Genomic DNA, 57,671 nt, shown 5'->3' with positions numbered 1-57,671 from the left:
AGGTCGTCACGGGCTTTACCGGTCACGCGGATCTCTTCACCCTGAATCTGCGCCTGCACCTTCAGTTTGCTCTCTTTAATCAGCTTGATGATCTTCTTCGCCGTGGCGGCGTCAATCCCCTGCTTGAGCTTGGCTTCAACAAACCAGGTTTTACCGCTATGAACAAACTCTTCCGGCACTTCCAGCGAGGTACCTTCAATGCCGCGCTTTAACAGCTTGGCGCGCAGGATATCGAGCAGTTGGTTGACCTGGAAGTCAGACTCGCTCAGCACCTTGATGGTTTTGTTGGTTTCGTTTAATTCAAACGTCGCTTCAATGTTGCGAAAGTCGAAACGCGTGGCCAGTTCACGGGTCGCATTCTCAACGCCGTTTTGCACTTCGCGCAGATCAATTTCGGAAACAATATCGAAAGATGGCATCTTTTCTCTCCCTCTGTAATTTCAGCGATGCATAATACCCGCACTGTGTATTAACACAATCTTGAATACTGGAAGCTTAGCTGACAGCGCTATACTTATCGCTGTAACACCTGGCGCAGTTGCAGGTGAGGAGGAATAATGAGAATTACCGTACTGGGATGCGGCGCCTTAGGGCAACTGTGGTTAACGGCACTGTGCAAGCAGGGACATGAGGTACAGGGCTGGTTACGTATCCCGCAACCTTATTGCAGTGTGAACCTGGTTGAAGAAGACGGCACGATTTTTAACGAGTCCCTGACGGCTAACGACCCCGATTTCCTGGCCCGCAGCGATCTGCTGCTGGTCACACTTAAAGCCTGGCAGGTCTCCGATGCGGTAAAAGGGCTGGTTGCCTCGCTCTCGCCCGCCACGCCGGTGCTGCTGCTGCATAACGGCATGGGCACCGTTGAAGAGCTGAAATCCCTGCCCAATCCGCTGCTGATGGGCACCACCACCCATGCTGCGCGCCGCGATGGCAATGTGATTATTCACGTCGCCAGCGGCATCACCCATATTGGCCCGGCGCGCGCGCAGGATGGCGAGTTCAGCTACCTGGCCGACACGCTGCAAATGGCGCTGCCGGATGTCGCCTGGCACAACACCATTCGCCCTGCACTGTGGCGCAAGCTGGCGGTGAACTGCGTCATCAACCCGCTGACGGCGCTGCGCGACTGCAAAAATGGCGATCTGCGCGATGTGCCGAAAGAAATAGAGAAAATCGCCCGCGAAGTGGCGGCGGTGATCGAGCGCGAAGGTCACCATATCTCCGCCGATGAACTCATCGCCTATGTTCACCAGGTGATTGAGAGCACGGCGGAGAATATCTCATCGATGCTGCAGGATGTGCGCGCGATGCGCCATACCGAGTGCGATTACATTACCGGCTATCTGCTCAGACGCGCCCGCGCGCACGGCATCGCGGTGCCTGAGAATGCCCGGCTGTTCGACCTGATTAAACGTAAGGAGAGTGAATATGAGCGCATCAGCTCTGATATGTCTCGCCCCTGGTAGTGAAGAGATGGAGGCGGTCACCACTATCGATCTGCTGGTGCGCGGCGGGATCGCAGTGACCACCACCAGCGTGGCCAGCGACGGCGAGCGGGTCATCACCTGCTCGCGCGGCGTAAAGCTGCTGGCCGACGCGCCGCTGGTTGAGGTGGCAGATGGGGATTACGACGTTATCGTGCTGCCAGGCGGGCTGAAGGGCGCGGAGTGTATGCGCGATAACCCGCTGCTGGTGGAGACCGTGCGCCAGTTTCACCTCTCCGGTCGCATCGTTGCGGCGATTTGTGCCGCCGCCGGCACCGTGCTGGTGCCCCATGAGATCTTCCCGAGCGGCAATATGACCGGTTTCCCTGGGCTTAAGGAGACGATCCCGGAGGCGCAGTGGCAGGATAAGCGCGTGGTATGGGATCCGCGCGTCAATCTGTTAACCAGCCAGGGGCCGGGCACGGCGATTGATTTTGGTCTGAAGATTATCGATCTGCTGGTCGGGCGCGAAAAAGCCCACGACGTGGCGTCACAGCTGGTGATGGCGGCGGGGATTTATAACTACTACGAAGCGTAAGCTTTGGCGCTGAATGCCGGATGGCGCTGACGCTTATCCGGCCTACGGGTATGTGCGGTTTGTGTGCCGGATGGCGCTGGCGCTTATCCGGCCTACGGGTATGTGCGGTTTGTCTGCCGGATGGCGCTGGCGCTTATCCGGCCTACGGGTAGGTGCGGTCTGTTTGAATGCGATTGTTGGCATGCTGCACCGCGTAGGCCGGATAAGGCGAAGCCGCCATCCGGCACAATCCACGGTGCTATCCATGGCACAACGCAAAACTACGGGCGATAAACCTTAACATTGGTAAAGCCCTGCTCACGCAGATAGAGCGCCTGCAGGCGGCTCATCACGCCGCGCTCACACCACAATAGCCAGGTTTTGCTCTGATCGAGATCGCCAAACTTGGTGCTCAGCTTGTAGAACGGCAGCGACACCACATCCACGCCTTCCAGCTGCAGCGGCTTATCATCCTGCTCGTCGATGGAACGGATATCGAGGATCGCGTCATTCTCACCGAAGCCGGTTACCGTTTCGACTTCCACCACCTCTTCCGAGGTCTGCTGCGCGATTTCGCGAATATCGATATTGCTCGCTTCCGCGACCACTTTCTCAAGGATCGAGAAATCGAAGTTCGCCTCTTCCGCTTCAATCTTGCCTTTAACCGCTTTTACCGTCGGCTTTTTGGAGATCACGCCGCAATACTCCGGCATGGTGCGGGCAAAATCTTCGGTGCCGATTTTGCGCGCCAGATCGATGATGTGCTCTTTATCGTGAGAGATCAGCGGGCGCAGGATCAGCGTATCGGAGACGTTATCAATCAAACGCAGGTTGGTCAGCGTCTGGCTGGAGACCTGGCCCAGCGCTTCGCCGGTGACCAGCGCCTGCACGCCGTAGCGCTCGGCAACCTGAGAGGCTGCACGAACCATCATGCGTTTCAGCACCACGCCCATCTGGCCGTCGTCGACTTTCTCGAGGATCTCGCCCACCACCGGCTCAAAGTTGATCGCCACAAAGCGCACGCGATGAGAACTGCCGAAGCGGTTCCACAAATAGTGCGCCACCTGACGTACGCCGATTTCATGCGCCGCGCCGCCAAGGTTAAAGAAGCAGTAGTGTACGCGGCAGCCGCGACGCATCAGCATATAGCTGGAGACGCCAGAGTCGAACCCGCCGGAGATGAGCGACAGCACATCTTCCTGCGTGCCGATCGGGAAGCCACCAATACCTTCATAACGGCCCTTCACCAGCAGCAGGCGATCGTCTTCAATCTCCAGATGCACGGTCACATCCGGGTGGGTCAATTTAACCTTTGCCGACGCAACGTGTTGATTAAGGCCGCCGCCGATGTAGCGTTCTGCTTCGATCGAGCTAAACTCATGTTGCCCGCGGCGTTTTACCCGCACGCAGAAAGTTTTGCCTTCAATCGCATCGCGATACTGCGCCAGCGCTTTCTCAAAAATGTCATGCAGAGAGGTAAAAGGAACATCCTCTACTTCCAGCACATGGTGAATGCCCGGCACGCGGGTCAGCGCATCGCGGATGGCCAGACGTTGGTTCTCGTCTTTGGCGCGCACTTCAATATGGTCCCAGTGGCGCACAACGGCGAGCGCCTCATCGTAGTGCTTCAGAACGTTACGAATGTTCCCGGTCAGAATTTTAATAAAGCGCAAACGCACAGATTGGCTTTTGATGGTGATTTCCGGGAACAATTTAATGATAAACTTCATGGCGGCAATGGTTCGTTGGCAAGCCTGCAAAGGCCTGTAGAGGAAAATTTACAGCAGCCCTTACCCGCGGCTGCATCCAGGCGCGGAAGTATACCACCATCGCGAAGATCATGTGCAACGCATTACCACTGAGCGTTATTTGCTATGTGCCCCGACTTCGCTACCATAACGTAGTCGGAATAATAGAAGAGTCAGACATTCACTATGCCAAAGAAAAACGACGCACCCGCCAGTTTCGAAACCGCACTGAGCGAACTGGAACAGATTGTCACTCGTCTTGAAAGCGGCGAACTTCCGCTTGAAGATGCCCTGAACGAATTCGAACGCGGCGTCCAGCTGGCCCGCCAGGGACAGGTTAAGCTTCAGCAGGCGGAACAGCGCGTACAGATCCTGCTCTCCGATACCGAAGAGGCGCCGTTAACCCCTTTCGCTCCGGATGCTGAATAGATGGATTTCAATCAACAACTGCAGGCCTGCGTTGAACAGGCCAACGACGCGCTGCGCCGTTTCATCGATCCCCTGCCCTTTCAGAACACTCCGCTGGTTGAGGCGATGCAGTATGGCGCACTCTTAGGCGGTAAGCGCCTGCGCCCCTTTTTGGTTTATGCCACCGGCCGCATGTTCGGCGTCAGCCAGCAAACGCTGGACGCGCCCGCCGCGGCGGTGGAGTGCATTCATGCTTACTCATTAATGCATGACGATCTGCCGGCGATGGACGACGACGATCTGCGTCGCGGTCTGCCCACCTGCCATATTAAATTTGGCGAAGCCAATGCCATTCTCGCGGGCGATGCCTTGCAGACGCTGGCCTTCTCGATCCTGACGGAAGCGCCGATGACGGATGTCGCCGCAGAAGATCGCCTGGCGATGGTCGCCACCCTCGCAAACGCCAGCGGCGTTGCCGGGATGTGCGGCGGGCAGGCGCTGGATCTGGCGGCAGAGAATGAGCAGGTTTCTCTGGAAGGGCTGGAGCAGATCCACCGTCATAAAACCGGGGCGCTTATCTGCGCGGCGGTAAAAATGGGCGCGCTGAGCGCCGGGCAACGCGGTCGCGACGCGCTGCCGCTGCTCGAACGCTACGCGCAGTGTGTCGGCCTGGCGTTTCAGGTTCAGGATGACATCCTCGATGTGGTCGGCGATACTGCGACCCTTGGCAAACGCCAGGGTGCTGACCAGCAACTGGGTAAAAGCACCTACCCCGCACTACTGGGCCTTGAGCAAGCCCGCACGAAAGCCCGCGATCTGATTGACGATGCCCGCCAGGCCCTGAGCCTGCTGTCGGCGCAATCGCTGGATACGACGGCACTGGAAGCACTGGCGAATTACATAATCCAGCGTGATAAATAACGATATAACACGATGAGTCCGAGTCTCTGATGAGTTTTGATACAGCCAAATACCCGACGCTGGCGCTGGTTGATACCACGCAAGAGTTGCGCCTGCTGCCGAAAGAGAGTTTGCCGAAACTGTGCGACGAGCTGCGTCGCTACCTCCTCGACAGCGTAAGCCGCTCCAGTGGACACTTCGCCTCCGGGCTTGGCACGGTTGAACTGACCGTGGCGCTGCATTACGTCTATAACACGCCCTTCGATCAGTTAATCTGGGACGTCGGCCACCAGGCCTATCCGCACAAAATCCTCACCGGCCGCCGCGACAAAATCGGCACCATCCGGCAGAAAAACGGCCTGCACCCCTTCCCGTGGCGCGGCGAGAGTGAATATGACGTGCTGAGCGTCGGTCACTCCTCTACCTCCATCAGCGCCGGGATCGGCGTGGCCGTGGCGGCAGCGAAAGAGAATAAGCAGCGTCGTACCGTCTGCGTGATTGGCGATGGCGCCATCACCGCGGGTATGGCGTTTGAAGCAATGAACCACGCCGGGGATATTCGCCCCGATATGCTGGTGGTTCTCAACGACAACGAGATGTCGATCTCCGAGAATGTTGGCGCGCTGAATAATCATCTGGCAAAGCTGCTCTCCGGTAAGCTCTACTCCACCCTGCGCGAAGGCGGGAAAAAAGTGCTCTCCGGCGTGCCGCCGATCAAAGAACTGCTGAAACGCACCGAAGAACATATCAAAGGCATGGTCGTGCCGGGCACGCTGTTTGAAGAGCTGGGCTTTAACTATATCGGCCCGGTGGACGGTCACGATGTGCTGGGCCTGGTGCAAACGCTGCGTAATATGCGCGATCTGAAAGGCCCGCAGTTCCTGCATATCATGACCAAAAAAGGGCGCGGCTATGAGCCGGCCGAGAAAGATCCCATCACTTTCCACGCGGTGCCGAAGTTCGATCCGACCAGCGGCACCCTGCCGAAGAGCAGCGGCGGTATGCCGAGCTATTCGAAAATCTTCGGCGACTGGCTGTGTGAAACCGCGGCTAAAGATAACAAGTTAATGGCCGTTACCCCGGCGATGCGTGAAGGCTCCGGCATGGTTGAGTTCTCGCGCAAATACCCGGGGCAATATTTTGATGTCGCCATTGCCGAGCAGCACGCGGTCACCTTTGCCGCCGGGCTGGCAATCGGCGGCTACAAACCGGTAGTGGCAATCTACTCCACCTTCCTGCAGCGCGCCTACGATCAGGTGATCCACGACGTGGCGATCCAGAAGCTGCCAGTGCTGTTTGCTATCGATCGCGCCGGGATTGTTGGCGCGGACGGCCAGACCCACCAGGGGGCGTTTGATATCTCCTATCTGCGCTGCATCCCGGAGATGGTGGTGATGACGCCAAGCGATGAGAACGAATGCCGCCAGATGCTCTTTACCGGCTACCACTACGCTGATGGCCCGAGCGCCGTGCGCTACCCGCGCGGGAACGCGGTCGGCGTGACGCTGGAGCCGCTGGCGAAACTGCCTATAGGTAAAGGCGTGGTGAAACGTAAAGGCGAGAAGGTGGCGATCCTCAACTTCGGTACTTTGCTGCCGGAAGCGGCAAAAGCCGCCGAGGCGCTGAACGCGACGCTTATCGATATGCGTTTTGCCAAACCGCTCGATGAAGCGCTGATCCTGCAGGCGGCTTCACAGCATGAGGTGCTGGTAACGCTGGAAGAGAACGCCATTGCGGGCGGTGCCGGCAGCGGCGTTAACGAAGTGCTGATGGCGAAGCGCAAACCGGTGCCGGTGCTCAACCTCGGCCTGCCGGACTTCTTTATTCCGCAGGGTACGCAGGATGAAGCGCGCGCTGAGATTGGCCTTGACGCCGCCGGTATCGAATCGCGCATCAAAAACTGGCTCGCCTGATTCCGCCCTTTTCCGCTCCTGCTATGCTTAAGCGTAATTCGTGACCAGCAGGAGTGGAACCATGCAATACAACACATTAGGGAAAACAGACCTCAAAGTCTCCCGCCTTTGCCTTGGCTGTATGACCTTTGGTGAGCCGGACCGGGGTAAGCATGCCTGGACGCTGCCGGAAGAGAGCAGCCGCCCGATTATTCAACGCGCGCTGGAAGGCGGGATTAACTTCTTTGATACCGCCAACAGCTACTCCGACGGCAGCAGTGAAGAGATTGTCGGCCGTGCGCTGCGCGATTTCGCCCGCCGCGACGAAGTGGTTGTCGCTACCAAGGTTTACCATCAGGTCGGCGATCTGGCAGAAGGCCTCTCCCGCGCGCAGATCCTGCGCTCCATTGATGACAGCCTGCAACGCCTCGGCATGGAGTATGTCGATCTGCTGCAAATCCACCGCTGGGACTACAACACACCGATTGAAGAGACGCTGGAAGCGCTGAACGATGTGGTGAAAGCGGGCAAAGCGCGCTATATCGGCGCGTCTTCTATGCACGCCAGCCAGTTTGCGCAGGCGCTCGCCTTGCAGGAGCAGCACGGCTGGGCGCGCTTTGTCACCATGCAAAACCACTACAACCTTATCTATCGTGAAGAAGAGCGCGAGATGCTGCCGCTCTGCTACAAAGAGGGCGTGGCGATTATTCCGTGGAGCCCGCTGGCGCGCGGACGTTTGACTCGCCCGTGGGGAGAAACCACCGCCCGTCTGGTCTCCGATGAGTTTGGCAAAACGCTGTATAGCGAAACGGATGCCAACGATGCGCAGATCGCCGAACGTCTGGCGAGCGTAGCAGAAGAGCTGGGCGCGTCGCGCGCGCAGGTAGCGCTGGCGTGGTTGTTGAGTAAGCCAGGCGTTGCCGCACCGATTATTGGCGCGTCCCGCGGGGATCAGCTGGAAGAGTTGTTAGGCGCGGTAGCGTTAACGCTGAAGCCGGAGCAGATTGCTGAGCTGGAGATGCCCTACAAACAGCACCCGGTGGTGGGGTTTAAGTAACGTGCGGGTAAGTTGCCGGATGGCGGCTTGCGCCTTATCCGGCCTACGCCCAGATGATAATTCAGTGTCGTAGGCCTGATAAGCAAAGCGCCATCAGGCATTTCCACCGCATCCATATGCAAACCCGATACCGTAGGCCTGATAAGCGCAGCGCCATCAGGCAATTCGCCGCAGCCGGGCTGATTGCCGGATGGCGGCTCGCGCCTTATCCAGCCTACGCTCAGATGCCTATACGGTGTTGTAGGCCTGATAAGCGCAGCGCCATCAGGCAATTCGCCGCAGCCTGATAGCGCTAAATCAGCCCAATCGGCCAATGATGACCAATCACATAGAGCAACCCGGCGGCGACAATCCCGGCGACGATATCGTCGACCATAATCCCCATGCCGCCATGCACGTTGCGATCGAACCAGCGGATCGGCCACGGTTTCCAGATATCAAAAATGCGAAACAGCACAAACCCAACGGCGACCCACTGCCAGTCATTAGTGGGCAGCGCCATCAGGGTGATCCACATCCCGATAAACTCATCCCAGACGATACTGCCGTGATCGTGCACGCCCATATCTTTTGCCGTCTGATGGCAGAGATAAACACCCAGCGAGATCCCTAGCATCACCAGCAGCGAATAGAGCTGCCAGGGCAGGAAGGTCATCAGCCACCAAAAAGGGATCGCCGCAATCGAGCCCATGGTACCAGGCATAAACGGGATTAAACCGCTACCAAACCCGGTCGCCAGCAGGTGCCAGGGGTTACGCATAGTGAGACGGCTTTTCGCGATATCTTTATCTTTAGTGCGCTGCAAAATGGTCATATCCTTTCCAGTCGAGGGTCACGGCTTTTCCCTCGCGAGTGAAGTAGAGCCCCTCCCCGTCCGCGCCCATCTGCCCAATGCAGGTAAACGGTGCGCCCAGCTGCCCAATCGCCACATCCAGTGCGCCGCGATTCAGCTCAGGTACGGTAAAGCAGAGTTCATAATCCTCTCCGCCGGACAACGCCCAGCGCAGCGCCTGATCCGGCTCGACGTGCCGACGCATGGCATCCGATAACGGGATCGCATCAAGATCGATCCGCGCGCCAAACCCGCTCGCTTTCAGGATATGCCCGAGATCGGAGATAAGCCCGTCAGAGAGATCGATGGCCGAGCTTGCGAGGTTACGCAGCGCCTGGCCCTGCAGCACGCGCGCCGTCGGGCGCAGATGGCGCTTCATAAGATAAGCCGCATCATCGCTGTCGCTGACGGTTAAACGGTTTTGCAAAATCGCCAGCCCGGCAGCGCTGTCGCCCGGCGTACCGGTGACATAGATCCAGTCGCCCGGCTTCGCGCCGGAGCGCTTCATCGCGCGGCCTGCCGGCACGTAACCATGAATACCAATGGTCATCGACAGCGGCCCGCGGGTGGTATCACCGCCGATAAGCTGCATATCGTAATAGCTGATTTGCTCAAACAGACTGTCGCTGAAAGCCTGCAGCCACGCTTCGTCCGCTTCCGGGAGCGTTAACGCCAGCGTCAACCAGGCAGGATCGGCTCCCATCGCTGCCAGATCGCTAAGATTGGAGGCCATTGCTTTCCAGGCCAGATCGGCAGGATCGATATCGGGAAGAAAATGGTTACCCGCCACCAGCGTGTCGACGCTGATCGCCAGGGTCTGTTTTTCGGGGACATTGAGCAGCGCACAATCGTCACCGATACCGGTTTCGACGTCGCGACGTGAAGTTCGTACGCGGTCAAAATAACGGGCAATCAGGGAGAATTCACCGCATGCCATACGTTATTCCTCTGTAGAAAAAAGAAAAAGCCGGGACCGGCGCGCTGAAAGCATCGCCCGTCACCGGCTTGCGGATCACTTCTTGTGGGGACGGATCGCAGGTGCGGCTTTATCCAGCACGCCGTTCACAAACTTATGGCTGTCTTCAGCGCCAAAGGTTTTAGCCAGTTCGATAGCTTCGTTGATCGCCACTTTATAGGGCACATCATCACGTTTTGAGAGTTCGAACAGCGCGATACGCAATACCGCTTTCTCAACCTGACCCAGCTCTTCGAGCAGACGGGAGAGGTATGGCTTCATCAGGCCATCGAGATATGCGCTATTAGTCGCCACCCCGTTCAACAGTTCACGGAAGTACACGACGTCAACATCTTTTACGTCCTGTTCCGCCAGGAACTGGTATTCAACATCAGTGATGTCGTTCTGGGACAACTGCCAGGAGTAAAGCGCCTGAACGGCACACTCACGGGCGCGGCGACGAGCAGCAGGTTTCACGTAATTCCCCTTACAAAATTCAAGCCTTGATGGCTTTCAATACATTAATCATTTCAAGCGCGGTCAGTGCGGCTTCCGCACCTTTATTACCGGCTTTGGTGCCAGCGCGTTCGATGGCCTGTTCAATACTTTCTGTGGTGAGCACGCCGAATGCGACCGGAATGGCGCTCTCCTGCGCGACATGCGCCAGGCCGTTGCTTGCGCCGCCTGCCACATACTCAAAGTGCGCAGTACCGCCGCGAATCACGGTGCCGAGCGCAATCACGGCATCATATTTGCCGGTTTTCGCCAGCTCGCCTGCCGCCAGCGGCAGCTCGTAAGCACCCGGAACCCACACGACGGTGATGTTATCGTCCTGCACCTGACCAATACGTTTCAGGGCATCGATCGCGCCTTCCAGCAGACTGTCATTGATAAAGTTGTTGAAACGCGCAATGGTGATGGCGACGCGAGCGTCCGGAGCAGCAACGTTGGCTTCAATAATGTTCATACACTTCCTTCACAGGTTCAGTTCGGACCCCGCAGGGGGGCGGATTTTAGCATACTATTTAACGCGCTGCTTCCCTTTTACAGCAGGCTTCACGCGTTGGTGAGGTGCAGGCAAACATCAGGGCCAACCTGCCGTATCTCACTGAAATTAAAGCGCGGCGCATCGGCAAGCGCCGTTAATCCTGGTAACTGGCAGAGCCCGCGCGCATCGCTGCCTAACAGTTTAGGCGCAAGATAGACCACCAGCTCATCAACCAGACCCGCGTTCAGCAGCGCGCCAGCAAGCTCTGCGCCCGCCTCGACCCAGACGCTGTTAATCTGCTGTTTACCGAGCATCATCATCAGCATCACCAGATCGGCATGGCCGTTATGTTCCGGCACGATGATTTCGCGCACGCTCTCAGGCCACGCGCGCGTATCGGCTTTGGTGCGCGCAAACCAGGTCTCCCCCGGCTGGCTGACGACGTTATGCTGCGGCGTCACGCGGTTCTGGCTATCAATAATGATGCGCAGCGGCTGGCGCAGATCCGCTTCGGGATAGCACGCCTGGGTATCGCTGTTTAATTCGTTCCAGCGCACGGTCAGCGACGGATCATCTGCCAGCACCGTGGCGCTGCTGCTGAGAATGGCATGGCTCTGCGCGCGCAGCTGCTGCACGTCGCGTCGCGCCTGCGCAGAGGTGATCCACTGGCTTTCGCCGCTCGCCATTGCCGTGCGCCCATCGAGCGACGCGCCGAGCTTAAGCTGAAGATAGGGAAAACCGGTGCGCATACGTTTGAGAAAGCCTTTATTCAGCGCTTCGGCCTCGCTCATCATCAGGCCGTGACTCACCTCAATCCCGGCCTGCTGGAGACGATAAAGCCCACGCCCGGCAACCTGCGGATTGGGATCCTGCATGGCGGCAACGACCCGCGCTACCCCGGCGGCAATCAGCGCATCGCAGCAGGGCGGCGTACGCCCGTGGTGGCTGCAGGGTTCCAGCGTCACATATGCGGTACCGCCGCGCGCACGGTCGCCCGCCATACGCAGGGCATGTACTTCCGCGTGCGGCTCACCGGCGCGGTAGTGAAACCCTTCACCGACAATCTCGCCATCGTTAACAATCACGCAGCCGACGCGCGGATTCGGATGGGTGGTAAAGCGGCCGCGCTGCGCCAGTTTCAGCGCGCGCGCCATGTAGATTTCATCCTGCATGATCAATCCTGTAGACGGGCGATCTCTTCGCCAAATTCGCGGATATCCTCGAAACTGCGGTAGACGGAGGCAAAGCGCACATAGGCCACTTTATCGAGCTTTTTCAGCTGCTCCATCACCAGATTGCCGATCATCTTACTCGGCACTTCGCGTTCGCCGGTTGCGCGAAGTTGCGATTTAATATGGTTTAACGCCATTTCTACGTCATCGGCGCTTACCGGACGCTTCTCCAGCGCTTTCAACATGCCGCTGCGCAGCTTCTCTTCATTAAAGGGTTCACGCACATCATTGCTTTTTACTACGCGCGGCATCACAAGCTCTGCCACTTCAAAGGTGGTGAAACGCTCATTGCAAACCAGACACTGCCGACGGCGGCGAACGGATGAACCTTCTCCCACCAGGCGAGAATCGATGACTTTGGTGTCCACGGCGAAACAGAATGGGCAATGCATACGGGGTCCTGACGTGAGAGTTAACTGAAATCTATTTTAACCTGAAGTGGCATGACAACAAAGGCAGACCCTTTTTGAGACAATGGATCGATGGCAAGGCCGCGGTTGCGATCTACCATTACAGCGATCCTCCCCTTCAAGGAAACAGACGCAATGACAAGACGTTACCTAAGAACACTGTTGCTGGGAAGCCTTTTTACCCTCAGCGCCTGCGCTCCGCAAAGCGAAGTCCGCCAGCTCCACCAAAGCGTCAGCACGCTCAATAAAGAGATGAGCAAGCTGAACCAGGAGACGGTCAAAATCACACAGCAAAACAGCCTTAACGCCAAATCAGGCAGCGGCGCCTATCTGCTGCCCGGCGCCAATACGCCTGCGCTGCTGAAGAGCCAGATCGGCACACTGCGTATGTCGCTGAAAGATATGGCGCCAAACGCCGCCGGGACGCGCGTTGTGCTGCATATTCAGGGCCAGTCCAACGATCCGCTGCCCGCCTTTAGCGGCACCATTGAGTATGGTCAGCTTCAGGGCACTACCGAGAACTATCAGGAACTAAATGTACAGAATCAGTTGATCAACGCCCCGGCCAGCACGCTGGCACCGAGCGATGTCGACATTCCGCTGCAGCTTAATGGCATCACGCCCGAGCAACTCGGCTTTGTGCGCGTTCACGATATCCAGCCGGTTAACGCGCAGTAACCTCTCTTCTGCGGGCGAGCCTCTCGCCCGCCCTTTCGCGGCTCCGTTTTTTTAGCCACTCTGCAACGTTGATATTCATCAATTGGCATTATCAATAAATGTCAGTACAATCGCCGCCGTTTAAACGACGCAAACGTGAACGCAATCGATTACGTATATGTCAATAATGTGAAACAACACATATTTTTGTGAGCGTGGATACTTATAATAGGCGCGCAGAAATATGAAACATTTAGCAATTTAATGCGTGCTTACTTTCACTCCCGTCTGGGATCTTAATCAGTGGCGTAATGATGAAAAAAACTCTCCTCGCAGCCGGTGCCGCACTGGCGCTTACCGCTTCTTTCTCTGCCAGCGCAGCGGAAACCAGCAAACCTGAATTTGTCTCCGACTGGTGGCATCAGAGCGTGAACGTAGTGGGCAGCTACCACACCCGCTTCGGGGCTATTCCGCGTAACGATACCTATCTGGAATATGAAGCCTTCGCCAAGAAAGATTGGTTCGACTTCTACGGCTACCTGGATGCGCCGGTCTTCTTCGGCGGCAACTCCGGTGCGAAGGGGATCTGGAACCACGGCTCTCCGCTGTTTATGGAGATCGAACCGCGCTTCTCCATTGATAAGTTGACCAACACCGATCTGAGCTTCGGCCCGTTCAAAGAGTGGTACTTCGCCAACAACTACATCTACGACATGGGTCGTAACGCCGGTGGTCGCCAAAGCACCTGGTACATGGGTCTGGGCACCGATATCGACACCGGCCTGCCGATGAGCCTCTCCCTGAACGTCTATGCGAAATACCAGTGGCAGAACTACGGCGCGCCAAACGAAAACGAGTGGGACGGCTACCGTTTCAAAGTGAAATACTTTGTGCCGATCACGCCACTGTGGGGCGGCCAGCTGAGCTATATCGGCTTCACCAACTTTGACTGGGGCTCCGATCTCGGCGATCGCCGCTACTACAACAATGGCCAGCAGCAGCGTACCAGCAACTCGATCGCCTCAAGCCACATTCTGGCACTGAGCTACGATCACTGGCACTACTCCGTCGTTGCCCGTTACTGGCACAACGGCGGCCAGACCAAAGATGATGCGATCCTGAACTACGGCGCGGGCGATTTCAGCGCCCGCACTACCGGCTGGGGTGGCTACCTGGTGGTTGGCTACAACTTCTAATTTAACGCCTGAAAAGCCGACCTCGAGTCGGCTTTTTTATGCCCGAACGCCGCTGAATAAAAATCTGAAAACAGACCTTTCCAGTACACCAGTACCAATCCTCCCCATCCATTGCTCATCGCCATGCTTTAAAATCCGCTCCTGAGAGGAATTTACTCTAAGGAAAAGAGAACCATGTGGGCCGTAGAAATGGAGGGCATCAGTAAGAAATATTTACTGGGCCAGGTGTGGGTAGATGCCCTTAAAGACGTCACGCTCAACATTGCAGCAAACCGCTTTACCGTCCTGTCCGGGCAATCCGGCAGTGGCAAAACAACGCTACTTAATTTAATCGGCGGCATCGATCGGCCCGACAGTGGTTATCTGGCAATTGCCGGCCAGCCGATGGCGGAGCTGGATGATGACCAGTGCAGCGACTTTCGCGCCCGCCACCTCGGTTTTATCTTCCAGAACTTCAACCTTATCCCGGTGCTGACCGTGCGCGAGAACATTGAAGTTCCGCTGCTGATTCAGCATAAAAACCCGGCATATCGCCAGCAGCGCATCGATGAGATGCTCGACAATGTCGGTCTGGCGCATAAGGCCGACTCGCTGCCGAATCAGCTCTCCGGGGGGCAGCGCCAGCGCGTTGCCATTGCCCGGGCACTGATCCACCGCCCCGCGCTGATTGTCGCCGACGAACCGACTGCCAACCTCGACAGCAAAACCGGTGCCGCCATTTTGCAGCTGCTGCGCCATTTACAGCGTGAATATGCCGTGACAGTGGTCTTCTCCTCCCACGATCCGCAGGTGATTGCCGCCGCGGACGATCTCTATGTGGTGCATGACGGCAGCGTCACGCGCCCGGCAATGGTGTAAGGGGGGATAATGCAAACCACAACGCTAATGAAACATGCCCTGCGCAACTTACTGCGCAGCCGCCGACGTACCTTTTCAACCCTCTGCGCCATTATCGTCGGGGCGATAGGCATTCTTCTGTTCGCAGGCTATAACCAGTCGATTGAGTACAGCCTGCAAACCACCTTCGTGCGCGATAAAGGCCATCTGCAGATCCAGCAGCGGGACTATCTTCTGCACGGCACCAGCAACCCTGCGCTTTACAGCATTCATAACTATCAACAGATCGTCGATATCCTCATCCGCGATCCGGTGCTGAAAAAGATGATCGCTGTTACCACGCCGGTCCTATCACTGATCGGGCTCGCAGGCCACTATGCGGTTGGCACCTCGCGTCCGGTGTTGATCTATGGCACAGAGGCCGTCGGACAGGCGCAACTGGATAAGTGGGATGAATATCAGATAGGCGCAGACCTTATCGTCCGCAAACCGCTGACCGGTACCCAACCGGAGGCTGCGCTGATTGGCCGCGGGCTGGCCCGCCTGCTGCTGCTGTGTGATTTTGTAAAAGATCAGCCCTGCGCGCCGCCGCCGTCGAGAGAGAACAATGCCAGCGCACTACCTGACGATCTGCTGGCGCTGTCGCAAAGCGCCCGCGATACGCGTCCACCGGCCACGGGATCGCATATTGAGCTACTGGCCGCCTCCGCCGCCGGTGCGCCGAATATTATCCGCGTCAACGTGCTGGGCACCCAGCCGCAGCAGGCGCGCGAGCTGGATGACACCGTGGTCAGCCTGCATCTGCGCCAGGCGCAGCAACTGCTTTTCGGCCAGGAGACGCCCGGCGTGACGGCAATCCTGCTCCAGTTGCACAGCACCAAAGAGATGGAGGCCGCACGGGCGCGCCTGCGGCAGATCTTCGCCAATAAACTCTCCGGCGAACCGCTGGCGGTGTATGACTTCACGCAATTACAGCCGCTCTACAACCAGGTGCTGGCGATGTTCGGCAAGATCTTCTCGTTCCTGCTGGCGCTGATCCTCTGCATTGCGCTCTTCACCGTCGGCAACACCATGAATATGGCGGTAATGGAGCGCACGATGGAGATCGGCACCCTGCGCGCGGTGGGGCTAAAACGTGGCGATATCCAGCGCCTGTTCCTGAGCGAAGGCGCGCTGCTGGGCGCGATTGGCGCAGTTTCTGGCGTGCTTATCGCGCTGGCGCTGGCCTGGCTTATTAACCGCTCCGGGATGACATGGCAGCCGCCGGGGGTTACCTCGCCGCTGCCGATCCGCATCAGTATCTGGGGAGAGTGGCGCATGCTGGCCAGCGTCACGGGCACCCTGCTGCTGGTGACCGTGCTCTCTTCCTGGTGGCCTGCACGACGCGCCTCGCGGGTGTCGATTGTTGAAGCGCTACGCCATATCTGATGCAACACCCTGAATAAAAAGGAGGAATTCATGTCATTACGGAAAAAGAGCCTGACATCAGCGTGGCTGACCATCCTGTTGATCAGCGCCGCACCAGCGTACGCGACGCTGAGCGCCCAGCAGATCCTGAAAAAAAGCGATGAGGTACGTAACCCGGATCGCTCCTTCAGCCTGGTAACCACGCTTATCAGTTACAAAAATGGCAAGCAGCATGAAACCAGTGAACTGATGCTCTACTCCCGGGTTGCGCCGGACGGCGGCCAGTTTCGCAGCCTGCTGCGCTTTATCAGCCCGCAGCGCGATGCCGGTAAACTGACGCTGAAAAGCGGCCGCGATTTGTGGCTTTACGATCCCACAAGCCAGGCCAGCGTGCCGATTTCGCCGCAGCAGCGGCTGATGGGGCAAGCCTCCAACGGCGATGTCGTTACCGCAAACTGGGCGGCGGATTACCAGGCAAAGCTGGTGGGAGAAGAGCGCATTCAGGATGGCGAGCGGCAGATGCGCGACTGCTACCACCTGCATCTGGAGGCACAAAACAGAGATGCGGCCTATCCATCGATGGATTTATGGGTCGATAAAACCGACTTTAAGAGCCGCAAAGCGGAGTTCTATGCCGTTAACGGCAACCTGCTGAAAACCACCTTCTATCGCCGCTATGCGCCCGTACTGGGCGGCATCCGCTCGACGGAAGCAGTAATTATTGATGGGGTTAATGCGCACTGGGTTACCGTGCTGCGCCAGAAGGATTTCCAGTGGCGCGACGTGCCGGAGTCCTGGCTGCAGCGTGATTTTCTCGCCCATTTCCGGGATGCGAATTCATGACACGATCGCCCCTTTCCCTTCTCTGGCTTCTGCTTCTCGCCGCACTGCCGGCAGCACCGGCGCTGTCGCAGCAGGATGAGACCCTGGCAGCCCTCGATCTGGCTGACAGCGCCGAGTTTAACCCCGACGCCTACCAGGCGCTGAATATGATGTTTGAAGCGGCCAGCAGCATCAATCAGCAGCAGGAGAAAGAGCAGCGGCTGTCGCTGGATATGCGTCTGGATGCGCCGCTGGGTGAGAAGTGGCGACTGGTGCTCTCCAACCGCCTGGATAGCCGTTTTACCCACCGTCTCAGTGAAACCCGCTATACCAATACCCTGCGCGAAGCGTGGCTCAGCTACCACCTGACGCCGCAAACGATGCTGGATATGGGCCGCATCAACACCCGCTACGGCGTCGCGCTGGGCTATAACCCAACGGATTTTCTTGGCCGGGGCACCGTGCGATCCATGACCTCTGCCGATCCGGAAACCTTGCGTAACAACCGGATGGGCAATGGGATGGTGCGCCTGCAACACTTTTGGGACAACGCCGCCGTTAGCGCGCTCTGGGCACCGAAAATCCGCAGGGGCAGCGCCGATCGCAGCGCCAGCCTCGACTGGCAGGCCAGCAATCCGCGCGACCGCCTGCTGCTCAGCGCCAGCTACCGCTTTGCGGAGAATTTCAACCCGCAGTTACTGCTGTTTAAAGAGCAGCAGAGCGAGCCGCAGTTTGGCCTCAATCTTTCGCGGGTGCTCTCCCGCTCAACGCTGATTTATGGCGAATGGGCCGGCGGGCGTCAGCCCTACAGCTGGCAGGAGACGCTACTGCCGGAGAGCCAGTGGGATATCGCCTGGCGCAACCGCGTGGCGGCGGGTCTCACCTGGACCGGCGAGAGCGATCTGACGCTGCGGCTCGAAGGGCACTACAACGGCAGCGCCCAGCCGACCGTGGCAGGGCAGGATCCCCGCCGCAGCGTGCTGTTGCAGGCTTACTGGAAAGATTTTTTCGAACAGTACGATCTCAACCTGATTGCGCAGCGGGATCTGCAGCGGCATAAAAACATGGGCTTTGCCGAACTGCGCCGCCATCTTGGCTCGCTGGATGTGGCATTGCAGTGGCAAAAGGTCTACCTGCTGAATCTGAGTGAGCGCCGCTGGCAGATCTCACTGGATTACTGGCTGTAAACCATCGCCCAGCCGATGCAGGCGAGAATAATGGCGGGGCCAAATGGAAAGGGCTGCTGGCGCGCGGCGCGAAAGAGCAGCAGCCCGCTCGCCAGCCCGATGAGTGCGGCGATCAGCATAATATCAAACAGCGCCGGTAAGCCGTGCCATGCGCCGATGCCGGCAAAGAGTTTCATATCCCCTCCCCCGATGCCCTCGCACCCGCGCCAGCGCGCAAACCCATAGTTGAGCAACCACAGGATAGTGAAGCCGACCGCCGCAGCCAGCATATGTTCCTGTAGCGTCGTAAGAAGTGGCTGGCGGCACCAGGCGCAGAGCAGCGCCAGCAGCATAAAGGGATAGGTCAGCCGATCCGGCAGCAGCATATGGTCGATATCGATAAAAAACATCGCCACCAGCAGGCTCAGCAGCGCCAGCATCAGCAGCGCCGCCAGGTTGACGCCATCATGGGCAACTACCGCCGCGAAGAGCAGCGCCATCAACGCTTCAATGGCCGGGTAGCGAATGCTTATCCGCTTGTGGCAACAGCGGCTGCGCCCGCGTAACCACAACCAGCCGAGCAGCGGAACATTGTCGTGCGCGTTTATCCGTGTCCGGCAGTGGGGGCAGAACGACGGCGGCCAGCTCAGGCTTATCGCTTCCCCCTGCATTTTTCGTGGTAAGCGGTAGATCACCACATTAATAAAACTGCCGAAAATCGCGCCGAGCAGCGCAAAAAAGAGGCTTTCCACAGGGTTATCGCTCCGGTTTATTAAGCAGCGAGCGGCAGGCAGACGGGAGCGGTGCGGAGAGCACCTCCGGGGTTTTGAACAGCCACTGTTCGTAGCGCTCCGCCTGTTTGAAATTCTTTATCTCAGGCGGGAAGAGGGTTTGGCGCAGCGGCGTACCGCGCCCTTTGCTGTAGACACCCACCCAGCGCCCCTGCTTGTCATAGCTCATCCCCCAGTCGCGCGAGCCGGTGAGCGGATCGGCAAACCACTGGCGCAGATGGGCGACGGGCTTTTTATCGCGGCTATCCTGTAGCAGATCGTCAAAGCCCAGCGGAAAGCAGCCGCTGCCCTTTTTCTGATAACTGTGGATCGCATTGCGGATCTGCACGCCGCGAAAAAAGAGCTCCTCCTCCTGCTGCTGGCGAAACTGCACCTCGCGCGAGCGGGTCTCTTTCAGCAAGGAGAGCGACAGCATGGTGAGCATCAGCAGCACCCACAGGTAGGTGAAACCGCCCTGCGCTGCGGGCTTACTCCTGTGCATTTTCCTGCTCCGGCAGGGAGGGCGAAGTAACATCGATAATCTGATCGTTCTCATCACGCTTCACTTGCCAGTTGTCGCGTCGCTGGGTGACGGGATCTAAGGGAATATCAAACAGGTACCCCTGCTCAACCAACTCCTCCAGTTGCTCCGGCCCGCTCAGCCTATCGTGACGCCAGGCGGCAATCGCCGCGCGCAGAGCGTTGCGGTTATGCTGCAACACCACAATTTTTGCGCGCTCGGTTTGGTTAAAAAAACGCGGCGCGACCAGCGTCATCAGCGTGGCGATAATCGCCATCACCACCAGTAACTCAATCAGCGTAAAACCCTTTTCACCACTGCGCATACGGCACTCCATTCAGTCCGGGCTGCATGCTGGTGGAGCTGACATCCCAGATATCCTTCCCGCCGGTGCTTTCACCGGGTGCCTGCGTCGAGGCGCGCAGCCGCCAGGTCTCGCTGTTCGGCTTGCCTTCACAGTCGCAGAAGGGATCGCGCGGGATGGCGCGCAGCAGGTAGATCTTCTCCCGGTTGGCCGACTTTTTATTGATCACGCCATCCACCAGTTGATTCAGCGACACCGGCCAGTTCGACATATCCGCCTCTTTTTCGATAATCCCCTCTTCACTCAGTTGCGCATAGCGATCGAGGGCGGTACGGATCTGGCGCAGCGCCACACGCAGCGCCTCTTCGTTGCGCTGCTGGATCTGACGCTGGTAAATCGGGATGGCGGCGCTGGCAAGCGTGGCGAGCAGCGCCAGCGATACCAGCATCTCAATCAGCGTAAAACCGTTGCGCTGCACCATTACGGCTTGCCTTTGGCAAGGGTTGGTGCCGGCACTTTTTTCAGCGCCGGGAAGGTGGCGGGCGGCGTCAGCGGCGGTGGCGCAAAGTGCGACGCTTCAGGCGTCTCCTCTGCGGCAGGCGGCAGGTAGGCGCTCTCACCCGGCGCATCTTCGCTGCCCATCTCAATGGTGTTGATATGGGTGCCCGGCAGATCGATGCTGCGCTCAATGGTCGGCGTGATCAGCAGCACCACTTCGGTCCGCTCATGGTTACTTTCGTGGCTGCCGAAGAATTTGCCGAGCAGCGGCAGATCCGCCAGCCCAGGCAGACCGTTCAGCCCTGCACTGTCGCTCTCTTTGATCAGCCCCGCCAGCATCTGCGTCTCCCCGTTCTGGCTGCTGAGCACGGTGGCCGCATCGCGGTTGTTGGTACGATAGTAAGCGACGCCATCTTTTGAGTGTTCGGCGCTGCCGATAGTGCTGAGGTTAAACTTCACATCCATCGAGATAGTGTTATCGACGCTGATATCCGGCGTGACTTCCAGCTTCAGACCAACATCCTGATACTCCACCTGCTCTTGTGAAAAGCTCTCAGAGATACTGCTGGTCAGCACCGGGATGCGCTCGCCAATCTCCACCACCGCCTTTTTATTGTTTTTCACGCGGATGCGCGGGTTCGCCAGCACGCGTCCATGGGAGCGGATCTTCTGCATATTGGCGCTCAGCCCCTGGCCGGAGCCGAGATTGACGAACATATTATTTTTATTCAGGGCGTTAATGGCGATATTGCTGTTGCCGGACTCGATAGCGTTAAAGCCTATGCCAATCTGCCCTGGGAAGTTGATGCCCAGGGTTTCAACATCTTTGGCGTCCACTTCCAGCACCTCTACCGCCAGCGTCACCTCCGCTTCCGGACGGTCGAGGGTCAGCAACAGCTGCTCGGCTTTTTCCACGCTTTCACGCGGGCCGCGAAAGGTCACCGAGTTGGTGCGCTCATCAACATGGACATCGCGCAGCTTAATCAAATTACGCAGCGCCACATTCAGCTCTTTCGCTTTGGCGTAGCCGAGAAAAACCGTTTTCACTACCGTATCGCGGTAGAGCTTCTCTTTCTGCATCGTGGCGGGATAGATCAACAGCGTGTTGCCATTGAGGATCTTTTTACGCAGCTGGTTAGAGAGCAGCAGCAGATTGAGGGCGTTCTCCGCGCTGGTATCGTGGGCGATCAGGCTGGCAGTGGCCGCATCGGAGACATCCTTATCGTAGATGATATTGATGCCGGTAATCTGGCTGATGGCAGCGAAGATCTCCTTCAGATTATGCTTGCTGAAAGTGAAGCTGACGGGCTTGCGCAGCTCGCGCTTGATCTTCTTCTCCGGCTGATTCTGCACGGCTATCTCACGCATCAGACGGTCACGCATCTCTGCCGCCTGCGGCCAGCCGGGTGACTCTTCCAGGATCTGCTGGATTTTGGCTAACGCCTGCTCCGGGTCGGTTTGATACTGCGCCCGCGCCTGCTGGTAGAGCTTATCCAGCACGCGCAGCCGGTCGATTTTCTGTAATCCCTGCTGCGCGACAAAGTGGCCCGGCTGATAGCGCAGCACCGCTTCCCATGCGCGGCTCGCCGCAACATAGTTATTTTTCGCCGCCGCCTGGCGGGCGGTCGTGATATAGCCCTCCACTAACTGCGTCACCAGCAGCTGCCGCTGCGTTCGCAGCTTCACATCCTGCGGGTGGCTCTTAAGCTGGTTATCGATACGTTGCAACGCATCACGCAGCGACGCCGTATTGACGGGGGCGGCATCTTCCGGTGCGACGGGTTTGCTGCTTGCGCAGCCGGTCAGCAGCGCAAGCGCACACACCATAGTGAGAATCGGTTTTTTCATTGTGTTGTTACGGCTTGTGTAGTCAAAGAGTTAAGGCTGATGCTGTATGGCTCATGCCCCGGTAATGATTCAAAAAGCAGGCTGCCCTGCGCCATCGCCTGCAGTCGCCAGTCGGGGGTGATCAGGCCGCCAGGCCGGATATACCCCGCTTTACGACAGGCGTCACAGAGCAGCCAGTTACGTGCGCCATCCGTCAGGATGACGATGCGCATGCCGTTGCGGATCCACAGCCCCACCGCGCGAAAAGGGAACGTGACGCGCTGCACCTTTGCCACCGGCGCGGGCGCGGCCGCTTTCGTTGCCGGTGCGTTATAGACCGGGAAGAGATCGGCAATCGCGCTGGCATCATCTGTGATATGCAGCGGCCGGTTCGCCTGGCGCGGCGGGCGCGTCTCATCTGGCGCAGCCTGGCTCATCTCGGGGCCGTTTTCTGCACCTTCGTCGGTGACATGCACCCAGAGAAGCAGCCCGGCGGTCAACAGCAGCAAGATTTTCAGATATCGCGGCAGCTTCATGACGCCTCCAGACCCGATGCCAGGCTCAGCGTTAACTGCAGCGTGATCAGCAGATGGGCGCTCTCCGGGCTGGCACGGCTAATGGCGAGCCTGTCGACATGAAAGATCAGGCTCTTACTCATGGTGATGAGGGATCGCGTCAGGTTTTTCCACTCGCCCTGCAGCGGAATGGTCAGCGCCAGCGCGCGTTGACGCCCTTTGCCGTTTTTGCCGAATTGATAGCGGCTGCCGTCAACCTGCAAATGGTTCTGCTGAAAAATGTCGAACACCGCTTTCACCTGCTGATACTCGGTGTCATTCAGCGTGCGCTGTAAGAGCGCCGCGCTATTGTCAGGCTGTGGAGAGAGCGCCAGTGGTTTATCTAACTGCAGCTCCAGCTGCGCATTTTCACCAACAAGCTGGCGCTTTTCCGGCGCGAGCGCGCACTGCCAGTAAGCGGCCATCAGCAGTGGTACGAGCGCCGCCAGCAGCGGTGCCCTGCCCGTTTTTTCCACGACAGAGGCCAGTGACCAGCGCAGCCAGGGTAAAGAGAGGGAAAATCTCATATGTTCACTCAGAGCCGGGGGTTGTTGGGATAGATGATTATCAGCGTGGCGTTGACCGCCCATTTCTGGCTGAGCTCCTTTGACGGCGTGTGGTTTTGCAACTCAACCCGCGCCGGGATAGCCTCCAGACGGGTGCTGAAATCGAGCAGCGCCTCAAGAGAGATCGCTTTGACCTGCAGCCGCACCACTTTTTTCTCCGGCTCAACGCTGACGTTCATGATCGCCACATCGGGCAGGAGTAATTTCGCCAGCGGATTCAGCATCGCCACCACCTGCATAGCGGCTCTCGCATCGGGCTGATGTTTTTTCATGCGCGCTGACAGACCGCGAACAATTTCATCCCGCTTCGCCACCGTCTCCAGCAGGTGCTGATGCTGGCGCTGTAGCGCGTCGCGCCGTTGATAATCGTTGATAGTCGTCAGCAGCAGCCCGCCGGTCAGCAGCAGCACGACCCCCATTACCGGCCAGGCGGCGCGAGGACGGTAGTGAAAACAGGGAGCGGGCCAGCTTTTAAAAGCCGATATGGAAAACATCCTTACTCCCCTGTGGCATCAATATTATTGAGAAAGAAGTGCGGAACGGCGCTATCCAGCCCCATCAGCCGCGCGGTCTGGGCAACCTGCTGCCGCGCGCTCACGCCCGCGTCATTGTGCAGACACCACGCCTGCTGCCACTGCCCGTGCTGGCGCGAGACAAAGATTGTCGACTGCTCATCACGCAGACAGAAGAGTGCATCGGCAGGGAGTGCGCCGCGCCACGCGCGAAGCTTTTGGTGCAGCGCGACATGAATACCGCCCACACGCAGTTTCCATTTACGGGCGGTGAGCAGTAACGCCTGCCAGAGCGCTTCATCAATCGCCGCCGCCAGCGCCGTTGCGCCGAACTGCACCGAGATAAAGGCGGTTTTACACGCCAGAACATGGCGCCAGAAAGGTTGCCTGGCGGCCTCGGTGGCAGCGAAGCTGCGTAACTCCTCCGGCGTGCTCAGCCCGGGCTGCCAGGGCACGGTAAAGTAGTGGATCCGGCTGCTGCTCAGGCAGAAGCTGAGCTTTCCCCACCAGGGCAATCCTGAGGTGTGGGCGCGTAACAGCTGGTCGAGCGCCTCATCCAGCGCGGTCTGTGCGGTTAACGCCTGTTCGCCAAGCACCCGGTTGCCCCGGCGCAGCACCAGACGCTGCGGATGAATGTCGCACTGCAACTCAGGCGGGAGGAGTGATAACACGGTTGATCTCCGAAAAAGTGGTTTTGCCCTCCAGCACCGCGCGAATGGCAACGTTATGCAGCGGGACAAAGCCTTCTGCTAAAGCGATTTCGCGCATCTGGCGCACCGAGGCGCGCATCTGGAGCGCCTCCTTCATCCTGTCGCTGAACGGCAAAACTTCCGCCAGCGCCAGCCGGCCACGAAACCCGCTCTGCCGGCAAGCCGGGCAGCCGCGCCCTTTACGCCACACCGGCGTCAGCGTGTGTAGCGCGCTCTGCTGCCACTGATGAAGATCCTGCTCGCTCGGCTGCGCCTCCTCCAGGCACTGCGGGCAGATGCCGCGCACCAGCCGCTGCGCCAGCACGCCGCGCAGCGCGGAGAGCAGGCTGTTGGCATCGACGTTCATATAGAGAAAACGCTCCAGCACGCTGAAGACATCGTTGGCGTGGACGGAGGAGAGCACCAGGTGACCGGTAAGCGCAGCCTGCACGGCGATACCCGCGGTTTCGCTGTCGCGGATCTCACCAACCAGAATGGTGTCAGGATCGTGGCGTAATATGGCGCGCAGGCCGCGGGCAAAGGTCAGCCCTTTTTTGTCATTGACGGGAATTTGCAGCACATCGTTAAGCTGATACTCAACCGGATCTTCAATGGTGATGATCTTATTGTCGCCGGTGTTCAGCTCGCTCAGCGCCGCGTAAAGGGTGGTCGATTTGCCGCTGCCGGTCGGCCCGGTGACCAGCACCATGCCGTGCGGCTGGTGGGTTAACAGGCGGATTTCGCGCAGCGTATGGTCGTCAAAACCGAGCGTTTCCAGGCTCAGGGTGCTGCTATGGGACTTGTCGAGCACGCGCAACACGGCATCCTCGCCGTGAATACCCGGCACCACCGAGACACGAAAATCGACCGGGCGCTGGTGGATCATCGCTTTAAAGCGACCATCCTGGGGAATGCGCCGCTCCGAAATATCCATGCTGCTCAGCACTTTAATGCGCGAAATAATCTGACCGGACGCCTGAATACCAGGGCAGTGACGAATAGCGTGAATGACACCATCAACGCGGTATTTGACCGCCAGGCCGTCCGGCGCGGCGCTCAGGTGGATATCGCTGGCGCGGCTCTGGATCGCATCATAGAGCGTGGCGTTAACCAGCTTGATAATCGGGTTGCTCTCACTGGCGATATTGCCGGGGGTGATCTCAAGGATCACCTCATCTTCGCCCTCTTCATTTGCCTGCTGCTCAAGCTGATCGAGCGTGCGCTGCTGGCGGGTCAGCGCCTCAAGCTGCTCGCGTAACCAGCCGGGCGAGGCAATGGCAAGCGTAACCGGCAGCCGCTGCGCCCACTGGCGTAGCGCCAGCGAAAAGGGATCGCTCAGCAGCAACCACTGACGATCGCGCCAGCACACCGGCAGGACATGCATCGCCAGCGCGTCATTGAGGGGAATATGCTGAAAATCGACGGTGACCTCATCCTCCGCCTCCGGGGCAAAGAGCGCGATACCGAGTGCCGCGGCAAGCGCGGGCAGCGCGGCGGGCTCGGCGTCAATCAGCTTCTCAAACGCTTCGCTGCGCCCGGCTTCATCAACCGCCAGCAGGTCATCAATCAGGGTGGAAACTTCCGGCTGCGACATCATCAGGACATACTCCCGGCCATCTCAAAAATGGGCATATAGAGCAGAAACACCACCAGCCCGACAATGCCGCCGACGATCATCATCAGTAACGGCTCAAAAATGCGGGTGAAGGTGTCGATGGCGCGCTCCAGCGCCTCGTCATAAAAGCCCGCAATGCGTTCGCACATACCGGCTAACTCCCCGCTGCGCTCGCCGACTTGCAGTAAACGCATCGCCACCGGGGTGGTTAAATGCTGACTCTCCAGCGACTCCGAAACGCTCTTGCCCGCCATCACATGCTCCACCACGGTGTTGAGCTGGGAGTGGTGGCTGACCGGGATCACCGACTGGGCAAGGCGCAACGCATGGGTAACCGGTACGCCGCCATCAAGCAGCAGACCAAGGGTGCGATAGAAACGCACCAGAATGGTGAGGAACTGCTGCTGGCGCAGCTGGGGGATTTTCATAGCAGCGCTCATCAGTAGCTGTTTGGTCCAGCTCTGCTTACACACCACGATCAGCACGCCAATCGTGGCGATGGTGCCCATTAACAGCTCCGGCCCCGACTGCTTAACCAGCTGTCCCCACCACAAAATCAGCTCGGCGCTGCGACTGAGGGTGTTCACCCCTTCAAACACCTGTGAAAAGCTGGGCACGATAAAGCCCAGCAGGAAACAGACAATCAGCCCGCCAACCGTCAGCACAATCAGCGGGTAGGTTAAGGTGCCGCGAATGCGCTTACGCAACTGCTCAAGGCGCTGTTCATAGAAGTGGTAGCGTTTCAGGGCGTTGGCCAGCTGGCCGGTTTGTTCAGAAGAGGCGACGGTATTAACTAATAGCGGTGGAAAAATGTCGGGCTGGGCGGCCATCGCCTGGGATAACTGGCTCCCGGCGTAGAGCTTCTCCAGCAGCCCCTCCAGCATCTCCAGCGCCTGTTCATCGCTGGAGCAGGCGCAGAGTGTTTCGATCGCTTCGGTCACCACCAGCCCGGCATCCAGCAGCGCCATCAACTCCTGCGTAAAGAGCGTCAGCGAGACGCGCTTTGTCGGGTGCTGCACCTGTTGCGCCACGCGCAGCACCACATAGCCTGCCTGTTGTAACTGGTGTCTGGCTGAAATGGGCGTATCGGCCTGGGTGCGGATTTTTTTGCGTTTACCCTTTTCTAAATAGGTCACTTCCCAGGTGCTCATTTTTCCCATGCCGCGAACTCCTTATCGTTACTTTTCAGCCCCTGATAAATACGCGCCACTTTTTGGCTATAGCGCAGGCGAGCTAAATGCGTTTTCCTGTTACGGGCGTTCCCGGCGTTATAGGCGCCAACCGCTTCCCAGTTATAACCAAACTGGCGAATTTGCCCGGCCAGCACCCAGGCGCCCGTTATGACGTTTTGGCAAGGGTTAGTAATAAGCGAGCGCGCGGTGATGTGATATTGCCTGAGCTGCGCAAAATGCTGGCTGTTGATCTGCATTAAGCCGACATCCGTGGAGCCATTACGATTTTTATGCACCGCCGTTGGCGATAATCCCGATTCAACCACAGCGATCGCTTTTAATAATGCCGGCTCAATACCGTAACGCGCGCCTGCACGTTGCCAGCAATGGGCTTCAGCGCTATGCCCCGCCAGCAGAATAAGTACCAGCATTAGCCGAATCATTATCAGAAGCCGTAGACAATGGCCTTGCCATTATTATCAGTGGTAGAAATATCCACTTCATAGACGCTTTGCGATTGTCGGCTCGGGTTGTGCCACTGATACTCTTTGCCCCATGGATCATGAGGAATTTTTTGCGCCAGATAGGGGCCGTTCCAGTTATTGACGTTATCGGGCTTCTCAACCAGCACATTTAACCCCTCTGACTCTGAAGGATAACTGCCGGTATCCAGCCGATATTGCGTTAATGCATCGGCAAAGGCGTGCATCTGGCGTAACGCGGTTTTTTCTTTTGCCTGATCAACATTGGAAAATAATTTCGGGCCAACAAAGCCGGCCAGCAGCGCAATGATCATTAATACCACCAGCAGCTCAAGCAGTGTAAAACCCTGCTGCTGATTAATCCTATGGCGTTGTTGATAATTCATGATTCACTTGCTCACTCAAAGAATTGCCGTTTACCGTGGCTATTCTCCCCCGATGCAACAGAGACGAAAGCTGATTGCTCCCGCGGCATTAAAGAATGCTCTACCTGCGCGCGGAAATCTCTTTTCCGTAAATGGCCGCTGATTTTTCTTACTGGTCAGATAGAAATAACGTCAGGAACGCCGTATGGTGCTTTTGTACTCTTCATTCCTACAGGACGTTGGGAGGATAATTAATGCCAATTAATATATTGATTGCCGATGAGCATACGATAATACGCCGGGGGATGACCTCGATGATTAACTCTCTGAAAGCCAGTAATATCAACACAGAGAGGTTAGATATAGAGGTTGTCGGCGACACACATGAACAAACAGAACTGCTGAATATTCTCGCAAATAAACAAGTTGACCTTCTTTTCCTCGGCTACGGACTGACCACAATAAAAACCGGAAGCCCCTTATCAGAATTAGATGGCATCGCGCTGGTTAAATGGATTTCAGGCCGCTACCCCAAAACAAAAATCATCTTCTTATCTCCGTATAACAACACCAATCTTATTCGTATTGCCCTCGAAGCCGGCGCCAAAGGGTATATCAGCCGTAATACCAGTGAGCGCACATTATGGCGCGCCATGGCCACCGTCTTAATGGATGAAGTCTATATTGAGCGCGGCTTAATGGACTCCCTCTTCCGCCGCGATGCCATCACGCCGCAGGAGCTCTCAACGCGCGAAAGTGAAGTATTACGCCTGCTCTGCCGTGGTCTCTCATTAACCACCATCTCCAGACGTATGAATATCAGCATTAAAACGGTGAGCGCACATAAACTGCGGGCAATGGCGAAACTGAATGTGCGAACCGACTGCCAGCTCTACTGCCTGCTGTTCCAGACGCGGATGTTTGATATCGCGATGTAACTACAAGGCCAGCCATTTCACTTAACACCGCCACTGCGCCAGCGTAATAAAACAAGGCCATCCACTTTGCTGTATGACCTTGTTTTTTCTACCGCCCCCTATTTCACTTCGCTCCAGACTTCATGCACGCCCGGCTGGTTGCCACGCGTCCACCAGCGCGCCTGATACTCTTTGCCGTTCCACGTTACCCTGTCGCCGCCAACATAGACGGTGTCGCTGTGCCACTGCGCCGGGAGATCGCTCTGGGGATCCTCGTCCGGGGCTGGCGCGGGCGCGTTATGGCCGCCGAAATCGACGTCAATCACGTTGTAAAAGGTAGCGCCTGTATCAGCGACATCCCACGCCGCGAGGATCACATGGTAACCCTCACGTTCGGGGATCGTGCACTCATGAGGCATATCCGGACCGGCGCTGGGCCGAATGTTATTCCCTTCGATATGACAAAATGGCTTGCTCTCAAAAGAGGCGCGCGTCAGCGGCTGGGCGGGGTTCCAGTCGCTCTTCGTCAGGTAGTAATCCCACGATTTGGTTTTGTGCGGCGCGGTATAGGTCCAGGTGAACGCATGTTTGCCCGCGTTAATGGGATGTTTCGCCCAACGCGTTTCACTCTGCTCATCCAGCCGCCCCATTGAGGCTAATCCCGCGCTGGCGAGATGACCATCCGCAGGCCCTCTACTGGCCGCAGGAAAACCATCAGGCCCTTCAACGCTCTGCATCTCATACAGCGGACCGCTGCCGCAATCTTTATTTTGGTAGCCCATATTGGCATTGCACATATATGCGCGTGATGCCGGGAGAGAGACATAACCATGCGCCAGCGCACCGCCTGCCATACATAATGTAATAACCGCCAGGCCTATTTTTGAATAAGTCATACGTGCTCCGTTTAGTAGGGAAATAGATCCACGCAGTTAAATTAATCGCTTATCGCCCTCGCAGTAATATCAACCTTCTTTTATCCCTTCAGAGGCAGCGTAATATAGCGAGGAAAATTCCCAGCCGGGACAAATAAAAAAAGGCCGCAATGAAAATATTGCGGCCAAAACATCAAAAAGATTAACTCAACTAGAACTTACTCAATTACCTGCCACACTTCATTCGTGCCTGGCTCATTAGCACGGGTCCACCAGCGTGCTTTATACTGCAGCCCTTTCCACGAGACTTGATCACCGCCGACATAAATCTTATCGTGCTTCCACTCGTCAGCAGCGACGGGATTATCCGGAATAGTGACGCTGCCCTCCTCCGGCACATGCTTAATGGTCAACGTCAACGGCAGGGAGTCATGCACGCCATCGTTCACCGTCAGATTGAAGACCAGCGTGCTCTCCTGATCCGGCGCATTGAGCGTAAAGCTCGCTTTCTGCTGGTTAGCATTAGTCAGCGTTACATGCGGGCCAGAAACCTGCGTCCAGCTCCAGCTAAGCGCTGCGCCCTCTGGATCCGTTGATGCCGAACCATCAAGCACCACGGTTGCAGCGCCGGTCACCGTTTGCGGATAAACGGCGTTCGCCACGGGGATATGATTCTCCACCTGCGGTACATCGCCGCCCGCCGCCTGTTTCATCTCATTGAGGTAACTCACCTGGTCCGGGAAACTGAGCTGAACATTATTGGAGCCAAGCGCCCAGACGAAGACGCCGCCGTAACCCTGCTCTGCCTGCCAGGCGGCACGCGTCAGGTTATTCTCTTTGGATTCAACATAGCGGCCTTCCGGCCCCCACTGGGAATTGATGGTATTGCCGAGAATAATCTTCTTCTTGTCGCCCACCGCACGCGCGTAGTTGGCCATCGCGACGTCATAGCGGAAACGCGGACCGGCGTCATAGGTCATGACATTAAAGAAGTCGAACACATCGCGCCCGGCGGTGAGCAGCCCCAGCACTTCGCCGTGATGCGCCGAACGGGCATCCTCAATAAACGAGCAGTTTTCCATCACCGATGGGCTGGCGCAGGATTCAGGATCGGCCCCGACGTGATAGGTCGTCAGGCTCAGCACTTTACCGCTGTTCGGCCCGAGCAGCGACTTAACGCGCTTCGCGAGGATCAGCAGGTTTTGGTTCTCCTGCGGCGTCAGGCGGGCCACTTTTTCATAGTCGAAATCGATGCCGTCCAGTTGAACCGTGCCTGCTTTCTGGAAACTCGCCATATTGCAGGTTTTATCCCAGTTGGCGCTTAAGCAGCCGCCGACCATCTCTTCCGGCTTCATATCCTTTTTGTAAACCGGGAAGTCGGTTTTCAGCAGTTTAACCAGCCCCTGCGCAATCTTTTCGCGGCTCGCGGCATCGGCAATATAGCCCCACATTCTTTCATAGGTCTCCCCGCCGAAAGCCACCAGCATACGTTTAGAGGGCGCAGCCAGCTTGGTCTGTGTCCAGGAGGTATAGGAAGGAGAGAGCCAATACGGGTCATACTCAGCAGGCTTAATGATGTTGTCAGAAGAGGAGATCTCACCATTCTGATTCCAGCCGCCAAAGGAGAGGAAGAAAGTATCAACATTGGACTTCTCTAACTGGGTCGCGGCGTCCTGTGGAAGACCCCAGGATGTCAGGTAACTCATGATGCGGTTATTTTCAGCCGCTAACACAGATTGCGTTAGTAATACTGAGCCAATCAGGGCAGCTAAAGAGAGCTTTTTCAATGTAACCTCCTGTTACAGGGTAAGTAATTATTCTGTCCTCCATATTAATCGCGGCCATTAATAATCCTATTAGCGCCCTCTTTTCCCGATTGAGAAGCGAGAGGTATTAACAAGGAAAATTCCTGGCAACAATTGATGCTGTTTTTCACTCGCCAATTAGCGCCGCGTTTATATTATCCATTGTGCAATATCCTGCTGGCTGCAGGGTTTAAATAAACAGCCATCCATCCCCGCTTGCTGGCACTGCTCAATAATCTCTTGCTGGGCAATAGCGGTAAAACCTAACAGCGTCGCACGGGAAATAGCCTGCTGCTGCTCCTGCAGACGAATGGTTTTCGCAAGCGTAAAGCCATCCATCAGCGGCATATTGCAATCCATCAGAATGTAATCAAACGGTTTGTGGGCATGCCATGTTGCCAGCGCCTCTTCTCCGCTTTGCGCTTCGATCACCTGGTGGCCGAGCAGCTCAAGCTGGTGGCGCAGCAGCAGCAGGTTTGGCCGGTAGTCATCAACAATCATCACCCGCCTGCCTTTGACGGTCGAAACCGGTATCGCGGGCAGGCTTCGCTGCGCGGGACAAGGCTCTTGTGACGGCGGTAACGTGAGTTGCAGGGTGACGCAGCTGCCTTTGCCTGGCGTGCTGTTTAGGGTCAGTTTCCCTGCCATTAACTCGCACAACGCCCGGCAGATGGCGAGGCCAAGGCCCGAACCGTTTCGAGCACCATCCTCATTGGGGCCGAACTGTGCAAAAGGGGTAAAAAGCCGCGCCTGGTGCTCTGGCGCAATGCCCGGCCCGGTATCGGTAACGCTCAGCGAAACCGCAACCCGCTGTGCATCCGTTATCTGGTGGGAGAGCGTAATACGGATCTCCCCTTCACGGGTGAATTTAATGGCGTTACTCACCAGGTTGGAGAGGATCTGCTTGTAGCGCCAGGGGTCAATCAGCACCGGACAGCGCGCGCCGCCCACAACTGAAAACCGGAGAGCAAGCTGCTTCTGCTCGCTCGCCTCTTCAAAGAGCAGCACCACGGCGCGGGTCAGGCTAACCAGCTCCTGCGCAGAGGGCTCAAGGGGCATATGACCCGACTCGATGCGCGACATATCCAGCACATCACCGACTAACGCCAGCAGATCTTTTGCCGCGTCGTGCGCCACCTCCAGCATCGGCTGGGCATGCTGCGTCTGGGCAATCTGCAGTTCCAGAATGCCCAGGATCGCATTGAGCGGCGTGCGGATTTCATGGCTCACCATGGCGAGATAGTGGGTTTTCGCAAGCGTTGAGGCCACACTCTGGTTACGCCTGCGCTGCCTGCGGATACGCAGTGCCAGTCCGCAAACCAGCAGCAGCACGCCGATAAAAATGGCGCTCAGTAAACCGACATAGTGCCCGCGCGCAGAGGTAGCGGCAGATGCTGGCAGAGAGAAGCTAAAAAGCCCCGGCATATAAGCAAGCCATAAGAGGCGATAACAAGGCGTGCTGCGCATCATCTGCTCCGCGTTAAACAGGTCACCATTAACAACAGGGAGAGCTGTTTAACCGTCGGCACTACATTAACGTTGCGCGGGTAACAGCCCCTTACATTGACGAAGCGACGCAAACAGCGCGGAAATAAAATTGATGCGCATCTTTTCGCTCTCCTGCGTATTTATGACCCCGTTATCCAGCAGCGCGGGCAGGCGTTCCATAATGATGCAGCTGCGTCTGGCGTGGCTCATGCCCAGCAGATGCCAGGAGGATTTCATTCGATGGGCGATGTCAGCGATTGCCGTGAACGGCGCCTGCGCAGGCAGGCTGGCGAGGTGCTGGATATCGTCATTAAGTGTCTGAATTAGCACCGGGATCATCGCGTTAACTACCGCCTGCTGCCCGCCGGCAAGCGCGTTTAGCTCACTGAGGTTCAGCATCGGTGGCGCGCTACCGGGCAAGGTGTCGGTTATCGGTAAAGGAAGCAGCCTGTCAAAACCGTTAAGACGCAGCAGAGAGGGATTTAAGGTTTCCAGGGTTGCGCTACAGGCCAGTAGTAACGCTGGTGGCGCGAAGGTACCGATCAGCCCGGCCGCCAGCACCCTGTCGATAAGCATCAGGCCCGGAGTGGGTTGATGGGTTAAATCAATCAGTAAGGCGTTCCAGTGCCGGGAGCACAGCGCGCAAATGGCTGATTCACCCTCAATGACGTCGATCTTATTAAGAACATCAGCCCGGCACTGCCGGGTTAATAGCCGCTGTTGCGAGGCGTTAAAAGTGACGAGCAGGTTTGCTGGCTTCTTCATCTTTCTGTCGGTGATCAGCTGACCAGCCCAAGCTGTTGCAGCTGTTGATAGAGCTCATATTCGGAGGTGACGCCGAGCTTACGCATCGCGCTCTTTTTTTGTGCGCTGACGGTCTGTTTGGTGCGGTTAAGGCGGGTGCTGATATCGCTCACCGTTAAGCCGCGCAGCAGCAGACGCAGCACTTCACTCTCTTTTGGCGTCAGGCTGATGCCCCTCAAGGCCGGTGCGTCGACGGAGGGTTTGCTGGGTGCAAACGCGCCGGTGAGCCCTTTTATAACGTGCACTAACTCCGTTGAGAGCCCCGCTTTACTGAGCACGGCATGTACGCCGAGCTGGCGTAACGCGCGCTCAATTCCAGGGTTGTTGATCATTGTCACCACAATAATCACCAGTGCGGGCCAGCGCCGCTTAATTAGCTGAATAAGCGCAAGGCCATCGTTATATTTATCCCCTGGCATACTGAAATCGGTAATCAGAATATCGATATCATCACGTTCGAGTTTGCTTATTACGTCATCAGTGGTGAGCGCTTCGTCAACAATGTGATATTGCCCGGCAAGCGGTGTGAGTAATGCGCGCAGTCCCATTAAATAGATGGGGTGATCGTCTGCTATCAGGATCTTTTTTTCCATTACCATGCTTACGGATGTTGAGGTGGCATCGTCGTTACGAGAGTGGCGGCTACTCTAGCAAAAACCTCTCGGTGGAGGGTGAATATTTATTGTTAATAACGCAAGAGAAGTGAATAAAATTGCAGAAATAATATATGTGACAAATAAAAATAATTAACCAATAAACGCTATGTATATTTCAGGCAAAAAAAACCGCAACGTTACGCTGCGGTTTTTTATTATTGCTCGTTTGTTACGGCAGAATCGAGGGCTGATCCGCCCCCTCTTTTTCCACTTTCTGCTGCAGGAGATGCTCGCGCTTCATCCCAAGTTTCAGCGCCAGCGCTGAAGCAACATAGATGGAAGAGGCCGTACCGATAGAGACACCGATCAGCATCGTCAGCGAGAAGCCTTTCAGCATCGCGCCACCGAAGAGATAGAGCATCAGGATCACTACCAGCGTTGTGCCGGAGGTGATCAAGGTACGATGCAGCGTCTGCGTCAGCGAGATGTTGAAGATCTCATACGGCGTACCGCGACGGATCTTACGGAAGTTCTCACGGATACGGTCCGATACCACGATACTGTCGTTGAGCGAGTAACCGATCACCGACATTAGCGATGCCACGATGGTCAGATCAACCTCGATCTGGAACAGCGACAGCACGCCCATGGTAATGATGACGTCGTGCGCCAGCGCGATAACCACGCCCGCCGCCAGACGCCATTCAAAACGGAAACCGACATAAACGAGGATGCTAATCAGCGCCACCAGCAGCGCCATGCCGCCGGTTTGTGCCAGATCCGCGCCTACGCTCGGGCCGACGAACTCAATACGCTTCACGGCGGCATTCTGGCTGGTCGCTTCGTTAATCACGCTAACCACTTTGCTGCCCAGCAGCTGCCCGCCGTTATCGCTCTGCGCGGGCGGCATGCGTACCATGATGTCGCGGCTGCTGCCGAAGTTCTGCAGCAGCGGATCCTGGAAGCCTGCTTTCTCCAGCGCTTCGCGCATTAAGTCCATATCCGCCGGTTTCTCCAGCGAGATCTCAATGACCGTACCGCCGGTAAAATCCAGGCCCCAGTTAAAGCCGCGAACACCCATCACAACGATGGAGAGGATCAGCAGCGCGCCGGAAATGATAAAAGCCCAGTTGTCCCAGCGCATAAAGTCCCAGACTTTACGGCCATGGTTCAATTGTTCAACAGTATAATCCTGTGCCACAACGCACTCCTCAGATAGACAGCTTGTTAATGCGTTTGCCGCCGTACAACAGGTTGACGATGGCACGGGTACCGACAATAGCGGTGAACATGGACGTCGCCACACCGATACCGGTGGTGATTGCAAAGCCTTTGATTGAGCCAGTACCGACCGCGTAGAGGATAAGCACTTTGATCAACGTGGTGATGTTGGCATCGAAAATGGACGAGAACGCGCCCTGATAACCTTCGTGAATCGCCTGCTGTACGGATCGCCCGTTGCTCAGCTCTTCTTTGATACGTTCGTTTATCAGTACGTTAGCATCCACCGCTACCGCAAGGGTTAGCACGATCCCCGCAATCCCCGGCATGGTCAGTGTGGCACCCGGTAACAGGGACATAATGCCGACAATCAGCACCAGGTTCGCCAGCAGCGCTGAGGTCGCGATCAGGCCAAACTTCTTATAGAAGAAGAGCATGAAGATGATCGACACCGCCAGACCAGCCAGACACGCTTCCAGACCCTGAGTGATGTTCTGCGCCCCGAGGGTTGGACCGATGGTACGCTCTTCCACGATCTGAATCGGCGCAATCAACGCACCTGCGCGCAGCAGCAGTGAAAGCTGACGCGCTTCGTTGGCGTTTTCGATACCGGTAATACGGAAGCTGTTGCCGAGGCGAGACTGGATATTGGCGATGTTGATCACCTCTTCCTGCTTCACCAGCACCGAACGACCGTTAGCATCTTTTTTACCGCTGTCTTTGTACTCCACAAACAGGGTCGCCATCGGTTTATTGATGTTGTCCTTGGTGAAGTTAGACATGATGTTACCGCCCGCGCTGTCCAGTGAAATATTCACCTGCGGCACGTTGTACTCATCCATACTTGAGGTTGAGTCGGTAATGTGGTCGCCGGTGAGGATCACGCGTTTGTACAGCACAACTGGCCGCCCATCACGTGTCTCTTTCACTTCGGAATCACCCGGAATACGGCCATTTGCCGCAGCGGAAGCATCGACATTGGTGTTAACCAGACGGAACTCAAGCGTTGCGGTCGCGCCAAGGATCTCTTTCGCGCGCGCCGTATCCTGAATACCCGGCAGTTCAACCACGATGCGGTCAGCGCCCTGGCGCTGCACCAGCGGCTCGGCAACGCCAAGCTGGTTGACACGGTTACGCAGGATATTGATGTTCTGCTGAACAGCATATTCACGGGCTTCGCTCAGGCGCGCATCGCTCATCACCACGCGCAGCACGTTATCGCCCTGATTAGAGAAGACGAGATCGCGATGACGGCCGGTCAGGTAGGTATTCGCCTGATCGCGCGCCGCGCTGTCGCGGAACTGAATGCTAAGACCATAGTTATCTTCCTTACGCACGGTGGAGTAAGGAATGCCTTTTTCCCGCAGATCGCTGCGCAGGCTGTCGATATTCTGTTCCTGCAATTTGCCCAGTGCCGTTTGCATATCCACTTCCATCAGGAAGTGAACCCCGCCACGCAAGTCGAGGCCGAGTTTCATCGGTTCCGCTTTCAGGAGGGAGAGCCAGCGAGGCGTTGCCGGTGCGAGGTTGAGCGCGACAACATACTTGTCGCCTAATGCGCTAAGCAGGACTTCGCGGGCGCGCAGCTGGGTGTCGGTCGATTCAAAGCGAGCAAGTACCGTGCCCTCTTCCATCGCCACAGATTTCCAGCTGATCTTTTCTTTTGTTAGTTCGTTCCGGACCTGGATCAGAGTTTGTTCGCTGGCGGCGACACCGCGCGCGCCAGAGATCTGAACAGCCGGATCCTCACCATAGAGGTTGGGAAGTGCGTAAAGCAGGCCGACGATAAGGACGACGACCAGCATGATGTACTTCCACAAAGGATAACGGTTTAACACGGCAGTTCCCTTTGGGAAAAACGAAAATTACAGCGCCTTCATGGTGCCTTTCGGCAGAACGGCAGCTACGAAGTCACGTTTGATTACCACTTCAGTGGTGTCGTTCAGTGCGATAGCAATGTAGCCGGTTTCCGCTACTTTGGTTACGCGCCCAACCAGGCCACCGTTGGTCAGCACTTCATCGCCTTTCGCGATGGAGTCCATCAGCTTTTTATGCTCTTTGGTACGTTTTTGCTGCGGGCGCAGGATCATGAAATAGAAAATCAGACCAAATACTACCAGCATCAGGATCAGAGACATCGGGCTGCCCTGTGACGGTGCGCCTGCTGCCGCTACCGCGTCAGAAATAAAAAAGCTCATTCAAATTCCCTCATTATTAAATTAATCAACGTTCAAAGGTGGAACCGGTCGACCCTGACGCTGGTAAAAATCTGCTACGAAGCTCTCTAATTTACCCTCTTCAATAGCCTTGCGTAAACCAGCCATTAAGCGCTGGTAGTAGCGCAGGTTATGAATGGTATTGAGACGCGCGCCCAGTATTTCGTTGCAACGATCGAGATGATGCAAGTAGGCGAGCGAATAATTGCGACAGGTGTAGCAATCACACTCGGCATCGAGCGGGCTGGTGTCGCTCTTATATTTTGCGTTACGGATTTTCACCACGCCGTTGGTCACGAACAGGTGGCCGTTACGCGCGTTACGCGTCGGCATGACGCAGTCGAACATGTCGATGCCGCGACGCACGCCTTCGACCAGATCTTCCGGTTTACCTACGCCCATCAGGTAACGCGGTTTATCTGCGGGGATCTGCGGACAGACGTGCTCCAGAATGCGGTGCATATCCTCTTTCGGTTCGCCCACAGCAAGACCGCCGACAGCGTAGCCATCAAAGCCTATCTCTACCAGACCTTTGACGGAGATATCGCGTAAATCTTCGTAAACACTGCCCTGAATAATGCCGAACAGCGCGTTTTTGTTGCCCAGCCCGTCAAAGCGGTCACGGCTACGTTTTGCCCAGCGCAGAGACATCTCCATTGAGCGTTTGGCGTAATCCCAATCCGCCGGGTACGGCGTACACTCGTCAAAGATCATCACGATATCGGAGCCGAGATCGTACTGAATCTCCATCGATTTTTCCGGATCGAGGAAGATCGGATCGCCGTTGATCGGGTTACGGAAGTGAACGCCCGCTTCGGTGATTTTGCGGATATCGCCGAGGCTGAACACCTGGAAGCCGCCGGAATCGGTAAGGATTGGCCCTTTCCACTGCATAAAGTCGTGCAGATCGCCGTGCAGCTTCATGATCTCCTGCCCCGGGCGCAGCCACAGGTGGAAGGTGTTACCCAGAATGATCTGCGCACCGGTGGCTTCGACCTCTTCCGGGGTCATCCCTTTCACGGTGCCGTAGGTGCCAACAGGCATAAACGCCGGCGTTTCAACCACGCCGCGCTCAAACACCAGCCGGCCGCGGCGGGCGCGTCCGTCGGTGGTATCCAGTTCGAATTTCATCTTTTCTCCAACACCAGATAGACAGTCTGATGATTACTCTCTGTTGCGGACTCACTCCACAACCTCGAATTGACCAATCCGCACGCAAGGCGTTATTGGCGCAGCCTCTCTGGACGCGGGCACTGCCCGGATCCAGAAGGGCACGTAAAATAGCCCTGTTAAGGGCGCTCTAAAATCGCCTGCGGATTGTACGTGATAAACATCGCGTCCCCGTAACTAAAAAAGCGATATTTTTCAGCAACTGCGGCGCGGTACGCATTCATGGTGTGTTGATACCCGGCAAAAGCGGAGACCAGCATGATCAGCGTTGATTCCGGCAGGTGGAAGTTGGTCACCAGCGCATCAATCACTTTGTATTGATAGCCCGGATAGATAAAGATTTGCGTGTCGCCGAAGAAGGGTTCGATCAGGTCCGCTTTTGCCGCCTGCGCGGCGCTCTCCAGCGAGCGCACGGAGGTCGTGCCAACTGCCACGACGCGGTTGCCGCGCGCTTTTGCCGCCAGCACCGCATCAACCACCTCTTGCGGCACTTCGGCATATTCGGAGTGCATGATGTGATCTTCGATGCTATCAACGCGCACCGGCTGGAAGGTGCCGGCACCGACGTGCAGCGTGACAAAAGCCATCTCAATGCCTTTGTTGCGCAGGCGCTCGAGCAGCGGCTCATCAAAGTGCAGTCCAGCTGTCGGCGCGGCAACGGCGCCAGGCTTCTGGCTATAGACCGTTTGATAGAGTTCGCGGTCGGCGTCTTCATCCGGGCGATCGATATAGGGTGGCAACGGCATATGGCCGATGGCGTTAAGGATATCGAGCACCGGGCGCTCATCGTGGAATTCCACTTCAAACAGCGCGTCGTGGCGGGCGACCATGGTAGCCTGAATATCTTCCGCGTCGCCCAGCAGCAGCTCGGCACCCGGCTTCGGCGCTTTCGAGGCGCGAATATGTGCCAGAATACGTTTATCGTCGAGCATGCGCTCAACCAGTACTTCAATCTTGCCGCCGCTGGCTTTACGCCCGAACAGACGCGCCGGAATCACGCGGGTGTTGTTGAACACCAGCAGGTCGCCCGGGTTGAGCTTATCGAGCAGATCGGTGAAAGTACCGTGCGTCAGCGCGCCTGTTGGGCCATCCAGCGACAGTAAGCGACAGCTGCTGCGCTCAGGCTGTGGATAGTGGGCAATCAGGGATTCGGGTAACTCAAAGGAGAAATCGGTAACGCGCATGACACTAACTCGAGACATAAAATAAGAGGCGGGTAGTCTAGTGCCCACGCCCCTTCGCTGCAACCGTTAGCCGCTTTTGGATAAATAATAGAGATGAATTTTTTAGCACACCTGCACCTTGCTCACCTGGCGAACAGCTCCCTTGCCGGTAACCTGCTGGCGGATTTTGTTCGCGGCAACCCGGAAAACCTCTACGCACCGGAGGTGGTGGCGGGGATCCATATGCATCGCCGTATTGATGTGCTGACCGACAATCTGCCGGAGGTGAAGGTCGCCCGCGAATGGTTTCGCCCCGAAACCCGGCGGGTCGCGCCGATTACGCTTGATGTGATGTGGGATCACTTCCTGTCGCGCCACTGGGCAAAGGTTTCGCCCGATATCGAACTGGTGGATTTTATACATTATGCCCATTCGCAGGTGGCGACTATTCTGCCCGACTCGCCGCCACGTTTTATCAATCTGAACAATTACTTATGGTCGGAGCGCTGGATGGAGCGCTATGGCGAGATGGCGTTCATTCAGAATGTGCTCAACGGCATGGCGAGCCGCCGCCCGCGGCTGGAGGCGCTGCGTGACTCATGGCAGGATCTTGATGCCAATTATCACGCGCTGGAAACGCAGTTCTGGACGTTTTACCCACGCATGATGGCGCAGGCGCGCGCGGGGACATTGTAAACGCCGTCACGTTTGGCATGGCATTGCCGGATGGCGCTACGCTTATCCGGCCTACAAAACCTGCGCCGTACCATCCGGCGTTGATGATCGCCTCCCGTAGGCCGGATAAGGCGTAAGCCGCCATCCGGCACTTTATCGGCGTTAAACTTTAGGACTCTGCGCTTCGCGCCAGATGCGGATCGCCATCCACGCCAGCACCGCGACGCCCAGCACTAAAGCCCCCCACACCAGCAACGTTTTCAACATCCCCTGCTGTTCGGTGACGGAGGTCGCCGTCATGCGCGCCTCGCCACCCAGCTTGACGTTTTCTCCTACAAACGCATCAGGAATCGACGCGGGATCGAGCTGCTTACGCAGATCCGGCGGGATCAGCGTATCCGGCGTGACGGCGGCAGGCTGTGCCGCTTTATTTCCCCACGCCAGCATAAACGGCCCTTTCCCCTGGGCGTTAAACACCAGCGCCAGCCGATCGCGGCTGCCGGAGACCTCAGGGAGCGTGTCAGGCAGTCGCGCGTCCAGCGTGGTAATGCGCACCGCCTGTACCGTCTCGCCCGCCAGTTCCACCGGTGCGGATCGCTGCCCGTTACGTTGCCAGAGCACGGTTTTGGTCAGCGGCTGCCACGGTGAGGTGGATGTACGGCGAATGGCAATCTCTGCCGGCAACACCGCATCGTCGTTAAAACCAACCGAGAGAGAGCGGAACGGCTGCGGCTGCGGCCATTGATATTGCGCCTCGGTCGGCGAAATCTGCCGCCCGTTGCCTGTCATCTCGATTTTTTCAAGCGGCGCAGGCTGGCGTCCAGGCATGGCTGTCGCCTCGGAGATGGTGACCGGCAGGTTTGGCGTATCAAACACCAGCAGCAGATAATGGCTGCCATCGGGTAACTGCATTTCCGGGAGCTGTATACGATCGAGCCTGAGCTTGTCGTTCCCGCTCGCCAGCGCCATTACCGGCGCATCATCCTGCAACGTATCCCAGCTGCGCATATCGCGACTCACCAGAACGGAGACTTTGCTGCGCCAGTTCTGGTCGTTTTCCTGCCAGCCGAGTTTGATCTCGCCAAGAGTAAACGTGTTGGGCAGAGTAGAAGGCAGCACCAACAAATAGCTCTTCCCGACCGGTTTGGAGGCGTCGCCTTCAATACGGATCTCTACCCCGGAAGGTGCCTGGAGGCGCACAACATTCTCCTCCTGTGCCGCGCCGCTTGCGGGCGACGCATCCAGCGGAAAGACGCGCAGCGGCACCGCTTCAGGAGTCGCAGTTTTGGTACTTTGCGTTTCAAGGGCGAACGGTACCCGCTCACCATCCTGGTTAAACACCCGCACATCGCGCAGATCCGGCCACGCGCTGTGGGCATAGACCTCCTGGGGCAGATCAACGCGATACCAGGAAGAGGGCAGCGGCGAATCGAGCATCACGCCGCGGGCATAATCTTGCGGTTTCTCAGGGAGATCTGCGGCGCCCGCCGGGGCGCAAAGCAGCGTACTTAACAGTAATCCGTACAGCCTTTTCATTGTCCTTCTCCCTCGTTCTCTTCCCGCGCCGCTTTGGGCGGCAGGGGTGAAAAATAGCCCACAATCAGCACCAGCACCGCCACGCCGATAAAGGCAATGGCGCGCGCCAGCCCGCCACCGCCCGCGCTGTCGACCAGCATCAGTTTCAACAGCACAACGCCCAGTAACCCTCCACCCACCAGCCACTGCTGGCGGGCCTGCCGACGCGTCGCGCGGATCATCACCACCAGCGCAATCAGCATCCAGAAGAGAGCAAACGTCGTCTGGATAAGCCGAGACGCCCACAGGCTTTCCGCACTCCACGTCACCTCGCCATAACAGGAGAGCGCGCGCAGCAGGATGCCATTCAGCCACCAGAAAGCCAGCGCAGCGAGCGCCCACGGGCGGGCGCTCCGGAGATCGGGCGCGAAATGGGGATAGTGTTTCCAGGCAAATTGGGTATAGAGCCACACGCCGAGCAACGCGAACGCCGCGCCCTCTTCCAGCGGATTGAGCAGCGGCAGGTACGGCATGCCCATCACCTTGCCGTCGTTCAGGTTGGCAAACAGCAAGGCGATAATGAGCAGCGGCACCAGCGGTGCCAGCGCCTGCGCGCCATAAAGCGCAGGCCAGACGCGGAACGGCCACAGATTACGGCGCACCGCCGCCAGCGTCAGCATAATCACCGCGCCGCCCGCCGCCATCGGCAGACCCCAGCGCCACGGCGCGTTACCCCACGGCAGCGCGTCTACAAACCACCACAACTCGCTACCAGCCGCGATCAACAGCAGCCAGAAAAGGGAGATGTGCAGCCCTTGCGACAGGCGCGGTAACAGCGCGCTACCCGCTTTACGCAGCAGTAATAGCGCGGAAGGCAGCGCCACGCACCAGACCAGGTTTTGCCAGCCAGAGGCCAGCAAGTGCCCCTGAGCAACCAGACGCTCGCCGATTAACAGCGCCATCGCCGGCCACAGCAACCATTGGGCAAGCCCAAGTTCCGGCCAGGCAAAACGCAGGCTGCCTGCGCGCCATAGCCATACAGAGAGTGCCACCAGTAGCAGCAGACCAAAGCCCACCTGCATCGACTGCGGCAGTATCAGCTCTGCCGCGCCCGCCAGTGCGACAATCCAGAAGAGGATACCGCCCGCCAGCAGCAGCCAGCTTCCCTCGCGGCGAAGAGTGCGCCACAGCCACGCGCCAATCAGCCAGCTTGCGCTGAGTACGGCAAAGATCATCAGCGTCGAGAGTGCATTGATACCGTCAGCGGCAGCCCACAGCGCACTGAAGAGCGCCAGCAGTAACAATGCAGTGCCGCTGTAGCTCATGCGGCGCTGCTGTTGCTGCACACCGAGCCACAGCACGCCCAGCCCCTCAAGTGACCAGGCCATCGCCGTCCAGCGCGCGGACAAGGCCAGCGGAATGGCGAGCGTAGCGAATGCGCCGCCCAGCGCCAGCGCGGCGAGCACCAGCGGTTTACCGGCTGTCGGGAAGCGTTTAAGAGCAACGGCGGCCAGCGTCAGGTAGAAGAGACCAAATCCAAGGGCGCTGAACGCCGGGCCGTAGGTCCAGTGCTGGGTCATGGCGTACTGCATGCCAAAACCCGCCAGCGGCGGTGCAAACAGCAGTACACCGTCGATAATACGCTCGCCCCGGCGCTGGGCGCGCAGGGAGAGGCCGACGCTGAAGACGCCGAAAATCAGCAGATTAGCGATCAGGAAGAGCTGGCAGCTGAGGTAATCTTCCGGGCGATAACTGGCAATGCCCCACAGGGCGGCCACGCCAAAAGTGAAGAACATGCCGAGGATATTCAGCTCGCGCCAGTGCTGCCATACGCTGATGGCGAGAATACCGACGGAGAGCAGAAGATAGAACGAGAAGAGCGCGATATGGCTCCCGCCACCGGTAGAGAGCAGGATCGGCGCGAGATAGCCGCCGAGGCTTGCCAGCAGCGCCAGGCTCAGCGCGCGTTGCAGCACCGCAAGCCCGACGCTCGCGGCGCAGATCACAATCAGCAGCGCAAAGGCGAGCGTCATCGGCAACATCTGCCAGAGGCGAAACGCGCCAAACACTGTGAGATAGAGTGCGCCGACCGCCCCGCCCTGCAATATAAGGGCAAAGACCGTCTGTTTATGCCGCAATCGCCAGCCGAGAACCAGCAGCACCAGCGCGACAACCGCCACGGCGACAAGCCGCAACTCCAGCGGGAAGAGCGCATATTCAACGCTGTAACGCAGCAGGAAAGAGAGACCGATAAACAGCAGCACCACGCCAAGTTTCGCCAGCGGGTTGCCCTGCATAAACCAGCGCACCAGCGCGGTAACCACGCCCCAGGAGTCACCGTCCGGCGCTTTCGCCTCTTCACGTTCGCGCACCACGGGCGCAGGCGTCTGCTCTGCCGTCGCGACTTTGCGCCCCCAGACATTGGCTGCGGGTTGCGGCTGTGCAGGGGTGATTTCGCTTGCCGCAATCGGCTGCGGCTCAGGAAGTGGCGGTGGCACCTCAGGCGCTGCGCTTAGCGGCTCGTTTATCGGCTCAACGGCCGGCTCCTCGCTTACCGCAGGAGCAATTGCCCGTTGTTCGAGTATGCTGACGCGCTGGCGCAGCAGTTGCAGTTCGACCTGCGTGGCAAGGCTGCGCCGCCAGGCGACAATCGCCATTATCGGCACCACGACCAGCGCCAGAATCAGCACGATGACACCGAATATCAGAAGACCATCCATGTACTTTCGCCTTCGCTAAAGGGGAGACGTTACGCCCGCCTCCCCGCACGCAGGCTCAGGAGGCAGACCAGACAGAAGCGCTGATAGCTGAAAGCGTCAGCACGCCGTCCTGTAGGTTACCTGTACCTTCCAGAAGCCGCCACTGTTTCGCTTGCAGCAGCGGTGAATCTTCCAGCACTACGTCACACGCCTCGCCACGGTTAATGGCAATCAGCACCCGCTGCTGGCGATAAACGCGCAGAAAAACCAGCACATCCTGCCGGGCATAGACCACCAGACAGCCGCCGTGACGCAGCGCCTGGCTACGGGCGCGCAGCTTTGTCATTCGCTGGTAGAGCGCCAGCAGGTGGCTATCCTGCTGCGTTTTATCCCACGGGAAGGGCTTGCGGCAAAAGGGATCGTTCGCGCCATCCAGCCCTACTTCATCGCCGTAGTAGATGCACGGCGTTCCTGGCCAGCAGAAGAGCCACACCACCGCCAGCGGCAGGCGGGCGATATCCTTGCCGAGAATGGTTTTAAAGCGCGGCGTATCGTGGCTGTCGAGCTGGTTAAACATCCGTAGCTGCTGCTGATGCGACAGCGCAGCACGATAGTTATCCATCCACGCGGCGCAAGTCTGCGCATCGATACTCTGCGGATCGAGGGAGATATCGGTATTGGCAAGAAACGCCCATACCGGCAGGGTAAAGCCGCGATAGTTCATCGCCGCATCTTCCGCATCCGCCTGCAACCACTGGCGCGCATCGCCAAAGTGTTCGCCCACCACATAAGCCTGCGGCTGAGTCTCTTTCGCCGCCCGGGTGATGCCGCTTACGTGATGCAGGTTGTTTCGCGCCCCGCCGTTTTCACCCAGCATATGCACCACGTCGAGCCGCCAGCCGTCCATATTCCACGGCGCTTTCAGCCAGTGGCGCACAATGCTCTCCTCGCCCTGATAGATCTCCTCAATCAGCGACGAAGAGCGGTAGTCGAGTTTCGGCAGGCTGGCGTAGCCCAGCCAGTCATGGGCGTAGCCGTTCTCATCAAAGTTGTACCAGCTGCGCCAGCGCGAATCGGGGTTATGGCAGGCCCCGCCGGTGGCGCGGTTATGGCGGTCGAACCAGGCGTGGGAGTCGCCGGTGTGGTTAAAGACGCCGTCGAGGATCAGCCTTATGCCGTTCTCCTGCGTGTTATGGCGCAGACGCAGTAGCGCCTCGTCGCCGCCAAACTGCGGGTCGACGTGGCGATAATCTTCGGTGTCATATTTATGCACGCTGGGCGCGACAAACACCGGGTTGAGGTAGAGCGCGGTGATGCCGAGCTTTTTCAGGTACGGCAGCTTTTCGCTGATGCCGTCCAGATCGCCGCCGTAGAAGGTCGACCCGCCCGCCTCGCCGGTAAGCGGCTCATCCCAGTCACAAAAACGAATTTCGCGCCCTGCGGCGTGGTGCCAGTAACGCTGATCTTGCTGCGCGGTGCGCGCTTCGCTACGGGCAAAGCGATCGGGGAAGATTTGGTAGAAGACCTGATCGGCGACCCACGCCGGGCCTTCATCGGGCGCATCGATGGCAAACTGCTCAAGCCTGGCGGGCGGGAAGCGGCTAAACCCCTGCGGGGTAAACCAGAGCTGGCGATCGTCCCACAGCAGCTTAAAACTGTAGCGGCGGCGCGGCTGGCCGTTGCTGATATCAATGGCGGCGCGCCAGAGGGTGACGCCATTATTGGTCGTGTTGCGCGCGCGGTGCATTGCAACCGGCGTCTCTTCGTTATCGATCTCAATTCGCAGCGTGACGCGCGACGGTAAATCCGTGCCGCGCAGCCAGAGGTTAATGATTAACTGCTGCTGGTGCGCTTTGACAAACGGCGCGACGGGCAGGTGCCATGCATTCAACATCAACGATCCCCTTTACATAATCAGGATCACTGTAGCCAACGTTCGGCCCGACCCGCCTCCTTCTTTCAACTTTTTTAAGGGGTTGAGAGACGGGGCGCAGAGATAAGACGGAAAAATGGGAGATAAACCGTAGGCCTGATAAGCGCAGAGCCATCAGGCATAACGCCGGGTGGCGGTTACGCCTTACCCGGCCTACAGAAGCCAGAGCACAGCACTCGTAGGCCTGATAAGCGTAGCGCCATCAGGCACAACGCCGGGTGGCGGCTACGCCTTACCCGGCCTACAAAAGCCAGAGCCCGGCACTTGTAGGCCTGATAAGCGTAGCGCCATCAGGCATAACTCCGGATGGCGAAACAACGCCGGAGAAATTACGCCCGGCGCTTAAACATCCAGCCAATCAGCAGCAGCACAATCCATGCAAAGCCGACATAGAGCGAAATGCGGGTTTCCGGATGCCAGCCAATCAGCGCGATGATAAACACCAGGAAGATCAGCCCGGCAACCGTGGTCGCCACGCCGCCCGGCACTTTAAACTTCAGCGCTTTCACTTCATCCGCCGAGAGGCGACGGCGGAAACCAATCTGCGACAGCAGGATCATAATCCACACCCATACCGTCGCGAAGGTCGCCAGCGAGGCAATCACCAGGAAGACATTCTCCGGCATGATGTAGTTGAGATAGACCGCCATCAGCAGCGCCAGCGTCATCACCAGCACCGTTACCCACGGAATGCCGCGGCGGGAGGTTTTGGCGAACATCTTCGGCGCACTACCCTGCTCCGCCATGCCGTGTAGCATACGCCCGACGCCAAACACATCGCTGTTGATCGCCGACAGGGAAGCGGTCAGCACGACAAAGTTCAGGATGCTGGCGGCAAAGGTGATGCCCATATGCTGGAAGGTCAGCACAAACGGGCTACCGTTGGTGCCCACCTGGTTCCACGGGTAGATCGACATAATCACGAACAGCGTGCCGACATAAAACACCAGAATACGCATCGGCACCGAGTTGATGGCGCGCGGAATCGACTTCTCCGGCTCTTCCGCTTCACCGGCGGTGATACCGATGATTTCGATACCGCCGTAGGCGAACATCACCATTTGCAGCGCCATCACCGTGCCCAGCCAGCCGTTACTGAAGAAGCCGCCGTGGCTCCAGAGATTGCTGATGCCGGTTGGTTGCCCGCCGTTGCCGATACCCCAGATGATGATGCCGAAACCGGCGGCGATCATGATGATAATGGTGGCAACTTTAAAGAAGGAGAACCAGAACTCCAGCTCGCCGAAGACTTTTACGCTCATCAGGTTGATGGCGCAGATCAGCAGCACCACGCTCAGCACCCAGATCCAGTGCGGCACCGTCGGGAACCAGACGCCCATATAGATGCCGAAGGCGGTAACGTCGGCGATGGCGACAATCAGAATTTCAAAGCAGTAGGTCCAGCCAGTGATATAACCGGCCAGCGGGCCGAGGTTTTCCTGCGCATAGCGTGAGAAGGAGCTGGCGGAGGGGTTGTGCACAGACATCTCGCCCAGCGCACGCATAATGATATACGCCGCGACCCCGCCGATAATGTAGGCCAGCAACACGCTGGGCCCGGCCATTTTGATGGCGTCCGCGGAGCCGTAAAACAGCCCGGTGCCGATCGCTGAACCCAGCGCCATAAAGCGAATGTGGCGGGTACTTAGCCCACGCTTCAGCTTATTCGTACTTTCCATCGTTTCCACTGCCGTTATTCATCACAAAAAATAAAAAACCACAGAGTGCGCTACCCCGTGGTTCAACAAACCGTGCTTGCTGCTGTTAATGCGCGCTGGAAGTCACCTGACGTCCCGCCGCGCGATCCCAGATAGCGGCCAGAACCACCATCACCAGGCTCGGCAACAGCCAGGCCAGGCCCTGCTCCGCCAGCGGTAAGCGCTGTGTCCAGAGCGGAAGGTGCTCAGCAAACGCGGAGGCTTTCACGCCGTCAAGGATACCAAAAAGCAGGCTGATAAACATGGTCGGCGCAATTACGCGGGTGGAACAATGCCAGAAAGAGCGGGTAAAGCTCAAGACCACCAGCACGATACACGGCGGATAGATCATGGTGAGCACCGGAATCGAAATCTGGATCAGGTGGCTCAGACCGAGGTTAGAGACCGCCATTGAGAAGATGCCGAGGATAAAGACCAGCGTACGGTAAGAGAGCGGCAGGTACTGGGCGAAGAACTCTGCGCAGGCGCAGGTCAGGCCAACCGCCGTCACCAGGCAGGCGATGAAAATCAGCGCCGCCAGCAGGAAGCTGCCCGCACCACCAAAGGTGTGCTGGACGTAAGCATGCAGTATCGCCGCGCCGTTAACGGACTGATCGACCAGCGTCGCGCTGTCCGAACCGAGGCGGAAGAGTGCCAGGTAGAGCAGCGTCAGGCCAACACCGGCCATCAGGCCCGCCCAGACGGTGTAGCGGGTCAACAGACGCGCTTCGGTCACGCCGCGCGAACGGGCGGCATTGACGATAACAATCCCGAAGACCATCGCGCCGAGGGTATCCATCGTCAGGTAGCCATTGACGAAACCGTTAGAGAACGGCGCGGTCTGGTAGGCTTCCAGCGCGTGGCTGATCGGACCGGCCGGCCACACCAGCGCGGCGATTGCCAGAATCGTCAGGGCGATAATTTTCAGCGGTGCGAGGAAGTTGCCAACGGTATCAAGCAGTTTGCCCGGATAGAGAGAGACCAGGATCACCAGCGCAAAGTAGACCAGGCTGTAGATCAGCAGCGCCATAGAGCCGTCGCCGGTCAGCGGCGCGATGCCCACTTCAAACGAAACGGTTGCGGTACGCGGCGTGGCGAACAGCGGCCCCACGGCCAGATAGCAGACCGTTGCCAGCAGCACGCCAGCGACTTTGCCGATCGGGGTGCTGAGGCTATCAATGCCGCCGCCCACTTTCGCCAGCGCAACCACCGTTAGCACCGGCAGGCCCACTGCAGTAATCAGGAAGCCCAGCGCCGCCGTCCAGACGAATTCACCCGCCTGTAAGCCGACCATTGGAGGAAAAATGATGTTACCTGCGCCAACAAACAGCGCGAAGGTCATAAAGCCCAGCGCGATGATGTCACGCGGTTTTAAGTGATGGGTCATAATGTTTACTGCCTGTGGATGTGGTGTCGTAAATATGTTGAATAATTAGCCTCTCCGCACCGGACAATAACGCATCATTAACGCGTTAAATCAGCGGGAAATGCTTAATGCACTGCGTGGCGAAGAATAGTTTTTCGGTTTACCACGCAAACACAGTCGGTCTGACAATGCATGGGGCGCAATTTAAACGCTTATAACGTTTAAAGGCAAGTCGGGATCGCAAAACCAGATAGTTATACTAAACAGTAGAAACCAGCCAGTGAAAAACTCTATTTATCAGAAAAACACGTGGCTGATCGTGCGAACAAAAAAGCAACAACCGTACAAACTACGTTGCAGGCGCGGGATGAGGCGAGGCAGAGCGGCTCGCCGTAACGAGCCGCCGGAAAGATAAGCTGACAAGGTGGTTATGGGTGGGCGTTTTTGGCAATCAGGCGTTCCGGCAGGACAAAGCTAAAACGCGTCCCTTTGCCCGGCGTGCTGCTGATATCAAGGCGGCTGTCGTGGTGATTAACCGCATGCTTGACTATCGCCAGCCCAAGCCCGCTGCCGCCCGTCTGGCGCGAGCGCGCTTTATCCACGCGGTAGAAACGCTCGGTGAGGCGCGGAATATGCTCGGCGGCGATCCCCGGCCCATTATCCTCAACGCTGAACTCCGCGCCGTGCGCCACCGGCTGCCAGCGCACGATAATGTGCGTCCCGGGGGGGGTGTGATTCACGGCGTTATAGACCAGATTGGAGATGGCACTGCGCAGTTGCTCTTCACTGCCCAGAACTTTCAACTGGCTGTCGATTTCAAAGCTGAAGCTCTGTTTCTGCTGGCTGAGGGTTTGCGCTTCCCGCTCCACCACGCGCAGCATCATCGGCACATCAATCACTTCATTTGCGCCATGGGTCGGCGCAGCTTCGATTTTTGACAGGGTCAGAAGCTGGCGCACCAGCCCCTCCATCCGCGAGGTTTGCTCGCGCATGGTGTGTAACGCTTTTTCGCGCGGCGCGCCTTCCAGCGTCTGCTCCTGCATCATCTCAAGGTAGCCCTGCAACACCGTTAGCGGCGTACGCAGCTCATGGCTGACGTTGGCGAAAAAGTTACGCCGCGCCCCTTCCAGCTGGTGCATCTGCGTGACATCGCGCGCCACCATCAGTAGTTGTTGCTCGCTGTAGGGCATCACGCGGATCTCTAAGTGGCGACCGTTGTTAAGCACCAGATTGAGCGGTTTGCTGAAGGACTGGCTTTTCAGGTATTGGGTAAATTCGGGATAGCGCAGCAGGTTGAGGATGTTCTGCCCGTTATCATCGGGCCAGCGCAGCCCCAGCAGCTGTTGCGCAAGGCCGTTACACCAGAAGATCATCCCCTCTTCCGTGGTCAATACCACCGCATCCGGCAGCGACTCAGCGCCGCTGCGAAAGCGTTTAATCAGGTTGCCCAGCTCGCGGCGGCGCTTTTTATTGCGCATCTGCATCTGATGCAGGCCATAGAGCAGCGGCTCCCAGCTGCCGGTGCCGGGCGGCGGCGTCATGCTTTTATCGACCCATAGCCACCAGGAGAGACGCAGCAGATTCCAGAAGTGCCAGATCAGAAGCCCGGTCACTGCCGCCAGCAAAAACCACGGCAGATAGCCGAACATCGCGCCCAGAATAAAGGCGGGGATACAACAAAGGAGGAGCTCCAGCACCAGCCTTTTCCATGACAGCCTTTCCAGCACGCGTCACACTCCTGTCAAATTTCAGAAACGGGTCGAAAAACGATATCCCGTGCCGCGTACCGTCTGCACCATCCGGTCGTGTCCACTCCCTTCCAGCGCTTTACGCAGACGACGAATATGCACGTCTACGGTTCTGTCTTCAACATAGACATTGGTGCCCCAGACGTGGTTCAGCAGCTGTTCGCGGCTGTAAACGCGCTCCGGGTGGGTCATAAAGAAGTGTAAGAGTTTAAATTCGGTAGGGCCCATATCGAGGGGATTTTCGCCGGTCATAACGCGATGGGAGGAGGGATCAAGGCTTAAGCCCTGCATCTCAATCACCTCTTCCACCGCCATCGGCGAAATGCGGCGCATCACGGCTTTAATGCGCGCCACCAGCTCTTTCGGCGAGAAGGGCTTGGTGATGTAGTCATCTGCGCCCGTCTCAAGACCGCGAACGCGATCTTCCTCTTCACCGCGCGCGGTGAGCATCATCACCGGAATATCGCGGGTCATCGCTTCGCGCTTCAGGTGCTTGATAAATTGAATGCCGGACCCGCCGGGTAACATCCAGTCCAGCAGCACCAGATCCGGCCAGGGTTCATTAAGCTGGTTTACCGCGCTGTCAAAATCTTCAGCTTCAACCGGCTGAAAACCATTTTGTTCGAGCACAAAGCACACCATTTCACGGATCGGTGCTTCGTCTTCCACGACCAGAATTCGTCTCGCCATCATTCGCCCTGTATTAATTAGTCTGCAGTATAAATAGCGTCGCCATTATGCGTCAGTTTTATGACAGATTTATGAATAACATGACCGCTATATGACCCAGCCCGCGCGATTGTGACAACGCAAATTTGCGCCAGGCGATGTCCCTGACCCGCTTAATGTTTATAATCGCCGTTATGCTTTTTTGCCACGGGATCACTATGCGCATTCTTCACACATCGGACTGGCATCTCGGCCAAAACTTCTACAGCAAAAGTCGCGCCGCCGAGCACAGCGCTTTTCTGGACTGGCTGTTAACCACGGCCGGGCAGCAGCAGGTCGACGCCATCGTGGTGGCGGGCGACATTTTCGATACCGGATCGCCGCCAAGTTACGCCCGCGAGCTCTATAACCGCTTTGTGGTCAATTTGCAGCGCACCGGCTGCCAGTTAATCGTGCTGGCAGGCAACCACGACTCCGTGGCAACCCTCAATGAATCAAAAGAGATCCTCGCTTATCTCAACACCACCGTGGTTGCCAGCGCGGGCGTTGCGCCGTTTCTGCTCTATCGCCGCGACGGCGAACCCGGTGCGGTCTTCTGCCCGGTGCCCTTTCTGCGCCCGCGCGACATTACCGTCAGCCAGGCGGGGATGTCCGGGCAGCAAAAGCAGCAGCACCTGCTGGCAGCCATCACCGACTACTATCAGCAGCAGTATCAGGCCGCCTGCGACCTGCGCGGCGATAAGCCGTTACCGATTATCGCCAGCGGCCATTTGACCACCGTTGGCGCGAGTAAAAGTGACGCAGTGCGTGATATCTATATCGGCACGCTGGATGCTTTCCCTGCACAAAACTTTCCCCCGGCGGATTACATCGCGCTCGGCCATATCCATCGCGCGCAGAAAATCGGCGGCACGGAGCATATTCGCTACTGCGGCTCACCGATCCCACTGAGCTTTGATGAGACGGGAAAAAGCAAAGGAGTCAATCTGGTGACCTTCGCCGATGGCAAGCTGGCAGAAGTCACCACTATTGACGTGCCCGCCACTCAGCCACTGGCAGTGATTAAGGGCGAGTTTGCCGATATCTGCCGCCAGCTTGAGCAGTGGCGTGATGCCCCCGCTACACCGCCGGTGTGGCTCGATATTGAGATTGTCAGCAGCGACTATCTGGTCGATATGCAGCGCAAGATCCAGCAGGTGACGGAAGATCTGCCCGTCGAAGTGCTGCTGGTGCGCCGCAGCCGCGAGCTGCGCGACCGTCTGCTCGCCGGTGAACTGCGTGAAACATTGAGCGAGTTGAAAGTGGAAGAGGTCTTTGACCGCAGGCTGGCACAGGAGGAGCTCGACGAGATGCAGAGTGCGCGCTTACATACGCTGTTCAGCGAGACCCGCCAGGCACTGGATGAGGAGAACGACGCATGAAGATCCTCAGTTTACGGCTGAAAAATATCAACTCGTTGAAGGGCGAGTGGAAAATCGACTTTACCGAAGAGCCGTTCGCCAGCAACGGGCTGTTCGCCATTACCGGGGCCACCGGGGCCGGGAAAACCACCCTGCTGGATGCCATCTGCCTTGCTCTCTATCACGAAACGCCGCGTCTTAGCACCCTGTCACAGTCGCAAAACGACCTGATGACCCGCGATACCGCCGAGTGTCTGGCGGAGGTGGAGTTTGAAGTCAAAGGGGTAGCCTATCGCGCCTTCTGGAGCCAGACGCGCGCCCGCGGGCTGGCGGATGGCAATTTACAGGCCCCGCGCGTCGAGCTGGCACTTTGCGAAACGGGGAAGATCCTCGCCGATAAGGTCAAAGATAAGCTCGATCTCACCGCCTCGCTCACCGGGCTGGATTATGGCCGTTTCACCCGCTCCATGTTGCTCTCGCAGGGGCAGTTCGCCGCATTCCTCAACGCCAAACCGCGCGAGCGCGCCGAACTGCTGGAGGAGCTGACCGGCACCGAGATCTACGGGCAGATTTCGGCGATGGTGTTTGAGAAGCATAAAAGCGCCAAAGGCGAACTGGAACAGCTGCGCGCGCAGGCCGAGGGCGTCGTGCTGCTGGACAGCGAGCAGCGGGCGCAGCTTGAGCAACGTTTGCAAGTACTGACTGACGAAGAGCAGACGCTGCTGAGCGCCCAGCGCAGCGCGCAGGCGCAGGCGCAGTGGCTTACCCGTGAAGCAGAGCTACAAGCGGCGCGCGGGCGGGCAAAAGCGACGCTGGCGCAGGCGCTGCAGGCGCGTAATGACGCCAGGCCGCAGCTTGCCGCTCTTGAACTGGCGCAACCGGCGCAGCAGCTTCGCCCGCTGTGGGAGCGGCTTGAGGAGCAGCGTAAAACCCTGACGCGTACCCGCACGCAGAGCGAGGAAGTGAATACTCGCTTACAGGCCAGCCTGTTACAGCGCGCGCAGATACGCGCCAGCGCCGCGCAGCAGCAAGCCTCGCTGCTTACGTCGCGGCAAACCCTGGAGACGTGGTTAAACGAGCATGCCCGTTTCCAGCGCTGGCAGAGTGAGTTAACCGGCTGGCGGGCGCTCTTCAGCCAGCTGGCGGAGGAGAAAAAGCAGTGGCTCGCGGCGCAGCAGCGGGTGCAGAGCCAGCAGGAGCGCCTGCGCACCCTGCCACTCTCCACCCTTGAGATGAGCCTTGAGGAGACAGCGGCGGCGATGGCGCTCTGCGCGCAAAACCGCCCGCTGCGCCAGCAGCTTACCGCCCTGCACGCCCGCTATGCGCCGCTGCGCAAGCAGTTGAGCCAGCGCCAGCAGAGCCTGCTGGATCTGAAAGCGGAGCAGGAGAAACTGACCGCCGAGCTGGCGCACAAACGCGAGCAGTATAAAGAGAAGAATCAGTTACTGAGCGAGGTGCGCACCATTTGCGAGCTGGAGAGCCGGATTAAGGATCTCGAAAGCGAGCGCGCGCGCCTCCAGCCCGGCCACCCCTGCCCGCTGTGTGGCGCAACGGAACACCCGGCGGTCGCCCACTATCAGGCTATCGAGCCGGGCGTCAATCAGACGCGCTTTAATGCACTCGATCTGGAAGTGCGCACCATGAAGGAAGCGGGCGTGGCGCTCGGTGAGCGGTTAAAAGGCCTTGCCGAGCGTTACGAGAAAGATGAGCGCGAAGCGAAACTGCTTGAGGAAGAGGAGCGCAGCTGGCTTGAGGCGTGGGCAAAGGCCTGCGCCGCGCTGAACGTCACCCTTGAGCCGCAGCGCGATCTCAACAGCTGGCAAAGCGCGCAGGATGCCTATGAGCATCAGCTTTATCTGCTCAATCAGCGCCTCACCCTGCAACAGCAGATCAATGAGCTGCGCCAGCAGAGCGAGCAGTATCAGCAGGCGGTTGAGCGCCGCCGCGAAAGCCTGGCCGCCACCCTTGCAGAACTCGATCTGGCGCTGCCCGCCGAAGACGATGAAGCGTCGTGGCTGGCCGCACGCGCCGATGAAGCGCAGCAGTGGCAGGCGCATCAGCAGCAGCTTACCGCGTTGCAGGAGCAGCTGGCGCAGCTTGCACCAATCCTTGAAACCCTGCCCGAAGACGATATCGCCGTTGGCGAGGCACGCGTGTCGCTGGAGGGGTGGCGCAACGTGCACGATGCCTGCCTGGCGCTGCAAAGCCAGTGGCAAACCCTGCATCAGCAATTGGCGCAGGTGGCAGAGAGCGAGCGCCAATCTGAGCAGGCATTTAACGATGCGCTGGCGGCGAGCATTTTTGACGATTGCGACGCCTTCCTCCGCGCTCTGCTTGATGATGGCGAGCATCAACGCCTTGCGCAGCTGCGCCAGACGCTGGAGGGTGATTGCCAGCAGAAACAGGCACTGGCGGCAAGTGCGGAGCAGGCGCTCACTGACCATCAGCAGCAGCGCCCCGCCGGGCTTGCGGCGGATGCCAGCGTGGAGAGCACCGCACCGACGCTGGAGCAGCTTGCGCGACAGCTGCGCGAGAACACCACTGGCCAGGGCGAGGTGCGCCAGCAGTTGAAACAGGATACGGATAACCGCAAACGCCAGCAGACAGTGCTACAGCAGATTGAGCATGCCAGCGCCCGCTGCGATGACTGGGGCCATCTCAATGCGCTGATTGGCTCCAAAGAGGGGGATAAGTTCCGTAAATTCGCCCAGGGGCTGACGCTGGATAACCTCGTCTGGCTGGCGAATAACCAGCTGACCCGCCTGCACGGGCGCTATCTGCTCAAACGCAAAGTGAGCGACGCGCTGGAGCTGGAGGTGGTCGATACCTGGCAGGCGGATGCGGTGCGCGATACCCGTACGCTCTCCGGCGGCGAAAGCTTCCTCGTGAGCCTGGCGCTGGCGCTGGCGCTCTCCGATCTGGTGAGCCATAAAACGCGTATTGATTCGCTGTTCCTCGACGAGGGCTTCGGCACGCTGGATAGCGAGACGCTGGATACGGCGCTGGATGCGCTCGATGCGTTAAACGCCACCGGGAAAACTATCGGCGTGATAAGCCACGTTGAGGCGATGAAGGAGCGTATTCCGGTGCAGATTAAGGTGAAGAAGATAAACGGGCTTGGCTACAGCAAGCTGGATGGGAAGTATGCGGTGCAGTAGGCCGCAGCATCATGCAGCTGAAACCGCCCAGGCCGGATAAGCGGTACGCGTCATCCGGCAATGGGATTACCTCGGTGGAAGGGTTCCGTTCACCTGTCCCGTAGGCCGGATAAGCGTGTAACGCGCCATCCGGCATTATCTCCGCGGCACAATTGCCGGATGGCGGCTACG

At 57.9% G+C, this 57,671-nt stretch carries 54 protein-coding genes (1 of these 54 running past the window's edge); 16 read left to right on the top strand and 38 right to left on the bottom strand.

Annotated elements, in window-relative coordinates; translation table 11 throughout:
- On the bottom strand, positions 1-419 hold the 5' portion of the coding sequence (locus tag IAE48_RS21670) for a YajQ family cyclic di-GMP-binding protein (RefSeq protein WP_023481915.1). It extends 73 nt beyond the left edge of the window; only the first 419 of its 492 coding nucleotides appear in the window; its start codon is at positions 417-419; its stop codon lies beyond the left edge, outside the window.
- A gap of 138 nt (positions 420-557) precedes the next feature.
- On the opposite strand from IAE48_RS21670, the gene panE reads away from it, so the two are divergent.
- Together panE and yajL are read left to right on the top strand one after the other, a co-directional pair.
- On the top strand, positions 558-1,469 hold the full coding sequence (gene panE, locus IAE48_RS21665; protein WP_200135555.1) for a 2-dehydropantoate 2-reductase: 912 nt from the start codon (positions 558-560) through the stop codon (positions 1,467-1,469).
- Complete coding sequence (yajL, locus tag IAE48_RS21660) at positions 1,432-2,025, top strand: protein deglycase YajL (protein WP_200135554.1); 594 nt, start codon at positions 1,432-1,434, stop codon at positions 2,023-2,025. Before panE ends, yajL begins: the two co-directional genes overlap by 38 nt.
- Positions 2,026-2,285: 260 nt before the next feature.
- Here the strand turns inward: yajL and thiI are convergent, their stop codons facing one another.
- Complete coding sequence (gene thiI / locus IAE48_RS21655; protein ID WP_042712110.1) at positions 2,286-3,734, bottom strand: tRNA uracil 4-sulfurtransferase ThiI; 1,449 nt, start codon at positions 3,732-3,734, stop codon at positions 2,286-2,288.
- A 204-nt stretch (positions 3,735-3,938) separates the two neighbouring features.
- Between thiI and xseB the strand changes: the two genes are divergently transcribed.
- The 4 genes from xseB (at position 3,939) to IAE48_RS21635 (ending at position 8,009) form a co-directional block, all read left to right on the top strand.
- Positions 3,939-4,181, top strand: a complete 243-nt coding sequence (gene xseB / locus IAE48_RS21650) for an exodeoxyribonuclease VII small subunit (RefSeq protein ID WP_054804400.1) — start codon at positions 3,939-3,941, stop codon at positions 4,179-4,181.
- Positions 4,182-5,081 (top strand): (2E,6E)-farnesyl diphosphate synthase, encoded by a 900-nt coding sequence (gene ispA, locus IAE48_RS21645; protein WP_200135553.1) that lies wholly within the window; start codon positions 4,182-4,184, stop codon positions 5,079-5,081.
- A gap of 29 nt (positions 5,082-5,110) precedes the next feature.
- Positions 5,111-6,973, top strand: coding sequence for a 1-deoxy-D-xylulose-5-phosphate synthase (gene dxs, locus IAE48_RS21640; protein WP_094419514.1), 1,863 nt, complete (start codon positions 5,111-5,113; stop codon positions 6,971-6,973).
- Between the two features lie 61 nt (positions 6,974-7,034).
- A complete protein-coding gene (locus tag IAE48_RS21635) occupies positions 7,035-8,009 on the top strand; it encodes an aldo/keto reductase (RefSeq protein WP_200135552.1) in 975 nt (324 codons plus the stop codon).
- A 292-nt stretch (positions 8,010-8,301) separates the two neighbouring features.
- On the opposite strand, the gene pgpA is transcribed toward IAE48_RS21635, so the two are convergent.
- From pgpA to nrdR, 6 genes are all read right to left on the bottom strand, one after another.
- Positions 8,302-8,823: a phosphatidylglycerophosphatase A gene (pgpA, locus tag IAE48_RS21630; RefSeq protein ID WP_042712115.1), complete on the bottom strand. Its 522-nt coding sequence runs from the start codon at positions 8,821-8,823 to the stop codon at positions 8,302-8,304.
- Positions 8,801-9,778, bottom strand: coding sequence for a thiamine-phosphate kinase (gene thiL / locus IAE48_RS21625; protein ID WP_124969441.1), 978 nt, complete (start codon positions 9,776-9,778; stop codon positions 8,801-8,803). Before thiL ends, pgpA begins: the two co-directional genes overlap by 23 nt.
- A 75-nt stretch (positions 9,779-9,853) precedes the next feature.
- Complete coding sequence (nusB, locus tag IAE48_RS21620) at positions 9,854-10,273, bottom strand: transcription antitermination factor NusB (RefSeq protein ID WP_023481929.1); 420 nt, start codon at positions 10,271-10,273, stop codon at positions 9,854-9,856.
- Positions 10,274-10,292: 19 nt separating this feature from the next.
- Positions 10,293-10,763 (bottom strand): 6,7-dimethyl-8-ribityllumazine synthase, encoded by a 471-nt coding sequence (gene ribE, locus IAE48_RS21615; protein WP_042712118.1) that lies wholly within the window; start codon positions 10,761-10,763, stop codon positions 10,293-10,295.
- Positions 10,764-10,852: 89 nt separating this feature from the next.
- Positions 10,853-11,956, bottom strand: a complete 1,104-nt coding sequence (gene ribD, locus IAE48_RS21610) for a bifunctional diaminohydroxyphosphoribosylaminopyrimidine deaminase/5-amino-6-(5-phosphoribosylamino)uracil reductase RibD (RefSeq protein ID WP_094419511.1) — start codon at positions 11,954-11,956, stop codon at positions 10,853-10,855.
- Between the two features lie 2 nt (positions 11,957-11,958).
- Positions 11,959-12,408 (bottom strand): transcriptional regulator NrdR, encoded by a 450-nt coding sequence (gene nrdR / locus IAE48_RS21605; protein ID WP_023481939.1) that lies wholly within the window; start codon positions 12,406-12,408, stop codon positions 11,959-11,961.
- Between the two features lie 153 nt (positions 12,409-12,561).
- Between nrdR and IAE48_RS21600 the strand changes: the two genes are divergently transcribed.
- From IAE48_RS21600 to IAE48_RS21575, 6 genes are all read left to right on the top strand, one after another.
- A complete protein-coding gene (locus IAE48_RS21600) occupies positions 12,562-13,104 on the top strand; it encodes a DUF3251 domain-containing protein (protein WP_200135551.1) in 543 nt (180 codons plus the stop codon).
- 293 nt (positions 13,105-13,397) lie between these two features.
- Positions 13,398-14,279 (top strand): nucleoside-specific channel-forming protein Tsx, encoded by an 882-nt coding sequence (locus IAE48_RS21595; protein WP_042712126.1) that lies wholly within the window; start codon positions 13,398-13,400, stop codon positions 14,277-14,279.
- Between the two features lie 174 nt (positions 14,280-14,453).
- Positions 14,454-15,137, top strand: coding sequence for an ABC transporter ATP-binding protein (locus IAE48_RS21590; protein WP_094419509.1), 684 nt, complete (start codon positions 14,454-14,456; stop codon positions 15,135-15,137).
- A 9-nt stretch (positions 15,138-15,146) separates the two neighbouring features.
- Positions 15,147-16,544: an ABC transporter permease gene (locus IAE48_RS21585; protein ID WP_200135550.1), complete on the top strand. Its 1,398-nt coding sequence runs from the start codon at positions 15,147-15,149 to the stop codon at positions 16,542-16,544.
- A gap of 30 nt (positions 16,545-16,574) precedes the next feature.
- Positions 16,575-17,366, top strand: coding sequence for an outer membrane lipoprotein-sorting protein (locus tag IAE48_RS21580; RefSeq protein ID WP_200135549.1), 792 nt, complete (start codon positions 16,575-16,577; stop codon positions 17,364-17,366).
- Positions 17,363-18,532 carry a hypothetical protein gene (locus IAE48_RS21575; protein ID WP_200135548.1) on the top strand — a complete coding sequence of 390 codons (1,170 nt, stop codon included), beginning with the start codon at positions 17,363-17,365 and terminating at the stop codon, positions 18,530-18,532. Before IAE48_RS21580 ends, IAE48_RS21575 begins: the two co-directional genes overlap by 4 nt.
- Here the strand turns inward: IAE48_RS21575 and IAE48_RS21570 are convergent.
- The 13 genes from IAE48_RS21570 to gspG are packed head-to-tail and all read right to left on the bottom strand — an operon-like array spanning position 18,520 to position 28,406.
- The gene (locus IAE48_RS21570; protein WP_200135547.1) at positions 18,520-19,263 is read right to left on the bottom strand and encodes an A24 family peptidase; all 744 of its coding nucleotides are present in this window, start codon (positions 19,261-19,263) and stop codon (positions 18,520-18,522) included. The genes IAE48_RS21575 and IAE48_RS21570 overlap by 13 nt on opposite strands.
- A gap of 4 nt (positions 19,264-19,267) precedes the next feature.
- A complete protein-coding gene (locus tag IAE48_RS21565; RefSeq protein WP_200135546.1) occupies positions 19,268-19,783 on the bottom strand; it encodes a type II secretion system protein in 516 nt (171 codons plus the stop codon).
- Positions 19,770-20,126: a type II secretion system protein gene (locus IAE48_RS21560; protein ID WP_083699380.1), complete on the bottom strand. Its 357-nt coding sequence runs from the start codon at positions 20,124-20,126 to the stop codon at positions 19,770-19,772. The genes IAE48_RS21565 and IAE48_RS21560 overlap by 14 nt, the downstream gene beginning before the upstream one ends.
- Positions 20,113-20,586: a type II secretion system protein gene (locus tag IAE48_RS21555; protein WP_200135545.1), complete on the bottom strand. Its 474-nt coding sequence runs from the start codon at positions 20,584-20,586 to the stop codon at positions 20,113-20,115. The genes IAE48_RS21560 and IAE48_RS21555 overlap by 14 nt, the downstream gene beginning before the upstream one ends.
- Positions 20,586-22,451 (bottom strand): secretin N-terminal domain-containing protein, encoded by a 1,866-nt coding sequence (locus tag IAE48_RS21550; RefSeq protein ID WP_042712139.1) that lies wholly within the window; start codon positions 22,449-22,451, stop codon positions 20,586-20,588. Before IAE48_RS21550 ends, IAE48_RS21555 begins: the two co-directional genes overlap by 1 nt.
- Positions 22,448-22,966 carry a hypothetical protein gene (locus IAE48_RS21545; protein ID WP_200135544.1) on the bottom strand — a complete coding sequence of 173 codons (519 nt, stop codon included), beginning with the start codon at positions 22,964-22,966 and terminating at the stop codon, positions 22,448-22,450. The genes IAE48_RS21550 and IAE48_RS21545 overlap by 4 nt, the downstream gene beginning before the upstream one ends.
- Complete coding sequence (locus tag IAE48_RS21540) at positions 22,963-23,511, bottom strand: hypothetical protein (RefSeq protein ID WP_200135543.1); 549 nt, start codon at positions 23,509-23,511, stop codon at positions 22,963-22,965. The genes IAE48_RS21545 and IAE48_RS21540 overlap by 4 nt, the downstream gene beginning before the upstream one ends.
- An 8-nt stretch (positions 23,512-23,519) precedes the next feature.
- On the bottom strand, positions 23,520-24,044 hold the full coding sequence (locus IAE48_RS21535) for a hypothetical protein (protein WP_200135542.1): 525 nt from the start codon (positions 24,042-24,044) through the stop codon (positions 23,520-23,522).
- A 2-nt stretch (positions 24,045-24,046) separates the two neighbouring features.
- Entirely contained in the window at positions 24,047-24,733 is a 687-nt protein-coding gene (locus tag IAE48_RS21530) for a hypothetical protein (protein ID WP_200135541.1), read from the bottom strand.
- The gene (locus tag IAE48_RS21525) at positions 24,711-26,348 is read right to left on the bottom strand and encodes a GspE/PulE family protein (RefSeq protein WP_232045061.1); all 1,638 of its coding nucleotides are present in this window, start codon (positions 26,346-26,348) and stop codon (positions 24,711-24,713) included. Before IAE48_RS21525 ends, IAE48_RS21530 begins: the two co-directional genes overlap by 23 nt.
- Positions 26,348-27,526, bottom strand: coding sequence for a type II secretion system F family protein (locus IAE48_RS21520; protein ID WP_200135540.1), 1,179 nt, complete (start codon positions 27,524-27,526; stop codon positions 26,348-26,350). The genes IAE48_RS21525 and IAE48_RS21520 overlap by 1 nt, the downstream gene beginning before the upstream one ends.
- A complete protein-coding gene (locus IAE48_RS21515; protein WP_225975698.1) occupies positions 27,514-27,969 on the bottom strand; it encodes a transglycosylase SLT domain-containing protein in 456 nt (151 codons plus the stop codon). Before IAE48_RS21515 ends, IAE48_RS21520 begins: the two co-directional genes overlap by 13 nt.
- A gap of 14 nt (positions 27,970-27,983) precedes the next feature.
- Positions 27,984-28,406, bottom strand: coding sequence for a type II secretion system major pseudopilin GspG (gene gspG, locus IAE48_RS21510; protein ID WP_200135539.1), 423 nt, complete (start codon positions 28,404-28,406; stop codon positions 27,984-27,986).
- Between the two features lie 233 nt (positions 28,407-28,639).
- Between gspG and IAE48_RS21505 the strand changes: the two genes are divergently transcribed.
- Positions 28,640-29,323 (top strand): response regulator transcription factor, encoded by a 684-nt coding sequence (locus IAE48_RS21505; protein WP_034814117.1) that lies wholly within the window; start codon positions 28,640-28,642, stop codon positions 29,321-29,323.
- A gap of 98 nt (positions 29,324-29,421) precedes the next feature.
- On the opposite strand, the gene IAE48_RS21500 is transcribed toward IAE48_RS21505, so the two are convergent.
- The 10 genes from IAE48_RS21500 to queA form a co-directional block, all read right to left on the bottom strand.
- On the bottom strand, positions 29,422-30,198 hold the full coding sequence (locus IAE48_RS21500) for a lytic polysaccharide monooxygenase (protein WP_200135562.1): 777 nt from the start codon (positions 30,196-30,198) through the stop codon (positions 29,422-29,424).
- Positions 30,199-30,395: 197 nt separating this feature from the next.
- A complete protein-coding gene (locus IAE48_RS21495) occupies positions 30,396-31,964 on the bottom strand; it encodes a glycosyl hydrolase family 18 protein (RefSeq protein WP_200135538.1) in 1,569 nt (522 codons plus the stop codon).
- Positions 31,965-32,132: 168 nt separating this feature from the next.
- The gene (locus IAE48_RS21490; RefSeq protein ID WP_200135537.1) at positions 32,133-33,452 is read right to left on the bottom strand and encodes an ATP-binding protein; all 1,320 of its coding nucleotides are present in this window, start codon (positions 33,450-33,452) and stop codon (positions 32,133-32,135) included.
- 63 nt (positions 33,453-33,515) lie between these two features.
- Positions 33,516-34,235 (bottom strand): Hpt domain-containing protein, encoded by a 720-nt coding sequence (locus IAE48_RS21485; protein ID WP_200135536.1) that lies wholly within the window; start codon positions 34,233-34,235, stop codon positions 33,516-33,518.
- 14 nt (positions 34,236-34,249) lie between these two features.
- A complete protein-coding gene (locus tag IAE48_RS21480; protein WP_233631699.1) occupies positions 34,250-34,867 on the bottom strand; it encodes a response regulator in 618 nt (205 codons plus the stop codon).
- Positions 34,868-35,099: 232 nt separating this feature from the next.
- A complete protein-coding gene (secF, locus tag IAE48_RS21475) occupies positions 35,100-36,071 on the bottom strand; it encodes a protein translocase subunit SecF (protein ID WP_094419490.1) in 972 nt (323 codons plus the stop codon).
- 10 nt (positions 36,072-36,081) lie between these two features.
- Positions 36,082-37,929 (bottom strand): protein translocase subunit SecD, encoded by a 1,848-nt coding sequence (gene secD, locus IAE48_RS21470; RefSeq protein ID WP_076769460.1) that lies wholly within the window; start codon positions 37,927-37,929, stop codon positions 36,082-36,084.
- A 27-nt stretch (positions 37,930-37,956) separates the two neighbouring features.
- A complete protein-coding gene (yajC, locus tag IAE48_RS21465; RefSeq protein WP_023481946.1) occupies positions 37,957-38,289 on the bottom strand; it encodes a preprotein translocase subunit YajC in 333 nt (110 codons plus the stop codon).
- 21 nt (positions 38,290-38,310) lie between these two features.
- Positions 38,311-39,438 carry a tRNA guanosine(34) transglycosylase Tgt gene (gene tgt / locus IAE48_RS21460; protein WP_023481912.1) on the bottom strand — a complete coding sequence of 376 codons (1,128 nt, stop codon included), beginning with the start codon at positions 39,436-39,438 and terminating at the stop codon, positions 38,311-38,313.
- 158 nt (positions 39,439-39,596) lie between these two features.
- Entirely contained in the window at positions 39,597-40,661 is a 1,065-nt protein-coding gene (queA, locus tag IAE48_RS21455) for a tRNA preQ1(34) S-adenosylmethionine ribosyltransferase-isomerase QueA (RefSeq protein WP_042712175.1), read from the bottom strand.
- A gap of 93 nt (positions 40,662-40,754) precedes the next feature.
- Here queA and acpH point away from each other — a divergent pair, with 93 nt between their 5' ends.
- Positions 40,755-41,336 (top strand): ACP phosphodiesterase, encoded by a 582-nt coding sequence (acpH, locus tag IAE48_RS21450; RefSeq protein ID WP_042712176.1) that lies wholly within the window; start codon positions 40,755-40,757, stop codon positions 41,334-41,336.
- A gap of 141 nt (positions 41,337-41,477) precedes the next feature.
- On the opposite strand, the gene IAE48_RS21445 is transcribed toward acpH, so the two are convergent.
- The 7 genes from IAE48_RS21445 to phoB form a co-directional block, all read right to left on the bottom strand.
- Positions 41,478-42,851, bottom strand: coding sequence for a DUF3999 domain-containing protein (locus IAE48_RS21445; RefSeq protein ID WP_200135534.1), 1,374 nt, complete (start codon positions 42,849-42,851; stop codon positions 41,478-41,480).
- Positions 42,848-45,550, bottom strand: a complete 2,703-nt coding sequence (locus tag IAE48_RS21440; RefSeq protein ID WP_200135533.1) for a DUF2339 domain-containing protein — start codon at positions 45,548-45,550, stop codon at positions 42,848-42,850. The genes IAE48_RS21445 and IAE48_RS21440 overlap by 4 nt, the downstream gene beginning before the upstream one ends.
- 55 nt (positions 45,551-45,605) lie before the next feature.
- A complete protein-coding gene (malZ, locus tag IAE48_RS21435; RefSeq protein WP_200135532.1) occupies positions 45,606-47,423 on the bottom strand; it encodes a maltodextrin glucosidase in 1,818 nt (605 codons plus the stop codon).
- A 368-nt stretch (positions 47,424-47,791) separates the two neighbouring features.
- On the bottom strand, positions 47,792-49,141 hold the full coding sequence (gene proY, locus IAE48_RS21430; RefSeq protein ID WP_200135531.1) for a proline-specific permease ProY: 1,350 nt from the start codon (positions 49,139-49,141) through the stop codon (positions 47,792-47,794).
- Positions 49,142-49,226: 85 nt separating this feature from the next.
- Positions 49,227-50,546: a branched-chain amino acid transporter carrier protein BrnQ gene (gene brnQ / locus IAE48_RS21425; protein ID WP_042712184.1), complete on the bottom strand. Its 1,320-nt coding sequence runs from the start codon at positions 50,544-50,546 to the stop codon at positions 49,227-49,229.
- Positions 50,547-50,953: 407 nt separating this feature from the next.
- Positions 50,954-52,252, bottom strand: coding sequence for a phosphate regulon sensor histidine kinase PhoR (gene phoR, locus IAE48_RS21420; RefSeq protein WP_042712186.1), 1,299 nt, complete (start codon positions 52,250-52,252; stop codon positions 50,954-50,956).
- 21 nt (positions 52,253-52,273) lie between these two features.
- A complete protein-coding gene (phoB, locus tag IAE48_RS21415; protein WP_023481914.1) occupies positions 52,274-52,963 on the bottom strand; it encodes a phosphate response regulator transcription factor PhoB in 690 nt (229 codons plus the stop codon).
- A gap of 197 nt (positions 52,964-53,160) precedes the next feature.
- On the opposite strand from phoB, the gene sbcD reads away from it, so the two are divergent.
- Together sbcD and sbcC are read left to right on the top strand one after the other, a co-directional pair.
- Positions 53,161-54,363 carry an exonuclease subunit SbcD gene (gene sbcD / locus IAE48_RS21410; protein WP_200135530.1) on the top strand — a complete coding sequence of 401 codons (1,203 nt, stop codon included), beginning with the start codon at positions 53,161-53,163 and terminating at the stop codon, positions 54,361-54,363.
- The gene (sbcC, locus tag IAE48_RS21405) at positions 54,360-57,500 is read left to right on the top strand and encodes an exonuclease subunit SbcC (RefSeq protein WP_200135529.1); all 3,141 of its coding nucleotides are present in this window, start codon (positions 54,360-54,362) and stop codon (positions 57,498-57,500) included. Before sbcD ends, sbcC begins: the two co-directional genes overlap by 4 nt.
- Positions 57,501-57,671: the final 171 nt, after the last annotated feature.

The sequence above is a fragment of the Kosakonia sp. S57 genome (assembly GCF_016516575.1).
Taxonomy (GTDB): Bacteria; Pseudomonadota; Gammaproteobacteria; order Enterobacterales; family Enterobacteriaceae; genus Kosakonia; species Kosakonia cowanii.
The sequence above is the reverse complement of the archived record's forward strand: the minus strand, read 5'-3'. Positions and strand labels throughout refer to the sequence as shown.

What these genes read in the sequence shown, in the direction of transcription:
- IAE48_RS21550 (WP_042712139.1), bottom strand. Translation starts at nt 22,451, where the DNA reads ATGAAAAAACCGATTCTCACTATGGTGTGTGCGCTTGCGCTGCTGACC.
- IAE48_RS21555 (WP_200135545.1), bottom strand. Translation starts at nt 20,586, where the DNA reads ATGGTGCAGCGCAACGGTTTTACGCTGATTGAGATGCTGGTATCGCTG.
- dxs (WP_094419514.1), top strand. Translation starts at nt 5,111, where the DNA reads ATGAGTTTTGATACAGCCAAATACCCGACGCTGGCGCTGGTTGATACC.
- panE (WP_200135555.1), top strand. Translation starts at nt 558, where the DNA reads ATGAGAATTACCGTACTGGGATGCGGCGCCTTAGGGCAACTGTGGTTA.
- pgpA (WP_042712115.1), bottom strand. Translation starts at nt 8,823, where the DNA reads ATGACCATTTTGCAGCGCACTAAAGATAAAGATATCGCGAAAAGCCGT.
- IAE48_RS21520 (WP_200135540.1), bottom strand. Translation starts at nt 27,526, where the DNA reads ATGGGAAAAATGAGCACCTGGGAAGTGACCTATTTAGAAAAGGGTAAA.
- sbcD (WP_200135530.1), top strand. Translation starts at nt 53,161, where the DNA reads ATGCGCATTCTTCACACATCGGACTGGCATCTCGGCCAAAACTTCTAC.
- phoB (WP_023481914.1), bottom strand. Translation starts at nt 52,963, where the DNA reads ATGGCGAGACGAATTCTGGTCGTGGAAGACGAAGCACCGATCCGTGAA.
- IAE48_RS21585 (WP_200135550.1), top strand. Translation starts at nt 15,147, where the DNA reads ATGCAAACCACAACGCTAATGAAACATGCCCTGCGCAACTTACTGCGC.
- IAE48_RS21590 (WP_094419509.1), top strand. Translation starts at nt 14,454, where the DNA reads ATGTGGGCCGTAGAAATGGAGGGCATCAGTAAGAAATATTTACTGGGC.
- IAE48_RS21580 (WP_200135549.1), top strand. Translation starts at nt 16,575, where the DNA reads ATGTCATTACGGAAAAAGAGCCTGACATCAGCGTGGCTGACCATCCTG.
- IAE48_RS21440 (WP_200135533.1), bottom strand. Translation starts at nt 45,550, where the DNA reads ATGGATGGTCTTCTGATATTCGGTGTCATCGTGCTGATTCTGGCGCTG.
- malZ (WP_200135532.1), bottom strand. Translation starts at nt 47,423, where the DNA reads ATGTTGAATGCATGGCACCTGCCCGTCGCGCCGTTTGTCAAAGCGCAC.
- IAE48_RS21525 (WP_232045061.1), bottom strand. Translation starts at nt 26,348, where the DNA reads ATGATGTCGCAGCCGGAAGTTTCCACCCTGATTGATGACCTGCTGGCG.
- IAE48_RS21595 (WP_042712126.1), top strand. Translation starts at nt 13,398, where the DNA reads ATGAAAAAAACTCTCCTCGCAGCCGGTGCCGCACTGGCGCTTACCGCT.
- yajL (WP_200135554.1), top strand. Translation starts at nt 1,432, where the DNA reads ATGAGCGCATCAGCTCTGATATGTCTCGCCCCTGGTAGTGAAGAGATG.
- IAE48_RS21540 (WP_200135543.1), bottom strand. Translation starts at nt 23,511, where the DNA reads ATGAGATTTTCCCTCTCTTTACCCTGGCTGCGCTGGTCACTGGCCTCT.
- IAE48_RS21545 (WP_200135544.1), bottom strand. Translation starts at nt 22,966, where the DNA reads ATGAAGCTGCCGCGATATCTGAAAATCTTGCTGCTGTTGACCGCCGGG.
- IAE48_RS21560 (WP_083699380.1), bottom strand. Translation starts at nt 20,126, where the DNA reads ATGCGCAGTGGTGAAAAGGGTTTTACGCTGATTGAGTTACTGGTGGTG.
- IAE48_RS21515 (WP_225975698.1), bottom strand. Translation starts at nt 27,969, where the DNA reads ATGCTGGTACTTATTCTGCTGGCGGGGCATAGCGCTGAAGCCCATTGC.
- sbcC (WP_200135529.1), top strand. Translation starts at nt 54,360, where the DNA reads ATGAAGATCCTCAGTTTACGGCTGAAAAATATCAACTCGTTGAAGGGC.
- ribD (WP_094419511.1), bottom strand. Translation starts at nt 11,956, where the DNA reads ATGCAGGATGAAATCTACATGGCGCGCGCGCTGAAACTGGCGCAGCGC.
- acpH (WP_042712176.1), top strand. Translation starts at nt 40,755, where the DNA reads ATGAATTTTTTAGCACACCTGCACCTTGCTCACCTGGCGAACAGCTCC.
- thiL (WP_124969441.1), bottom strand. Translation starts at nt 9,778, where the DNA reads ATGGCATGCGGTGAATTCTCCCTGATTGCCCGTTATTTTGACCGCGTA.
- IAE48_RS21600 (WP_200135551.1), top strand. Translation starts at nt 12,562, where the DNA reads ATGACAAGACGTTACCTAAGAACACTGTTGCTGGGAAGCCTTTTTACC.
- ispA (WP_200135553.1), top strand. Translation starts at nt 4,182, where the DNA reads ATGGATTTCAATCAACAACTGCAGGCCTGCGTTGAACAGGCCAACGAC.
- proY (WP_200135531.1), bottom strand. Translation starts at nt 49,141, where the DNA reads ATGGAAAGTACGAATAAGCTGAAGCGTGGGCTAAGTACCCGCCACATT.
- IAE48_RS21575 (WP_200135548.1), top strand. Translation starts at nt 17,363, where the DNA reads ATGACACGATCGCCCCTTTCCCTTCTCTGGCTTCTGCTTCTCGCCGCA.
- nrdR (WP_023481939.1), bottom strand. Translation starts at nt 12,408, where the DNA reads ATGCATTGCCCATTCTGTTTCGCCGTGGACACCAAAGTCATCGATTCT.
- IAE48_RS21535 (WP_200135542.1), bottom strand. Translation starts at nt 24,044, where the DNA reads ATGTTTTCCATATCGGCTTTTAAAAGCTGGCCCGCTCCCTGTTTTCAC.
- IAE48_RS21490 (WP_200135537.1), bottom strand. Translation starts at nt 33,452, where the DNA reads ATGATGCGCAGCACGCCTTGTTATCGCCTCTTATGGCTTGCTTATATG.
- xseB (WP_054804400.1), top strand. Translation starts at nt 3,939, where the DNA reads ATGCCAAAGAAAAACGACGCACCCGCCAGTTTCGAAACCGCACTGAGC.
- queA (WP_042712175.1), bottom strand. Translation starts at nt 40,661, where the DNA reads ATGCGCGTTACCGATTTCTCCTTTGAGTTACCCGAATCCCTGATTGCC.
- IAE48_RS21485 (WP_200135536.1), bottom strand. Translation starts at nt 34,235, where the DNA reads ATGAAGAAGCCAGCAAACCTGCTCGTCACTTTTAACGCCTCGCAACAG.
- brnQ (WP_042712184.1), bottom strand. Translation starts at nt 50,546, where the DNA reads ATGACCCATCACTTAAAACCGCGTGACATCATCGCGCTGGGCTTTATG.
- tgt (WP_023481912.1), bottom strand. Translation starts at nt 39,438, where the DNA reads ATGAAATTCGAACTGGATACCACCGACGGACGCGCCCGCCGCGGCCGG.
- IAE48_RS21505 (WP_034814117.1), top strand. Translation starts at nt 28,640, where the DNA reads ATGCCAATTAATATATTGATTGCCGATGAGCATACGATAATACGCCGG.
- gspG (WP_200135539.1), bottom strand. Translation starts at nt 28,406, where the DNA reads ATGAATTATCAACAACGCCATAGGATTAATCAGCAGCAGGGTTTTACA.
- yajC (WP_023481946.1), bottom strand. Translation starts at nt 38,289, where the DNA reads ATGAGCTTTTTTATTTCTGACGCGGTAGCGGCAGCAGGCGCACCGTCA.
- thiI (WP_042712110.1), bottom strand. Translation starts at nt 3,734, where the DNA reads ATGAAGTTTATCATTAAATTGTTCCCGGAAATCACCATCAAAAGCCAA.
- IAE48_RS21480 (WP_233631699.1), bottom strand. Translation starts at nt 34,867, where the DNA reads ATGGAAAAAAAGATCCTGATAGCAGACGATCACCCCATCTATTTAATG.
- IAE48_RS21445 (WP_200135534.1), bottom strand. Translation starts at nt 42,851, where the DNA reads ATGAAAAGGCTGTACGGATTACTGTTAAGTACGCTGCTTTGCGCCCCG.
- ribE (WP_042712118.1), bottom strand. Translation starts at nt 10,763, where the DNA reads ATGAACATTATTGAAGCCAACGTTGCTGCTCCGGACGCTCGCGTCGCC.
- IAE48_RS21500 (WP_200135562.1), bottom strand. Translation starts at nt 30,198, where the DNA reads ATGACTTATTCAAAAATAGGCCTGGCGGTTATTACATTATGTATGGCA.
- IAE48_RS21565 (WP_200135546.1), bottom strand. Translation starts at nt 19,783, where the DNA reads ATGCACAGGAGTAAGCCCGCAGCGCAGGGCGGTTTCACCTACCTGTGG.
- IAE48_RS21635 (WP_200135552.1), top strand. Translation starts at nt 7,035, where the DNA reads ATGCAATACAACACATTAGGGAAAACAGACCTCAAAGTCTCCCGCCTT.